Raw genomic sequence first — 57,671 nt, forward strand, 5'->3', positions numbered from 1 at the left:
AAAGAGGCGATCTATGAAAAATTGATTTCAGATGCGTTCAATTTGTTCACTGAGTACCTGGGGAAAGTCAATGATTCAAATGCTCAAAGTATCGTTGAAAGTTTCATTCGATCTTATGTGGCATTTTTTTCGAACCACACTCAATATTTTCGCATCCTACATGAAGCAGTGTACCTCAAAAAAAACGTCCACAAGAAACTCGAATCCATTCTCAGATCATGTGTCATCGAAAAGTTATTGCCAAAAGAAGATGAAAAGGAAGCTAAAGTCGTTACGTGGTTTGTCACCGGTCCCATAAGGTTTGCAAGTATTTTCAAATCACTCAGAAAGGACAACTGCATTGAAGAATCTATGGTGGAAGACTTCATCGAATTCGCACTGAGTGGCATAGATACCAACGACCATATACTCAATTTGCAAGTCTTTTCCGTGGATGTGAAACCTCTCGTTTTAGAAACAAACTCAACTAAAGCACGACTCCTTCAAGCGGCGGAGAAACTCTTTGGGAAGTACGGTTATCGAAAAACTATGATAAGCGACATCACAAAATCTGCCAGTGTTGCTGCTGGGACTTTCTATGTGTACTTTCCAAGCAAGGAAGCTATACTGGAGGAACTGGTGATGACAACCAACAGAAATTTGAGGCTCACTATTGCGAGCGTGATCAAGAATTTTCCTGACAGGCGTGACAGTGAAATAGCGGGTTACAACGCTTTTTTAAGGTTTTTTTTGAATCATTCGAACATGTACTTGATCGTCAGACAAGCTGAGTTCTTCAATCCAGATATTTCCCGAGCTTATTATGAAAAGATCTTCAACAGCTATCTTCCACCACTGACCAAAGCGATTGAAGCTGGGATGTTCAAACCCTTTAAACCCGAGAATTTGGCGATAGCCCTCATGGGCATCGGACATTTCATGGGTGAAGATCTGGTTGTGTACAGTAAAACTTCGGCAGATGAGATCAACGATTATCTTTCCCTCCTCTCGGAATACCTGTTCAAAGGTGTCCTATCGCGAACAGCTACGTAGAGTAAGAACAAGCAAGAAATAGAACAAGAGAGAATTTGATCTTGAGTTGGTATTGATCTTAAAATATCAACCATTGTTGTGATTATTTTCCACTTTTCAATGTTGCATTTTGGTTTCGAAAATTGATAATATAGTTGATGAATCAGATGTCAGATTGAATAGTGGTTCACCTTACGGGGAGGGAATAGATTGCGAGATCACGTTGGCATAGCAGGGATAGGAACATACCTTCCAAGAAGATACGTCACCGCGAGAGAATTGGCTTCCTCCATCGGCATAGATGAAAAAATCATCGTAGAAAAATTCGGTTTAAAGGGAAAATATCTGCCAACAGAAGAGGACACAACGAGTTTCATGGGGATCATGGCCGCGAAAAAAGCCTTAGAAAATGCGCACACAAATCCTGAGGAAGTGGATATTGTCATTTGGAACGGGGCTCAGCACAAAGACTATCCTTGCTGGCTTGCTTGCACAAAGGTGGCGCACGAGATCGGTGCTAAAAAAGCCTGGGCGTTCGACATGGAGGCAATGTGTGGCTCGATGATAGTGGGACTTCAAGTAGCAAGATCGCTCATGCTAGTCGAAAAGAATGTAAATACAACCTTGCTGGTGAGTGGTTATCGAAATGTAGACCTTGTTAACTACGCTCACAGGCCAACTTCTTTCATGTTTGACATCGCTGCCAGCGGAGCCGCAGTGGTGCTCAAGAAAAATTACGGCAAAAATGTACTACTAGGTATCTCCAACGTAGTAGATGGTTCTTTCGCCGAGGACTGTATCGTGCCGGTGGGAGGTACAAAGAAATGGCCAATGAGACCAGAAGATCTAAACGACTATTATTTTCACCTCACAGACTCAGACACTTTCAAGGAAAGATTGGGCAATGTTACTCTGAAGAACTTTTATTATGTCATAGACGATGCCTTAAAGAAGAGCGGTTTTTCAAGAAAAGATATATCTTACCTTGCAATACTTCATTTTAAGCGCTCGGCTCACATGGAAGTACTCAATGAACTTGGTTTGAGAGAAGAACAATCTTTCTACCTTGAAGATTACGGTCACATGGGGCAGAACGATCAAATTTTTTCCCTCGAGGAGGGTTTGAGGAGAGGAAAAGTAAAAGACGGTGACATAGTGGTACTTGTGGGCGCAGGTGTTGGTTGGACCTGGAACGCCGCAGTGATTAGGTGGGGAAAAGCTAGAGAACCGATGAGTTGGTGAGGGGGAATGAACATGAAATGGAAAGAGGTGTATGCGAAAAAACTTGTCGATATCGAGACAGTCTTGAGCCTTGTTCAATCCAATCAAACCATAGTTGTGGGTATGACACCTATGGAACCGAAGGTTTTTCTTCGAAATCTACATAAAATTGCAGATAAAGTCGAGAACGTTACGGTGTTCACTTGCCTGAACATGGAAAATTATCCTTTTTACATGAATAAAGAATACAACAAAAACTTTCAAAATGCATCGTGGTACTTTGGCGGTTCAAACAGAGAGGCTGTGAAGAACGGCTATGGTACCGTAACGTACGTTCCTAACAACCTTCACCAAGCAGGGACAAACCTCATAGAAAGCAGAGAGATCGATCTCTTCGTTGGCGTTGCATCTCCAATGGATAAGAACGGTTTCTTTACACTATCAGCCTCCGTTGTTTATGAAAAAGATGTGATTGAGAAAGCAAAGAGAGTAGTCTTGGAGGTCAATCCCAAAGCTCCCAGAACACACGGTGACACACAAGTGCATGTTAATGATGTAGATTGTATCGTTGAAGTCGATTACGATTTACCAGAAGTAGAGCTAGTTGAGCCTACCGATGTAGAAGCAAAGATTGCAGAGCATGTGAGCCAACTCATTGAAGATGGTTCAACGATTCAAATTGGCATCGGTGGTATACCCAACGCCGTTGCAAAGCTGCTCTCAAGTAAGAAAGATCTCGGAGTTCACACGGAGATGCTGACCGAGTCCATGATAGATCTCTTCGAATTGGGGGTGATAACGAACAAGAGAAAGACCCTGTGGAACGGTAAGTTCGTCTGCACTTTCGCCTTCGGCACCAAAAGACTTTACAGCTTTGTGGATGACAACCCTTCCGTCATGTTCCTGCGCGGCAGATATGTGAACGATCCTTATGTGATCGCACAGAACGAGAAAATGGTGAGCATTAACACTGCACTCATGGTTGATCTGACTGGAAATGTGTGTTCTGAGGCCCTGGGGACGCAACATTACAGTGGTACAGGTGGCCAACTCGACACCCACCGTGGAGCAGTGAAGAGCAAAGGTGGTAAGGGTATCATCGCTTTGAGATCCACTGCCAAGAACGGAACCGTTTCCACGATCGTGCCACTGCTGCCACAAGGTTCTCCCATCACGGTTCCCAGGCAAGAGCTCGACTACGTTGTGACTGAATGGGGTGTGGCACACGTTAGGGGAAAGACCATCAGAGAAAGGACCTTAGCACTGATTTCTATAGCACATCCGAATTTCAGGAATGCTCTCATTTCCGAAGCGAAGAAATTGGACTTAATCTGAAAGAAAGGGGTGAGTTGGATGAAAAAGCTTTTGGTGGCTTTCTTTGTGTTACTCACTTTGATGGCTACGGCAAAAACGATCAAGATTGGAGCGATTCTACCGCTATCTGATATTACGGGAAGACAAGCAGCAAACGCTATGAAGCTCGCTGTGAAGGAGATCAACGAAGCTGGTGGCGTGCTTGGTATGCAGATTGAGCTGTTCATCATGGACGATGAAATGAAACCTGAAAAAGGTGCAGCGGCAGTCGATAGACTTGCAACTGTGGAAAAGGTTGACTTTTTCGTTGGAGGGATGTCCAGTAGCGTCCATCTGGCACAGATACCGATTCTGAAGAAATACCAAAAAATAACGGTGTGGATAGGTGCAGCCTCTTACAGATGTGAAGAAGCAATAGGTCCAGATTCCGATTGGTATTTCCACCTGCATCCTTGGGACTATCTACAAGGTGAAAGCTATGCACACGGATGGCGAGCGATCACTCAAAAATATCCACAGGTAAAAATCGAGAAGATATTCTTGGCGTACGAAGAGGGGGCTTTCGGTACCAGTTCATTCAAGTCTTACCAAGATGAGTTCGAGCTTGCAAAGAAGGGCACAGGAGTTTGGGCAGGTTTAATGAAAGATTTGAAAGGTGCACCGTTCAAGAGTGCAGCTCTGGGTGGCGGTGATTACAGGGCCGTCTTGCTACAAGCAAAACAGTACGATCCAGATTTGTTCATCTGGGCAGGTTACGATGCTGATGCAATACCCATGTTAGTTCAAGCAAAGGAAATAGGTTTCGCACCAAAGTTATTCGTCGGAGCACCTCCAGGATGGCCTGCTGACTTTGGCAAGAACCCTCTATCGCACGGTGTTGTCCTTTACGGCATGTGGGCTCCCACTCTGAAAGAAGTCAGTCCGATAGCAAAACATTTCTGGAATGCTTACGTGAAAGAGTTCAATGAAGAACCTGCGACGTATTTCGCTCCCCTCGGTTATACCAACATAATGTTCCTTATTGAAGGTATCAAGAAAGCGGGTTCATTGGATAAAGATGCAATAATCAAAGCTCTCAGAGAGATCGAGTACGATTCACCTGTTGGAGGCGTTTTGAAGATTGCACCGAGCAGAATCATAAAGAATCAAGGTTTCAGAGCTCAAAAGATCTTACAGTGGCAGAACGGAGTCCAACACGTTATCTGGCCCTTCGAGTATGCCACTGCCCAGCTGATCTACCCCTTCCCAGGTTGGCAAGGCAGATGAACTATGGGCTGGGCTTCGGCCCAGCTCTCTCCAATGTTGGAAGAGGTGAAGTGTGTGAGAAGGAACGTCGTCGGGTACTTCATACTTGCTGTTGTGTTGCTCATCGTAGCTTTGTTCAGACCTTACGCTTTCTTCTATGGTTTGCAGAGAGGAAGTCTCTACGGCATGATAGCACTACCACTCGCACTCATACTCGGTATCGTCGGACTTTTGAACCTCGCGCATGGGGAATTTTTGACCCTATCGCTCTATCTCACCTATTCTTTGTTCGACAGATTCAAAATCGATCCACTCGTTTCGATGCTCATGACCGTTCCGTTTCTTTTGGCGTTCGGATTCGCTGTGTACAAGTTGGTCATAGAAAGATCTTTGAAAGCTCACCATCTGAACCTTCTACTTTTGACCTTCGGTGTTTCGATAGTTATGGTCGAAACATTCAACATTGTTTGGACTTCCAGGCCGAGGAACATATACGTACCTTACGCAACAACGTCTGTGAACATCTTCGGTGTGCGCGTTGGTGGGTACGAATTCTTCTACACATTGATAGCCATGATGGTTTTGATTGGGTTGCTTATATTTCTCAAAAAGACTCGTCTTGGACAAGCAACTTATGCTGTGGGGCAAAATCCCAAAGGTGCAGCCATCGTTGGTATAAATGTGAAGTTGGTCTATGCTTTCGTTTTCAGTCTTGCCGCAGGCTTGGTGGCATTGGCTGGTGCCTTTCTCAGCGTGAGAAGTTCGATCTTTCCACATGTTGGTGGCCCTTTCACGATGAAATCTTTCAGTTTGACCGCCATGGCTGGATTAGGTAATCTCCCAGGCATAGTGTTGGCAGGTATCGTGCTAGCGGTCGCAGAAGAAATCGTGAAATCCATACCGAGATACACAGGTTGGGCAGATCTCGTGTTCTTCGTAGTGCTCATAGTAGCTATTGTGTTGAAAAGTTTCAGGAGGCGAGAAGGATGAAATATCTTACGATATGCAGTCTTTGTGTGTTGTGTTTCTTGTTACCTTTCTTCGCGGGAGCGTACCTTGTGCATGTTCTCACTTCGATCATGATTTTTTTATCTTTGAGCCTGAGCTGGGACATGATGTTGAGAACGGGGCAACTTTCTTTCGGGATAGCGGGTTTCTTTGGATTGGGTGCCTATGCTTCGATCATCGCCGTCGATGATTTCTCCGTTCATCCTTTGATGAGTATCTTCGTGGCAGCGATCTTCGCTGCATTGATCGCCTTGGGTTTGGGTTGGATCGTTTTGAGGTTACGGGAGATATATTTCGCCATCACGACTTTGGCTTTATCTAGCGTTTTCATGATTTTCGCAAGGAATTTGAGCGATCTGACGGGAGGATCTGCGGGAAAGGTTCTCTACGAATCGATTTTCGGTGGTGATCCAATCAAAACCTACTGGCTGGTCCTCTCGATAACTCTCATTGTGATCCTCACCTCCGAACTGTTCGAGCGGACAAGAATCCATTTTGCGATAAGTTCCATCCGCAACGATGAAATTACTGCAAAGTGCTGTGGAGTAAACATATTCAAGTATCTACTGCTAGTTTTCGTTCTTACTTCAGCTATACAGGGTGCCATGGGCGCTCTCTATGCACAACAGTACGCTTTCGTTGAACCCGAAAGCACATTTTCAGCAAATTTCCTTTTACTTCCCATGTCTATGGCGCTCGTTGGTGGTATATATTCCACGATCGGTCCAATAATGGGGGCTTTGGCTCTAGGATTAGCTTCCGAATATCTCAAACTTGTGATGCCATATGGACACCTCATAATCTATGGTTTCATATTGATCTTCACGATAATGTTCATGCCTAAAGGCATTTATGGAACCATCGTCAATAGATTCAAAAGTCGATAGGGGGCTTCCGTTGTGTTGTTGAGAACTGAAAATCTAACTAAGCGATTTGGAGGTTTAGTTGCAATCAAATCGGTGAATTTGCAGATACAACCTGGAGAAATACTTGGTATCATAGGCCCCAACGGTGCGGGTAAAACTACCTTCACCAATTTGGTATCTGGTGTTCTTTATCCCACGGAGGGACGCATCTATTTTCACGAGAAGGATATAACGTTTACTCCAGCACATTTGCGAGCGCGGATGGGGATAGCTAGAACGTTCCAGCTTGTGCGTCCATTGAGAGATTTCACCGCACTTGAAAACATCATGGTTTCTTTTCTTTTTGCCAAAGGCAAGTCCTTGTCCGAAGCACGTAAGTTTGCTGTACATGTGTGTGAACTCGTTGGTTTGGATAAACCCGATAGAAAGCCTGATAAACTCACCGTTTTCGAGATGAAAAAATTAGAGATCGCAAGAGCGCTCGCGTGTGAACCAAGGTTGCTAATCCTAGATGAAGTCATGGCAGGATTAAACTATGAAGAGATGGAGCACATGATCCAATTGGTACGTCATTTACGACAAAAGGGTTTAACCATATGCGTTATAGAGCACGTGATGAGTGTGATAAACCAGCTGACTGATCGAGTTGTTGTGTTCGATAGGGGCGAGATCATCGCAGAAGGTTCTTATCAAAAGGTTGCTAACGATCCGAAAGTCGTGAGTGCCTATCTTGGGGAGGAAGCGTGATGCTGGAGATAGATCGATTGAACGTGGCATACGGTAAAGTCAAAGTCCTTTGGGATGTCTCACTCAAAGTGAAAGAAGGTGAAGCCGTTGGGCTGTTTGGTCCCAACGGTGCTGGTAAAACTACGCTTGTAAACAGTGTCTTGGGGTTTCTCAGACCGATCTCAGGTAAAATCTTCTTCGATGGAATTGAAATAACAAATTTAGAGACCCACAAGATCGTGAAACTAGGTATAGCACTCGTTCCACAGGAACGCGAGCTCTTTCCGGCCATGAGCGTTGAGGAAAATCTCAGGGCAGGTGCGAACTATGTACCACACGGAAGAGAAAAGATGAAAGAAGCCTTCGAGCTGGTTTTCACCCTCTTTCCCGTCCTCAAGGAAAGGTTGAAACAGAAAGTCGGAACGATGAGTGGTGGAGAGCAAAGAATGGTGGCGGTTGCAAGGGCTCTCATGTCTTTCCCAAAGGTTTTGATTCTTGATGAACCTTCCGTTGGATTACAACCATCGATCGTTTCAGAGCTCTTTTCAAAGCTTGCAGATATCAAAAAACGGGGCGTATCAATCCTCCTAATAGAACAAAATGTAAGACAAGGTTTGAAGGTGGTCGAAAGGGGTTACGTGCTTGAAAACGGTAGAATAGTCATGGAGGATTCTTCACAGAATTTGATCAACAATGAACACGTGAAGAAAGCCTATCTTGGTTTGTAGGAAGGGGTGATTCTGTGAGATTGTCAGGAAAGGTGTGCATCATCACGGGAGCTGCGAGCGGTATCGGTAGAGCGGCAAGTTTGCTCTTCGCGAAAGAAGGTGCAACGGTCTGCGCATGTGATGTGTCAGAACAAGCTTTGAAGAAACTTGTCGAAGATGCTCAAGGGTTACCTGGTTCCATTGATCCTTATATTCTTGATGTGACCAACAGAGAACAAGTATTTAAGATCGTCGAACAAATCGTCGGTAAATACGGAAAGATCGATGTGCTTGTGAACAACGCTGGGATCACGAGGGATGCCTTGCTCGTTAAAATGACAGAGGAAGATTGGAATGCGGTGATCAACGTGAACCTCACAGGTGTGTTCAACATGACTCAAGCCGTCGCACCTCACATGATGAAAGCTCAAAAAGGATCGATCATCAATACCTCCTCAGTCGTTGGAATCTATGGAAACATTGGCCAGACGAACTATGCGGCAACCAAAGGTGGCGTGATTGCGATGACAAAAACTTGGGCCAAAGAGCTCGCTCGGAAAGGTGCACAGATAAGGGTCAACGCTGTGGCTCCGGGGTTCATAAGAACACCCATGACGGAGAAAGTTCCAGAAAAGATCATCGAGGCGGTCGTGAGTCGAACACCATTGGCGCGAATGGGAGAACCAGAAGAAGTGGCAAATGTTTATTTGTTTCTCGCGAGTGACGAATCTTCTTACATCACAGGACAAGTGATCGGTGTAGATGGAGGTTTAACGATTTGAAACTCAACCTTTTGAGGGGGGATGCGTGGTGAAGAAACTGCTGGTTGTATCGTTCGTTTTAGCCGTGATCTTGACCTTTGCTGAGGTCGGAGTTTATCCAGACAAAATCGTAGTTGGAACTTTCCAAGCGCTTTCTGGACCTTACGCGGTCATAGGTCAAGAGATGTCCAAAGGCTTGCTCGCTTACTTCAACTGGATCAACAAGAACAACGGTGTTTACGGCAGGAAGATCGAATTGCTCATCGCGGATGATCAACTCAACCCAACCAGGACTGTCGTTGAAGTGAAGAGACTGGTTGAATCTGACAAAGTTTTTGCAATCGTTGGCGGTCTTGGTACTTATGGGTGCCTAGCCGTCATGGATTATCTGGAACAGAACAAAGTACCGTTTGTCTACCAAGGTGCGGGTACAAGCTTGTTGGTCGTACCACCGAAGAGATACATCTTTGGAGTGCAGCCAGACTACACTTTGGAAGGTCAGCTCATCGCCAGATTCTTGGTCGAAAATTTGAAGAAGAGAAAGATCGGAGTCATTTACATGGCGAACGATGTCGGTAAAGAAGGTCTAGCTGCAGTGAAAATGAGACTCGAAAAATATGGTATGAAGCCAGCCATCGAAATCGCTTACAATCCACTTGAAACGGATTACAGTGCGCTCGCAGTCGACGTGTTGAAAGTCTCACCGGATGCCATTGTGATATACGGCTTCTTGACGGACACTGTGAGATGGATCAAAACTTTAAGAGACTACGGTGTAGACGCTGCCATCGTGACCACCTATGCGAACGCAGATCCAAGCTTCATAAACTTGGCTGGCAAGTACGCCGAGGGCGTTTATCTCACAGGATGGGTCCCGTTGGCAACACCAGATAGACCTGAGTTCTTGAGAGATTATCAAAGGGCTGTGGCCATATTCCAGGAAAGTTATCCCAACCAGATCATGTCTTCTTACGCTGTGGCCGGATTCATTGCAGCTGAAGTGTTCGTACAGGGTCTGCTAAGGGCTGGACCAGACCTATCCAGAGAGAAACTTGTTGAAGCCTTAGAGACCTTCAAGAATTGGAACGGTATCTTAGCGAAGGATATCACGTGGGGACCTGGTTTGAGACGTGGAAAATCAACGATGTATTTCATGAAGATCGAAAAAGGTGCTTTCACAGCAGTGACAGATCTCATAGGACTTTGAATGAGGAAGGGGAAAGGCCCCCTTCCTCTTTGTCGGAGGTATGTGCATTGGCTCTGTTAGAGATAAATTCACTGACTGTAAAGTTTGGTGGACTCGTTGCTGTGGATCATTTTTCCATGGCTGTGGAACAAGGCGAGATTCACTCTCTGATAGGTCCCAACGGGGCTGGAAAGACAACGGTTTTCAACGCGATAACTCGTGTAGTCAAGATTGATTCAGGCACCATAAAGCTCGACGGTAAAGAATTGATCCATACCAGTCCACACCAGATCATCTCCATGGGCGTGGCGAGGACTTTTCAAAATGTTGCTGTGTTCAAGTATATGACGGTACTAGAGAATTTCTATGTTGGTTATCACTGCAGAATCGAAGGAGGTTTATTGAACGATCTGTTTTCGAGTAAGAAAAAATTGATTCGAAACTATGAGATGTACAAAAAAGCACTCCATGTGGCAGACTTTTTGGGTTTGAAAAGCAGACTTTTGAGTTATGCTGGAACGATACCTTTCTTTCATCAAAAGCTCGTTGAGATAGGACGCGCGCTCATGTCTGAGCCGAAGTTGATCCTTCTGGACGAACCAGCTGCAGGTTTGAATGAAACCGAGACTCAACAGATGATGTTGATCATTCGACGCATGAGGGATGAGATGGGTGTAACCGTTTTGCTGATAGAACACGACATGCGATTGGTGATGGATGTGTCGGACATAGTGACGGTCATGGACTTTGGTAAGAAGATCAGCGAGGGGCGACCAGAGGTAGTTAGAAAGGATCCGCGGGTCATCAAAGCTTATCTGGGAGAGATGGAGGATGCTTGAGATCAGAAACGTAACTGTCACCTACGGCCCAGTCATCGCCGTGAAGAACGTCTCACTTCGGGTAGATAAAGGCTCCATCACAGTGATACTCGGTGCCAACGGTTCGGGTAAATCGTCACTTCTGCAAGCCATTGTGGGTTTGAACAGAATCGCCTCTGGTCAGATAATCTTCGAAGGAGAGAGGATAGATAAATTGCAAGCACACGAGGTAGTCAAACGTGGATTGGTTCTTTGTCCTGACAGTAGGATGATCTTTCATAGGATGAGCGTTTTTGAAAACTTACAAGCAGGTGCATACCTGAGGAAAGATGATTTTTCCAGCGATTTAGAGTTCATTTTTAAACTTTTCCCCAGATTGAAAGAACGTCTGAAACAAAAAGCTGGCACGCTTTCAGGTGGAGAAAGACAGATGCTCGCGATAGCGAGAGCACTCATGGCAAAACCAAAACTACTCATGCTCGACGAACCTTCCACAGGTTTAGCACCGAATTTGGTCACCGAGATCATGAAAGTGATCAAGCAAATAAATGAAGCTGGTGTGACGATCCTTTTGGTTGAACAGAGTGCTTATGCTGCTTTGAAGATTTCCAACTATGGCTATGTTTTACAAACGGGAAGGATAGTTCTCGAGGGTCCTTCTGAGCGATTGTTGAAGGACAGTTTCGTGATCGAAAGCTATTTAGGAGGGAAAATGGGTGTTTCTGAATAGGTTGATTCTCGGTCTTTCCACTGGTGCTTTTTATTCCTTGACAGCCATAGGTATAGTACTCATATTCAAAGTTACAGGTCTGATGAACTTTGCCTACGGGAACATGGCGATGTTCATGGCGTATTTGACTTATACTTTCGTTGCCATGGGCTTTGGTTCTTGGGCTGCATTGATTCTCGTGATACCTATAAGTTCTCTCTTTGGTTACATGGTGGAACGTTTCACGTTGAGACCCTTGAAGAGGTTCTCACACGGCTCGATGTTGATAGTGACCTTCGGATTACTGATGATTTTAGAAGGACTCGCAACCCAGATATGGGGGACACAATACAAATCCATCCCAGAATTGATAGTGGGAAGACCGTTCGTACTGAGAGGCAACTTTGGGATAGTTGTGCTCAGAAGACAGGATCTTTTGCTCTTCACGATTTTGTTGGGTGTATCTGTAATGATCTTTCTACTTCTCAGATTCACGAAAGCTGGGATAGCCATGCGTGCTGTTTCCGAAAACGAGAGGGCAGCTCAACTGATGGGTATCAATCCAGGCAGGGTTGTATCTTGGTCTTGGATGGTTGGCACTGCGGTGGGAACGGTGGTTGCGGTACTCGGAGCACCAAAGACTTACGTTTCTCCAACGATGATGATCTATTATCAACTTCAAGGTTTCACTGCTGCGGTACTCGGAGGTTTCGACAGCCTCCTTGGAGCTGTGTGTGGTGGATTGACTTTGGGTGTCATAGAGAACCTGATAGGTGGTTATATAAGCAACGAACTGAAAACGACCTTGTCACTGGGCATAATCGTCGCCATATTGCTCATTAGACCCCAAGGGTTGTTCGGGAGCGAAGAGATCAGGAGAGTGTAAAAAAATGAAATGGTTGTTGCTGTTAGCTTTGATTTTGATCCCCATTTTACCTAAGATCAGTGGTTTTGTACTCACACTTCTGAGCTTGACCATGATTTACTCCATCGCAACTATGGGATTGAACTTGATCATGGGTTATGCTGGTCAAATTTCCATAGGTCACGCGGCTTTCATGAGTGTTGGCGCGTACACATCGGCGATCTTGGTACAAAAATTTTCTGTTCCCATACCGCTATCCTTGATCGCAGCAACTTTCCTTGGTGGAATCACAGGCATTCTTCTAGGTTTTCCTGCGCTCAGATTGAAAGGATTCTACCTCGCGATAGTGACGATGGGGTTCGTTGTCGCAGTGGAACAACTCTTTGGTGCTTGGTCAGAGTTGACGGGTGGACATATAGGAATGAGGAACATAAAGCTGTTTGGGACTGACAGGGTGAGTTACTATGTCGTCCTGTTCTTCTTGGTCCTATGTTTTTACGTGTTGAGATCGATCGTCAAGGGTAAAACAGGTAAAGCACTGGCGGCAATAAGGGAGAACGAATTGGTTGCGAGAGTGTTTGGTGTGAATCTGACTTATCACAAAGTAATCGCCTTCAGTGTTGGCTCGGCTTTCGCGGCACTCGCTGGAGCACTGTACGCGCACACGATAGGTTACATAGCACCAAGCCTCTTTGGACTCGGAAAATCTTTGGATCTGTTAGCGATGGTTGTTATCGGTGGACTTGCTTTAGAAATAGGACCTTTCTTTGGTGCGGCGTTGTACACAATCCTGCCATTCTTTTTCAGCAGGACACGTTTTTCACTCTCCATAATTTTTGGTTCTATATTGATACTGACCGTGCTGTTCATGCCACGGGGAATAGCTTACCATGTCACCAATTTCTGGCTCAAATGGGGAGAACTCCCTCTAGTTTGGTTCAAGAGAAAACGTGGAAAACCCGAAGGTAAGTTCATCGAAACTTCAATTGGGAAAATTCACTACGTTGAGGCAGGCGAAGGAGTCCCGATCGTGTGCATCCACGGGAACTTTGGTTCTTTCAGATGGTTCAAACCGATCTTAGGAAAGATCGAAGGGTTCAGAACGATTGCGTTGGATTTACCCAACTTTGGTTTTTCAGATTGGTGTAATCCAAGCATCGATACATACGCAAAAGCAGTAGAAGAATTCTCAGAAAAGCTAAATTTGAAGCAGGTTGTACTGATGGCACACTCTCTTGGTGGAGCTGTAGCGATGAAATTAGCTTTAAGAAGACCTGATTTGTTGAAAGGTTTGATTTTGATCGACCCATGTCCCGTGGATGGATTACAAACACCGAGTGAGAATTTGCCATACCTTGAGCTTTACAAAAGAAACAGATCGATGGTGAGAAAGTCACTTTACGGTTTACTGAGTTCTGTGAGGGATAGAAAATTCGTCGAGAAACTCGTGGATGATGCTTTGAAGATGAATCCAAACGCTGTGTACGCACATGCAGAAGAGCTTGCCAAGTTCGATTTGACCAGAGAACTTGAGCAATATCGAGTTAAAACGATGGTTCTTTGGGGTGATATGGATCCACTTTTGACACGCGAACAAATGGAGAAAACCTCTCGAGCTTTGAACGCCGAGTTAATAATCATTCAGAACGCGGGTCATACACCATTCGTTGAATCAACAGGGTTGTTCTTGAAAAAGGTCCATAATTTTCTGAAGGAGGTTTGAACATGAAACATGCAAGGATCGTTTCTTCTGGTCGTTATGTTCCAAGCAAAATCATGACCAACGAACAATTTGAAAATCTTGTTCATTTCAAGATCGATCCTTACTTTTCAGAGCAAATCGGGATAAAGCATCGGCACCTTTCAAACGATGAAGAAACTCCCACGTTCATGGCAGCAGAAGCAGCGAAGAGAGCCCTTGAGAGGATCAACATGAAACCAGAAGAGATAGACTTGATCATCGTCGGCACAGACACACCCGAAGCCATATCTCCTCCAGATGCGCCGAGGGTTCAATACCTCATCGGTGCGCATAAAGCAGAACCTCTTGCGTTCAATGTGAATGCTTCTTGTGCCAATGGAGCTCTGCTTTTGGATATCGCCGCACGTTACATAGCCATGGGTGATTACAAAAATGTTCTTGTGATAGGTGTCTACGCTATGACTAAGTTTTTGAACTGGAAGTATTCATGGGAAGCACTATTTTCAGATGGCGCCGGTGCTCTCATTTTAACTGCATCTGAGCAACCAGGCTATCTTGGTAGTGTCGCTCGGAGCGATGGTAGTTGGTGGTACAACTGGGGTATTTACATGGGAGCAGGGACGATGAACATTCAAGGTTTTGAAAGAGGGCTACATAAGCTCGATTTGAGAGCAGCTTATCCAGCCACGGTCAACGAGGAAGGTTGGCCCATGTTGCTCAACAAGTTGATGGAGAAATGTGGTTTTTCAAAGGACGAAATTGGAATGATCTTTTTCACCCAGGTGAGAAAGAAGACGATACAAAAGGTCATGGAAACCATAGGACTTCCAGAGGAGAAAGCGTACATGATCATGCACAAGTACGGTTACACTGGTTCAGCTTGTGTCTACATGGCTTATGACGATGCTTACGATGAAGGGAAATTGAACGACCTTGAAGGTAAGATCATCATCTTTCTCACCTCGGGGGTGGGATACCAACAAGTGGCTGTTGCCTTCAGAGTGTGAGGTGATGAAGAATGTTCCAAACCTCCGATGGCGTTTTGATAGATTACGAGTTTCATCCCGCTGAAGGCGAAGTAGTAACACTGTTGAACGGTATTTTCATGAACTGTCACAGCTGGGATTTTCTTCTGAAAGATCTGAAGGGACGCTATTCAGTACTCACACACAACTTCAGATGTCAATGGACCTCTTCGAATGGGGATTGTTCGTTTGAAAAACACGTTCAAGATTTGAAGGAACTATGTGATCATTTAAACATAGACAAGTTGCATTTGGTCGGCACATCCTACGGTGCAGAAGTTGGGATGCACTTCGCCATCAAATATCCACAGATGGTGAAAAGTCTTGTAGTAATCACGGCCACAGCACGCGTGACTCCTTACATTCGAAACCTCGCGTTGAGATGGAAAGCAGGTGCCGAGACGAAAGATCCCATCAAGTTCGTGCTGAGTTGGTTGAACGATGTCTACAGTGAAAAGTTCATAGATGAACATCCAGATCTGTTGAGCAACATCGTGACCAGGATGAGTGGTTTCAACTACGAAGGTGCCATCATGTTATTAGATTCCTTCTTACAGATGGAACACGATCCTCTCGTTGAGAAGCTCTCGAAGATAGATTGCCCAACACTCGTTATAGTTGCCGAGTACGATCGAGTGAAACCTCCACACTTTTCATACGAGATCGCTTCCCAAGTCAAAGGCTCCAAATTGGTGTGTATACCAGATACTGGGCACGCCATCGTGGTGGAAAAACCGTGGATCGTCTCGTATCTTGTAAGGTCACACTTAGCTTTGCTGGTTTGATATCGTTCCAATCAACCAACTGAGATAATCTCTGTCCACATTCTTTGCTTCTATCGAGATGATGGCTGGTGTAGTGTAAGGATGAGATTTTTTCAACACTTCGAAAACCTCATCTTCTTTGAACTTGTCCGTTTTCAGAATGGCAGCCCATTCCTGATCTTCAACGATTCTACCTTGCCACCAGTAACCAGATTGAATTTGAAAGATGTTGAAACAAGCGATCTTCCTTTCTTCGAGGAGCCGCTTGCATACGTTCACACAATCTTCCTTCGTTGGAAAGGTGGTGTAGATCAAAACCATTCGAGCACCTCCACAAACCCACACAGAATCGTGAGTGTAGAAATTGAGAGTTAAAAATGCCAAATGTCGTTTCACATGCCCAAATAAGCTTTTTTGACCAGCTCACTCTCGAGCAACTCTTTCCCAGATCCATGCGCAATTATCCTACCGGTTTGAAGCACGTAACCTCTATCAGCTATTTCTAAAGCTTCTTGAACTTTTTGTTCGACCAGCAAAATGGCAACGCGTTTTTCTTTATTTATTTGTTTCAGTGCATCTAGAACTTTGTCTACCATGATCGGCATCAAACCGAGTGACATTTCATCAACGAGTATGAGCTTAGGATCGGCCATCAACGCTCTACCTATGGCGAGCATTTGTTGCTCTCCACCAGACAGAGTCTCGGCTTTCTGATTTTCACGCTCCTTCAGCCTTGGAAACAGATCAAAAACTTCTTTCAGTAGTCTGCTGATCTTGACACGATCGTTCAGCGTGTAGGCACCCATCAAGAGATTGTCCTTCACGGACATTTTACCGAATACATGTCGGCCTTCAGGCACGTGTGCTATCCCTAAGCGCACTATTTCGTGTGCAGTGAATCTGTGTATGGGTTTACCCAGAAACTCTATCTCACCGGTTATGGGTTTCAACAAGCCAGAGATCGTCCTCAGAACGGTTGACTTACCAGCACCATTAGAGCCCACGATTGCAACGAATTCACCTTCGCCGACCGATATAGAAACATCGAAGACTACGGCTATCCCGTCATAACCTGCGGTCAAGTTTTTTACTCTTAGCATAGTACCTCTCCCCCAGATAAGCTTTGATGACTTCCTCGTTGTTGATGATCTCAACTGGCTTGCCTTCAGCGATTTTCTTGCCTGCACTCAGAACGACAACCCTGTTGGATATTGGCATGATCGCCTCCATGATGTGCTCAACGATTAAGAGCGTTATGCCGGATCTGTTGAGCTTCACACATAGATCCATCGCTTCCTTTATCTCTGACTGATTCAAGCCAGCCATTGCCTCGTCAAGCATGATCATTCTCGGCTTGGTTGCTAAGACTCGTGCTATCTCAAGCCTCTTTTTATCAGCGATCGTCAAATTTCCAGCGAACATGTCACGTTTGTCCCACAAGTGTGTCAAATGAAGTACTTCTTCTGCTATCTTCTGAGCTTCCTTTTTATTGGAGGATCTCAAAAAGGCACCAGTTAACACGTTGTCTCTGACGGTCATATCCTTCAAAGGTTTGACGATCTGGAAGGTTCTCGTCAAACCCATCATGGTTATTTCGTGTGAGGGTTTACCCGTTATGTCCTTTCCGTCAAAAAACACCTGCCCACTGAAAGGTTTATAAAATCCACTTATGCAATTGAAGAGTGTGGTTTTGCCCGCACCGTTTGGACCTATGAGACTGACGATCTCGCCTTCTTTCACAACGAACGAAACGTTATCGTTCGCCACGAGGCTACCAAATTTCATCGTAATTCCCCGCACTTCAAGCAACGGTTTTGCCATATTCGATCCTCCTTCTTTTGCGAATTCTCAGAAGTCCAAGTACTCCCCTCGGTTCGAAGATAACGATGACCATTATCAGTACCCCGTAGATCATCAGATCTATACCTTTACCAGTACCACCGAGATAGGTACGCGTGTACTCCGAGAGAGGAATCAGAATGGCTGCCCCGACGATCGGACCATAAATGTTCCCCAGTCCGCCCAAGACGGTGAGTAAAACGATCTTCATAGATGTTTCAAGCCCGAACACCATGAATGGATCTATATAGAGTATGTACTGTGCGTACAACGTGCCGAAAATGGCCGTCAACATCGAGCTGACAATCATTGCCAGCAGCTTGTACTTTGCGGTGTCAATGCCTAAGGCTTCCGCCGCTTCGTGGCTTTCCCTTATGGCTTTCAAGTAATAACCCATCTTGTTGTGCTCGATCGAAATGGAAACGAACAAGGTCAAAATGAACAGACCGTAAGCGATCAGTATGTAAGGCATCTTCGATCCATGAAACTGCATCGCCCATAAACTGTCCGGAACAACCGGTATAGAGATGCCTGTTGCACCTTCAACGTAGTCCCAGCTCACAAACAGTTGTTTTATAATCTCAGCCACCGCAAGTGTGGCGACAGCAAAGTAGTGACCTTTCAATCGAAAACATGGATAACTTACCAAAAAGGCTATAATGCCTGCGAACACAGCGCCAAGCATCATACCAAGCCACGGCGAGATACCGAACTTGTAGAAGAGAACCGTTGAGGTGTAAGCACCTATACCAAAGAAGGCTGCATGTCCAAAGGAGGTTTGCCCCGCAAAACCTGTTATGATGTTCCAAGCTTCCCCAAGGCCTGCAAAGATGATGGTCATCAACATGACGTGTTGAAAGTTGACGTTTCTCACGATCAAGGGAAGTAACAATAGAACCAAAAGAATTACGAGTAAAGGCGTTTTTCTCATCCCGTTCACCACCCGAAAAGACCTTTGGGTCTGAACTGAAGAACGAGCAGATAAATCAGAAAAGCTATTGCATACTTGAACTGCGTGCCAAGGTAAAAACCTCCTATCGTTTCAGCAAGGCCGATCATGATACCTGCGTAAAAGGCGCCCCATATGTTTCCAAAACCACCGAGTGCCACTATCACGAACGCCAGAAGCCCGTACATCGCGCCGGATTCTGGATAGACCGGAAATATGCCAGAAAGGAGCGTACCGGCCACACCCACGCAAACACCGGACAGTGCGAAGGTAAACATGTACACCTTCTCGGTGTCAACACCCATCAATTCCGCTACATCTTTACTCTGCGCGGTTGCCTGAATCGCTTTTCCAAATTTAGTCTTTTTTATGAACATCGCCACGGCGAGCGTCATGACGATACTGCCGAACGCCGCGACGAGCTGTGGCAAGCCGATGACCACATTGAAGATGATGAACCTTTTCCCAGACAAGATCGATTCACCAACGAATCTGTAGTTTGGGCTCCATAAGAATTGGGCCAAGTTTCTGATGAACAAACTCAAACCAAAAGTTGCAAGTAAAGCCATGAGCCCAGGTGCATTCACAACGCGTTTTATAACGAGTCTATAGGAAAGAATTGCTATCAATGCAGTAACGATCGCTGCAATGGGTAATGAAATCAATGGATCCCACTTCAAAAGAGCATAGAGCCAGAAAACAATGTACATGGACATCATCATGAAATCCCCGTGTGCAAAATTGATTATGTCCATCAAACCCCAGATCAATGTCAAGCCAACTGCCACAAGCGAGTAAACACTGCCAACGAGTACACCAGTAACGATAAGTTGACCGAGCATGTTCATCCCCTTCCACGATCTTTACAATTTTTAAAGGGGGGGCAACTATGCCCCCCTCTTTTCACCTCTTCGTCCAATCTGGGAACTGCGGTACAGGTGGTTTTGTCTGATAAGTTTCCGGCCAGACTGCCTCATAAATCCCGTTGAGGATCTGTGTCATGACGGAAGCCGAGTAAACATTCTGCCCATCGGGGCCAAATTTGATCTTCCCAGAGACAAAATACGGTGCCTCAAAGGTGTGGTTCTTGAGAACCTCCAACACTTTGGCCGGTTCGGTTGTACCAGCAAGGTTTATCGCCTCAGCTATGACGAGTGCGGAAGCGAAGTCTTCTAGAGTCGGTCCATCGATATCGACGTTTGATTTGACCTTGTACATCTCGTTGATCTTTGAAAGGATTGGCATCTTCGAGAACAGAGCAGAAGTCGTTGCGTTAGTTCCAGCAAAGTAATCAGCATCCTTACCGAGGTTAACGACGAACTGTGGATCTTGATACCCTCCACAGTAGGAGAGCACTACCTTAGGAACAACGTTGAATTCTTTGTACTTCTTGACAAACATCGTCATGTCACCTATGTAAGATGCATGGAAAATCGCGTCTGGTCTTGCAGATTTGACCCTTTGAACTTCGATATCCACGTTTGTAGCGTTCACAGGATATTTCACATCAGCAACGAGACTGAATTCTGGAAAGTCCTTGATTTTTTCCTTCACCATTTGTGCCGCGTGCACGCCATATTCGTTGTCGATATACACCACAGCAACTTTCTTTATGTTCGCATTGAATTTTTCGTTGAGGTATCTCAGGTACTCGAAGAAGAAGACTGTTTCCATACCATCGTGTGGAGCAATCCTGAAGAACCACTTCAAACCTCTCTCAGTGAGAGCTGCAGAACTGGAGGATCCTGCAACGAAAGGTATTCCGTACTTCTCAGCCACCTGGCTCGCAGGTTTCGTACAGGAAGATTGGTAACATCCAATGAGTGCTACAACTTTTTCATTCCTAATCAATCTCTCTGCCTCAGCCATCGCGAGTTCTGGGTTCCCTTGATGATCCGCAAAGATGATTTGAACCTTCGCTCCGCGCAGGTTAGGTAAACCTGCGGATTTGGCTAATGACAAAGCGATTTCTGGATATACCCCATTGATGATCTCTTGTGCAACCTCGATCGCGTATTTGATTTTGACGCCTGTTGCTGCCGCCGCACCGGTGAGCGGGAAGATAGCTCCGATCTTGACGACTTCCTGTGCTAGCACTAAAAAGCTCACGAGTAACACAATAACCACCAGCAACTTCTTCATACAAACACCTCCTCGGCTTTAAGTGTTGTGAAAATGTTAACAAACTTGCTCACAACCTTTTTGATTATAACGTTTTGAATATGATCGTGTCAAAAGATACTCAGCCTTTTCCCAAAAGGATTCTCTTCAAATAAAGCTCTTCTGCTCTTAGTTCTTGTGATAATTTTTCGTTTTTCCTCTTTAATTCAAGAATCTGTTTGAGTCTATCGTGAATAGACTTAGTCAGAGGATATTTCAACGTGAAGAACAGACTCAATAGAAGCAAACCTATGGGGAGCAACGCAAAGACGAAACGTAGAATCATTATGAAGGTCTGACTCTGAGGTTGTTGAATGATTCTCTTCACACCATCTATGATCTCTTCTCTCGGTGGCACATAACCTGCTGCAGCCACTATGTTCGATATCAGAAAGATCCCCACAGCCGAACTCATCTTCCTCATGAATGTGAACAGTCCTGAGAAGATACCCTCTCTTCTTTGTCCGCTTTCCAGTTCGTCGATATCAGGAACATCTGCAAAAATCGAATAGATCATGATTATGACGGCACTCGTTCCGATTCCCACAGCAGCTGCGAACAAGAACGCAACGAAAGTTGGACTGTCTGGGGTGATCGCAAAGCTGAACAGCATAACAATGATCCAAATGAGAAGCCCAAAAATAAAGGCTGTCTTTTTACCCAAACGCCTTCCAACTGCAGACCAGAAAGGTATAACGAGGACTTCGGCGATCAGAAGTGTTCCCAATGCGAGGTTTGTGATGTGTCCTTTATTCAGATAATAAGTCATGAAGTAGATGAGAATACTCATGATCACATCCATCGTCAAGAAGGAGAACAAATACATCAGCAGAACATAAACGAAAGAACGGTTCTTGAAAGGTTCGATGAAAGTTTCTTTGAAACTGAATTTGGATTGTTTCTTCCAAAAGTCAGGCCTTTCAAACGTGAGAGCAAAAGTGAATATGAAGGGTACGGCAAAGAAAACCCCAAAGAAACTAGCCATAGCTGTATATCCCTTGAGCGGAGAGTCGAATCTCTTTACGATCTCAAGGGGTAGGATCGCACAGAATATCGATGAAACCATTGAAAAAAGCATTCTGAAGGATGTGAGTGAAATTCTTTCGTTATAATCGATCGTCAGCTCTGGTGCTAAGGCGTTGTATGGGACCATGACCATGGTTGCCACCGTTGTGAAGAACATGTACGTTAAAATGGCATAAATGAACCGCTGTATTTCACTGGCGAAACTCACCGGATACCACATCAAGAAGAAGGAGAGAAATATGAATGGAATACCTGCTAAAAAGTATACTCTTCTTCTGCCGAACCTCGTTCTCGTTCTATCGGATATCACACCCATGATCGGATCGGTCACCGCGTCCCAAATTTTGCTCACCATGATCACAGTACCAGCGAGGGCGGGATTGATCCTCAAAATGTCCGTCAGAAAGTACAAATAATACGTACCGATGATTATGAACGCTCCTCCACCGTAGAGATCCCCCAGACCGTAAGCTATCTTAGTTTTCAAAGAAAGCTTCTCACTCATGCCTCTTCCCTCCATCAACAGAATTTCAAATTCTTTTCGTAATGTTTCCTCATCGATAGGTTCTCGGATAAATTGAGTATCTCTTCTATGACATTCTTCGCCTGCTCGAGAGAATTTGTTCTGGGATCTCTCATCAAGAACTCTATCAACGCGGATTTGTCACCGTTCATGATCGCATACAACGCCCACTCCATCCTCAACATCCTCGGCCACAGGTAAAACTTCAACACCTTCTCGCTCAACTTCGGTTCTATCCTCTCCACATGCCAACCATCTTTGTCCACAACGGCTGGTACCTCCACAAACACCCCATCCGGTATGCCCTCTATGTAACCTTCGTTCGGAACGTTTATCACAAACCTCCGAACGTTACCATTGACAAGTGAATCTATGAACTGGACCACTGGCTCGTTGGAGAGTCTATTTGCATCGAGCAACATTTCAACGGTTTGTCTGATATCTTCTGGTAACGTTACCAGTAACGGCCCAAAATAATTTACAAATCTTTTGAAACTGAACGATTCATCTTGAGCAAATTTTTTGATGAGCTCAACACCCAACGCGAGTTGATCGTACAACCATCGCCTACCTATATCAGAATCTGGTCCACCCCAAGGTTCACCGTACCATCTCTTCTTCGTCTCGAAGTCTTTGTTGTAATACCATGTCCCGTTCCTCACAGTGTCCCCTATCGGCATCATACCGTAAAACCTGTACATGTCTATCGCTGCAGGACTCATCTGCACATCAAAAGGATTTCTAGGCTTCCACCCCTCAAGGTTGCCCCCCTCTATCCACCTGTCCAACAACTCGTACCCATCTTCCCCATCGTAGAAAAACCTGTTCAACCATATCGCATGGTTGAAACCAGCTACCTGCCAATCTAGCTTCTTTTCATCCAAATTCAGCGCTTCAGCCATTTCGATCACACCGTGATGGCCGTGACAGAAACCGACCACCTTTATTTTTGAACAGCGACTTATGAGATTCGTGCCCTCAAAAACTGGGTTGGCCGTTTGCAAGAGCCACGCGTTGGGACAAATTCTCTCCATCATTCTGGCAAGATCCACGAAAAACTTCAGTTGGTTGAAATTCGTTATCGTGCAGTAATCTGTAACCATGTTGAGTTCTTGTGCATCGATACCTCTGTAGTAACCGTATCTCTCACCTATCTCTCTCACCTTGTCTAGATAAGCATGACCACCAACGAGGGCCGTGTTGATGACAAAATCAGCCTCGTGCAGAGACGTTTCTAAAGATGTGGTCTTTTCGAACCTGAGGTCGGCTCCGAGTTCTTTCACATATCTCACGGCAAGTTCATAAACTCCATTCAGCCTTTGTTCGTCGATGTCCATCAGGGAAACAAGGCTTCCTGATAAACCCTTCGTTTTGCAAAGATCGTTAACCAGACGCATCGAAAAAACCGCACTACCAGCTCCTATGATACTGATCTTCACAGGTGCCATACTCTTCCTCCTTCCCACTCAAATGCCTAGATAGGCCTTCCTTATCTGTTCGCTGTCTATGAGCTCCTGCGTTTTACCCTTTAGAACGATGGAACCGTTCTGCATCACACAGACCTCATCCGCAACTTGCAATGCTTTTCGAGTATTCTGTTCCGCTAAGAGTATAGTCAATCTCTCCTCCTTCAACTTCTTGATCACGTTGAACATCTCCGTGACAAGAAGTGGCATCAGACCAAGGGAAACTTCATCCATGATGAGAAGTTTCACACGTCCTACCAGAGCCCTCCCGATGGCTAACATCTGCTTTTCTCCTCCACTCAGAGTTTTTGCAAGTTGTTTCTTCCTCTCTGCCAATCTGGGAAAGAGCTCAAACACCCATTCTATCTTACGTCTCGCCTCGCTTTTATCGAGCATCATCGCACCTATCTGCAGGTTCTCCATCACAGTCATATCGGCAAAAGGTCTCGCACCTTCAGGTACTATCGAAATACCCATTCTGGATCGTTCCCAAGGTTTCAGATTCGTTATGTCAACTCCGTTGAATATCACTTTACCTGAATGGACACTCACAAGCCCCATGATCGCATTCAAAACGGACGTTTTACCCGCACCGTTGGCTCCAACGATCGCGAGTAATTCTCCCTCGTTCAGCGAGAAACTCACATCCTTGACCGCCGTGATCTTACCGTACCGAACACAGAGGTTCTCAACTTCAAGCAACCTCCTCACTCCCCAAATAAGCCTCTATCACCTTTGGATCTCTCATGACTTCTTGCGGGCTACCCTCTGCGATCTTCACACCGTAATCCAGAACGGTTATTCTCTGAGCAACCTGTACTGTGAAACGCATATCGTGTTCAATGAAAAGTATCGTCACGCCTGAACTGTTTATTTTTCTCACCAACTCAACCATTTCCTGCGTTTCGAGATCGTTCAAACCAGACACCGGTTCATCCAAGAGGATCAATGAAGGTTCCGTCGCTAAAGCGCGTGCGATCTCTACCTTTCTCTGTAAACCTAGCGGGAGAGTTCCAACCGCCACGTAAGCATACCTTTCTATACCAACGTTTTGGAGTATCTGCCAAGACTTTTCGATATATTCTTTCTCGAACGGTGATTTGTAAAAAGCCTCAAGCTCTGAATACATTCTCACTCCAAGCCCTGCCATTACATTCTCCAGCACGCTCAAAGAGAGGAACGGTTTGACAATTTGGAAGGTCCTCGCAATCCCCAGTCTAGCTATTTCACTGGGCTTCAAACCCACTATTCTCTTGCCATTGAAGATTATTGTTCCTGAATCTGGTTGGAGAAAACCGTTTATTATGTTGAACAGCGTCGTTTTCCCGGCACCGTTTGGACCTATTATCGCCCTGATTTCACCATGCTCGACATCGAGAGAAACGTTCTTAAGAGCCTGTAACCCTCCGAACCTTTTCGATATATTTTCTACCGAGAGGAGTTTCACCGAAGATCCGCTCCTTCATGCTTCCAACGATACCTTTAGGCATGAAGAACATCGTGAAAACTATGATGAATCCATAGATCAACATCCTGTAATCTCTAGCAAACCTCAACAGTTCTGGTAAGAAGGTTATCAACACTGCTCCGACCACAGGGCCAAAGAGCGTTCCCACTCCTCCAACGACGACCATCGTCAGAATACCTATAGACACTGGAAAAGAAAAATTGTCGGGGAATACGACCGTCATGTAGTGAGCCCAAAGATTTCCAGCGAGTCCAGCCATCAGACCAGCCATCGCGAAAGCGTACATCTTGTACCTCGCCGAGCTCACGCCCACCGACTCTGCGGCATCTTCATTTTCCCTCAGTGTGTCAAAACCGAGTTTCAAATAGGTGTTGGAAATATATCTGACCAAGAAAAACACAACTGTAGTCCAGATAAGCACGTAGAGTGCATAAATTTTTGTGTTGAAAACGATCCCAAACAACTTCGGCCTTGGCAAGCCCAAGATACCATACGGTCCACCGAAGAACTTGACATAATTGAAAACCGAGACAACGACAAAGTTGATACCGATGGTTGCAAGAACCAAGAAATCTTCCTTCACTCTGAGAGCAGGTAAACCAAGCAACAATCCTATTAGACCACTCACTAGAATTGAAAACAACAGGGCCAACCAGTAATCTAAACCGAATTTGACTGTTAGCACTGCGGATGCATAGGCACCGATTCCGAAGAAAGCTGCATGACCCAAGGAAACCTGGCCAGCGTATCCGATCAAAATGTTCAAGCTGAGCGCGAGTATGGTGTTTATCATCGTAAAAACGGAAACCGTCAAGAAGTAGTCCAAACTCATCTTTGCACCTTCCCAAACAAACCTTCAGGTTTGAACATCAACAGCGCTATCATGGCTAGAAAAGCAATCGCATCCCTTGGTAATAGAAACCCAAATTTATAAACTATCAGCGTTTCGACCAAAGCCAATATATAACTGGCCATCACCGCTCCTCTGATACTTCCAAAGCCGCCCAGAACAACCACAACGAAAGCTTTGTATGAGGGGACACTTCCCATGGTTGGATACACCGTGTTATCGTACAATCCTACCAGAATGCCACCGAGCGCTGCCAGAGCGGAACCTATCAAAAAGCCATACGTGATGGTTCTATCGGTATCGATTCCAAAGGCGCCGGCCAGATTCAAATCGTTGGCACAAGCCCTCAAAGATTTTCCAAGTTTCGTTTTTATCATCAACAAATACAAAAGAAAGATCACGATGGCTGTACAAATGAGCATCAAAATTCCTTTCGAACCGAGATAAAGATTCGGTGTGATCAGATCGGGCAAGATCAAATGCACATCGAAAGGTCGTTTGTACGGTCCCCACAAGAGCCTGTATAGATCCTCCATAGCCGCGAACAGTCCAACACTCATAACTAGTGGAACGATGCGTCCTCTCTCAAGGACATGCTTGTAAAAACCTCTGTAGATGAAGGCACCCAAGAGTGAAGAAGCAATGAGCGAGAAAGAGATTGCGAAAACCATCGAAAGACCCAACTCATAGAGATAAACCGTAAACAAAGCGCCGAAGGCGTATACACCGGCGTGTGCTATGTGGAGTATTTTCAATATCCCATATATCAACGTCAAACCCACTGCGATCATCAGATAGCTACTACCGAGTACCAAAGCGTTCACAACGTTTTGTAGCAACCTTCATTCCCCACTTTCTTCTCGTTCTCTGTGACAAAAATATGGGGGCGGAAAGCCCCCAATCTTTTTACGGTGTGACGATCTTGGGATCCGTGACTTCCCAGAACCAATGGAACCTGTTTCCAAGATAAATTTGACAGGTGATAGTTCTGAGCGATTCTCTCTTTTCAGTGAAACCTCTGAATCCTGTGACAAAATCTTCTAGCTCTTTATCGCCAGCTTTTATACTCGCCAACGCATCTCTGATTTTGGCAGGATCGTAGCTACCAGCGAGCGCTATGGCCTTGATCGCCGCGATCACCGCATCGAAGGCCGATGCAGCAACCATATCTGCGTCCAAGCCGTATTTTTTAGCGTATTCCTCGATGAACCAACGCACGATCGGTTTTTCACTGTCCCTATCCAAATCTGTGGTGATCACCACACCGTTCGCAGCTCCCGCTTCAGCCAACTTGGCAAACTGAGGCGAATCATAACCTTCTTGACCTATGATTGGTACAAAGATACCCAGTTGCCTAGCTTGTGAAACCAATCTGGCAGCTTCCGAGAAGTAAGCCGTTGCGTATATAGCATCAGGTTTCAAGGCTCTGATTCGAGTCAAGATCGGTCTGAAATCTGTTTCCCCGAGGGGATATCTCTGCTCAAACACTATCTCAGCACCGAGTTTGATCGCTTCTTCCTTGAAGCCAGCGGTGAGGGAAACGCCGAAATCGTTGTCGATGGTCAGTATAGCGATCCTCTTTGCTCCAAGCTTTCGCACCGCCAAATGTGCCCCAGCCCTTCCCTGAACTGTCGCGAGTGTCCCCACTCTGAATATGTAATCTCCAGTTGCAACTATCTCAGGATGGACTGCATAAGCTGATATCATGGGTACCTTCAGCTGTTGGTATATCCCGGCGGCCGCTCTCGTCATTCCACTGTAAGAACCGCTCACCACAACCGCTACTCTATCTTGCTGAACCAATTTGTACGCTATGTTCACAGCTTGATCGGCTTTGAAGTTATCATCATACCAAACTAGTTCAACCTTTTGGCCTAGAACCCCTCCACGAGCATTGATGTATTCCACAGCTAACTCCGCTCCATGCAGGGCACTCGCCCCGTCCGCCGCGGCCGGTCCAGTGATCGGTGCGAAGAATCCTATCTTGATAGTACCCAAACCGAGCAAAGATAGCAAAATCCAGAATGCTACGAAAACTTTCTTTGCCACCAGCAATCCCTCCCTGTTTTGAATTGTAGCATCTTGACAACTCGTTTGTCAAAATTTCGTTCAAGAAGGCTTTTTCGTCGATGATCTTTCCCACGACAATTAGAGTCGAATGGATGTTGTTCGTGTAAAATCTCAAATCGAGGTGGAGAAGATCTCGAAGCAAAAGCGAAGAGGATTTTTAAGAACGATGAGTTTTTTGTTCGCCATTTTCTTGCTCTCCCTGCTACTTTTTGAAAGCAGAATGGATAAGAATCGAATCCTTTTAGTGTTGAGATCTGCAGATTTACTGGTTCGCGTCGTTCTGTGCTACTTTTTGTACGGCTATAGACAATCTTTCATCAAATTGGGTGCCACGTTGTTAGTTTTTTCCCGTTCACTTTCCATCGCACACCAGTTGGTTGAATTACCCCTTGTAGATTGGTCCTTCGAGTTGATAGATTTCGCTGGAATGACGTTCATCACGGTGAGTTTGCTTTGGCAACTGAGAGACTTCATCACCGAAGAATTTTACAAGTTGATCTATCTAGATTCGCTGACCAATGCTTTGAACAGACATGCCTTCTTCAAAATCGCAAGAAAAATTCTCAAATCTAAACGCTCTGCCAGCATCGTTTACATAGATCTCAACAAATTCAAAGAGGTGAACGACAGATTCGGACACATGGTTGGCGATAGAGTTTTAGAGATAGTTTACAAAAGACTGAAATCAGTCATCAAAGAACACGACCTGTTGGCGAGAATAGGTGGTGATGAGTTCGTAGCCCTTCTACCAGGTGCAAACAGATCGCAAGCTGTGCAGGTGGTGCAACGGATGAGCGAAAGATTCTGTAATCCGATTTCGATCATGAACACTACAATACAGATTGGCATGAGCGCCGGAATAGCCGTTTTCCCTGAAGATGGAGAAACATTAGAAGAGTTGCTAAAAAAGGCGGATGAAAACATGTACAAGGCGAAAAAGGTTCCAAACAGGGAGGGTGAAGGATGTTCGACGAGATGAAAAAACAACTGATCGAATATGGTATCAAACTCTTAAGATCGAATCAAGTGAGCGGTACTGCGGGTAATTTGAGTATCAAACTCAGTCCAAATTTGTTCGCCATCACACCTAGCGGTATGCCGTACGAATCGCTAGAACCTTCAGACATACCCGTGCTCGATCTGGATGGAAACACCGTGGATGGAAACAGAAAACCTTCTATAGAGTTCAGACTCCATCTTGAGATCTATAGGAACTTTCCTGATGTCAACGCGATAGTACACGCACATCCAATCTATTGTGGGGTTCTGTCCATTTTGAGATTGCCTCTTCCTGCGGTGAACGAAACTATGCTGATGTACACCAATTTTGTTCCTGTCAGCGATTATGCCAATTGCGGTACGGAAGAGCTCGCCAAAAACGTTGTTTCTGCTATGAAGGAAAGTAAAGCTGTCATCATGGCCAACCATGGTCTTGTTTGCGCTGGAAGTAGCTTGAAACAAGCTTTCGATATGTGCGAGACCATAGAGAGGTGTGCCATGATGTACGTTCTTGCCCTCTCAACGGGCAGAACAGCTTACACGATAGACGAGCAGTGCGCCCGAGAGGCGATGGAATTTCTCAAAAAACATTACGGACAGAGATCGTAAAACTATCTATAACTTCGCCATTCATTGAGATGGCTTCACATTCTACTCTATCTTCTTCAAAACGAAGTTTCACAAAGTGATGGACCACGACACCTTTGATGAGTCCCTCGAAAGATCCCACACGATAGAGTGGTGCACCTCCGCCCCCACTGACCACATAGGTGATACCGTCTTTGATCAACCTTTGGTAATTATGATCGTGTGAGCTGAAAACGAGAGGTATCCCCAACTGAGAAAACGTTTCATGGAGTAGCTGCAGCTTTTTAACAGTTTCAGTTGAGCCATGTGGACCTGCGCTGAATATGGGATAGTGAATGAAAACGATGGGAACTTTTCCTGAAAGGTCTATCGATCTTAAAAATTTTCTACATCCTTCGATGCCAACGTCTGGGTCCAAAAAGATCAACACGTAGTTGCCTACCTTGGCCCAATAGTTGTACACGCCGAAATATCGTTTGTAATAAACGTCTGGCTTTTCATGGTTTCCCTTCACCGGTTGAAAAAAAGCAATCTCTCTCAATGGAGCTGTTATTTCGAAGAAAATCTGCCAATCTTCATGGTTATCACCACTGTTCACCATATCTCCCAAATGAACCACAATGGATGGTGCATGTTGAATCATCATTTCTACCAGCTTTCTGTGCACTCTGTGACCCCAGCGGGAATCACCATAAACGATCATCGTGAACGGCACAGAAGGTTTCTCTACTAAGCTTGTTTCGCCAACGATTTTCCAACCTTCACCAATCAGGATCTTAGTTGGTGTTGCCAAAAGTGTGGTAACAAAGAGAAACAACGCAAAAAGCGAACGTTTCATTCACTCTTCCTCCCAAAGCTTTTGACCAAGATGCTGATACCCAATCCCACCAAAATGAATCCAAACAGAACTCGTGCCCAGCCGATCTTGAAAAAAATTCCAACGAAGAAAACTGCAGAGATGATCAGCAAAATTGAAGCCGCTCTCAACAAATTTCTCTTCTTACTCGCCAGATAAGCTTGAAACAGACCAAATCCAGGTGCAAAAACGAACATGGGCCAAAGGTAGCTCATCTTATCATAACCAAACACGGAACACAACAAAAGCACAACTCCAATCACAATGAAGATACCTGCCGGGATGAACCTACCAGCTCCTTTGCCCAACACACCGAATTCGAACAAAAATCCGAAAAGCAAAAGCAGGGTTATCCAAAAATAGTTCACATCGATCCGTGCCAGTAAAACTACACCGAGTGCTGTGAAAAGTACACCAAAGAAGATACCCACCTTATGGATCTTTTCCAATTCACTCACCCTCCGATCTGACCATTGATCTGCTCTTTCAACTGGAGTGCCCTCAAGTATGTTTCTTGAATCGTTTTCATCAGAGCCCCTCTGATACCTTCCCTCTCCATCGTGTAAATACCCTCGATCGTCGTTCCCGCTGGGGAAGTCACAACGTGTCTGAATTCTCCTGGATGATTTTCAAGTTTCAAAAGTAGTTCTGCAGAACCAGCCATCGTTTCAAGGACCATCAAACGAGATTTCTCATAAGAAAGTCCCATCCTTATACCTGCATCTATCAGTGCTTCGACGATGACGAAGAAGAATGCAGGTGCACTTCCGCTGAGTGCCGTCACAGCTTCCATTTGTTCCTCTTTGATCTCCACCACTGTGCCGAGACAAGAAAGCATTTTGAGACACATTTTCCACGTTTCATCGTTCAAATCTTCAGATCTACAAGCTCCTATGAGCCCTTTTCCGATCATTGCTGGAACGTTCGGCATGATTCTAACGATCCTTCTCGCCCCAGTTTTTTTCTGAATTTTATCTATACTCACCGCGGTCATGGTACTTATCAAGATTTTGTCATCCACCCGACCGAGCTCCAAGAACATCTTTTCACTATCCTGTGGTTTAACACACAAAAACAGCGCGTCACACTCATCGGAGATCTCTGCCGTCCTCGCCACACGATAGCCCTTCTCAACAAAGATACGAAGTTTCTCACCCGATCTGTTGCTCAAAATCACCTCCGAAGGTTCCAACAAACCAGACTCAACGAGCCTGCTTGCAATGATGCTTCCAATGTTTCCCACACCAACGATACCAATTTTCAAACTCTCACCTCCAAAACTTTTTTCTTTTTAGTTTACCATATTGAGATCCATTGAAAATTGGTGTAGAATGTTTTCAAGAAAAAACTTTCAGAAGGAGGGATGAGTGTGAAGAAACTTCTCACGATTTCTTTCATGATTCTTTCGATCTTGCTAGTTGCACAATGGAAACCAGCCAAACCCATCACTGTGATCGTTCCATGGCCTGCTGGTGGCTCGACTGATCAAGTGGCGAGAATGATAACGGCTCAGATGGAACCGCTCATTGGTAGAAAGTTCATTATTGTGAACACACCTGGCAGTGGAGGTTCTATTGGAACGTTCAACGCATGGCAAGCACCGCACGATGGTTACACTTGGACCGCAAACGCTACGTTGGATCTCACAAAATACGCTGTTTTGGGTTACATGAACGTCACGCACAGAGATTGGATTTACTTTCTGTGTGCCGAGGCTCCAAACGTGGTTGTCGTGAATCCGAACACACCTTACAAAACCATCGATGAACTTGTCAAAGCGTTGAAGGAGAATCCAGAGATACCTTTCAGCTCCGCAGGTACTGGTAGTGGTGGACACGTTGCGCTCGAAATATTTGTAGATTACTTCAAAATCAAATGCAAGCATATTCCATACGCCGGAGGAGCACCAGCAACGACGGCCGTGGTGACAGGTGAGGTCGTCGGCAACATGCAGTTCATTCACGAAGTGGCGGACATGGTGAGGGCAGGAAAACTCAGAGTTCTCTGCACGTTGTCTTCAGAACCGATCAACTTACAAGGTTATGGTGAAATACCATCGATAAGAAAGTGGTATCCAGACTTTCCAGACGTGCGGTTCCACTTTGGTTTAGTCATTCCGAAGGATGTTCCTGAAGAGGTTCCAAAGACGGTTGGTGAGATCTTCGAAAAGGCTGCTAACTCAGACGCATTCAAAGAATGGGCCCTCAAGGTGGGACTCACACCTATTTGTTATTATGGAAAGAAAGCAGAAGACATCGTCGAGCAGGTCGCAAGGAGAGTCACTTGGCTGCTCTACGATAAAGGTATCGCAACGATCTCGCCAGAACAATTTGGAATACCAAGACTTGGTCAATGAACCTTGGGTGCCCGCCACGCGGGCACCTTTCGGAGGATCAGAATATGAAAGATCGAATTTCTGCTCTTGTATTTATCTTGCTGGGTGTTTTCTTTCTTGTGGGAGCTTTGAAGATGCCAAGGACGACCGAATACGGTAGGTACGGTGCTCCAGGAATAGTTCCTGCATTCTTTTCGATCATGGTGATTTTGCTTTGCACGATCATGTTGCTGAGGAAAGAGAAAGTGAGCTTGACTGATTCGAAGCTTTCTTCAGAAACTCGAAAGGCTGAAAACCGAAGACTTTTGCTGGCGGCTGCGATGTTCTTAGCTTATGTGTTTTTGCTTGGAAAGGTCAACTTCGTCGTTTTAACTTCGATATTTCTGAGTGTTTCTTCTTCAATCTTTTTTAAGAAAAGATTTGTGCCACTGGTCTTGAGCGCGATAGGTGTCACCGTTGGAATCTATTATTTGTTTGCCCGTGTGTTTCTCCTTCCACTTCCTTGAAAGGGGTTCTGACGGATGCACACAGTGACAGTTTTCTTTCGATCCATATTGTCAACCCTTTTGGATCCGCTTCTCATGTTTCACCTTTGTTGGTCCACATTGCTCGGCATCTTAGTGGGCGTTCTGCCTGGCCTGACCGCAACACTCGGTGTTGCGATACTCACCACACTCACTTTTGGTTTTCCTTCCGAAATTGCTATACCGATGCTTCTGTGTGTGTACATCGGGGCCATATACGGTGGCAGCCGAACGGCGATCGTGTTGAACATACCTGGTACACCGGCAAATGCAGCAACCACAGTGGATGGATTTCCCCTGGCTCGCTCTGGAATGGCTGGCTTTGCACTCAACGTGGCAACGATCATGAGCGGTATAGGTTCGATCATCGGTGCGATCTTCATCGTTTCCTTGGCCCCGGCGTTGGGTGCCATCGCGTTGAAATTCGGTTCTTGGGAATTCGCTGTGCTGGCAATCTTTGGAACTGTCATCGCTGGAAGTCTCACCGCTCCTAAAGATCCCCTCAAAGGTTGGATCGCAGGTTTTCTTGGACTCATGATCTCCATGATTGGCTTGGACGAGATCGTTTCTTTCCCAAGATATACTTTTGGAAATCTACAACTCTACGGTGGCATCTCTTTGCTACCTGTACTCGTTGGTGTTTACGGTATACCCGAGATATTGACGAGCCTCAAACGGGTAACGAAACCAGAAGTAGTGATGGACTTTTCGAAAGACAAAAGAAAACTATCCTATGCTGAGACGATAAAGAAAAACGCTTTCAACTTGATAAGATCTGGTATCATCGGCGTTTTTATAGGTGTCATACCCGGTGTCGGTGAAGACGTCGCTGCTTGGGTTGCTTACGATGTGGCTAAGCGTACCAGCAAAGAACCTGAAAAGTTCGGCCAAGGTTCCATAGAAGGGCTCACCGCTGCAGAAACCGCGAACAACGCTTGCGTCGGTGGAGCCATCATACCAGTGCTCACCTTGGCTGTCCCTGGCAGTGCTCCAGCAGCGGTGCTCTTGGCCGCGATGTGGATCCACGGTATCAGGGCAGGGCCACTGTTGCCATTACAGCATCCTGAAATGATAGGTTATGTGGCGGGTGCGTTCGTCGTCGCCACAATTTTGATGGTCGTGTTCGGCTTGCTCGTCACGAGATTGTTCCTGAAAATTTTGTTGGTACCAACCGAGGTTCTCATGCCCATCATATTCGTACTCTGTGTGGTGGGAACCTACGTTTTGAACGGCCGTTTGTTCGACGTCTGGGTGATGTTATTGTTCGGACTTTTGGGCTATTTCATGAGGTTGAACGAATTTCCCGCAGCGCCATTCGTGCTCGGCTTCATACTTGGACCGATGGCTGACACGAACCTCAGAAGGGCGCTGATGCTCACCAAGGGAAATCTGGCACCGTTTTTCACCAGACCAATATCACTCGTTCTCATCGTAGCGATGGTTTTGGTGATCACATCAAAATATTTTCCGAAAAGACGGGGTGAGAAACGTGAGTAAGATAAAGGTTGGTATCGTCGGTGCTGGTTTCGTCTCACACATACATCTGACCGCTTACAGAGAGAACAGAGAATACTTCGAAGTGGTGGGGGTCTGTGCGGCACACATAGAGAACGCGGAAAAGCTGGCTCGCCGGTACGGAATCGAAAAAGTCTTCGAAGATTTCGAGCGGCTCGCTTCTTCCAAAGATATAGACGTTGTCGATGTGTGCGTTCCGACGAACGTTCACGATCAGGTGATTCTCGCTGCTTGTAAGAATGGAAAACACATAATTTGTGAAAAACCTCTCACAGGTTACTTCGGGGAAGACGAGCCAAACGTGGAAAAGGTTGGAGAAATATGCAAAGAGCACATGTACAAAAAGTTACTTGAAAAACTTGAAAAGATAGACGAGGCCGTGAAATCGAGTGGGATCAAATTCATGTATGCTGAAAATTTTGTTTACGCTCCAGCTGTGAATAAAGCCAAGAGGTTGATATCCGCATCGAATGCACCGATCATGGAACTGAGGGCAGAAGAGAGTCACTCCGGCTCCCACGCAACCTATTCGAGAAAATGGCGCACCGCTGGAGGGGGAAGTTTATTGCGCATGGGTTCGCATCCGATCGGTGCAGTTATCCACTTGAAACATTTTGAGGGGAAGTTGCGCTATGGAAAACCCATCCATGTTAAATCGGTCTTTGCGGAGGTCGGGCAGTTGACGAAGCTTGAATCTGTGAGAAACTTTGGCAAACCGTGCATGGTGACCGATTGGTTCGACGTGGAAGATTGGTCGTGTGCGGTGTTGACTTTTGAAGATGGTTCAAAAGCGATCGTGATGTCAAACGACATAAGCTTGGGTGGGGTGAAGAATTTGCTCCAAATAAACACCGCAAACGGCATGATCTACTGTAACATGACGCCGAACAACATGATGGTTGCCTACACTCCCAATCCAGACACTTGGAAAGATGAATACATAGCTGAAAAGATAGAAACCAAGGCTGGTTGGACCTTTCCTTCACCAGATGAAGATTGGGTGAGAGGTTATCCTCAAGAGATGAGAGATTTCGCACTGTGTCTCCTTGAAGGTAAAGAACCAGAATCTGACTTCGAACTTGCTAAGGAAACCGTTAAAGTGATCTACGCCGCATACTTGTCCGCCGAAAAGGGTGTCAGAGTGGATCTGTTGTGAGGTGAAAAGCGGAATGGATCTTTCTTGTGAATACGTCGGCTTGAAACTTAGAAATCCCATCGTAGTTGCCTCCTCAGGACTGACTGAAAACCTCAAAAATATGAAAAAGGCAGAAGAGCATGGGGCAGCGTGCGTCGTTGTCAAATCTTTGTTTGAAGAAGAAGTGTGTAGAGTCTCACCAACACCGAGGTTCGAGATCATAGAGCGGCGCATGGGAAAATTGAAGTCCCACACGTTTTATTCGTTCGAACAAGCGAGCAATTTCGATGAACACAGATACTTCGAGGAGGTTCGCAGAGCCATCAACACTCTTTCTATCCCAGTGATACCCAGTATCAACTGTATCAGCGATGAAGGCTGGAAAAAATATGCAAAGATGGCAGAAGAGGTCGGTGCACCAGCCGTTGAACTCAACGTTTCATGTCCCCACGGTTCAATATCTTTCAGGGGAGGAGATGTGGAAGAAAAGATTCTCAATGTGGCACGCATCGTTCGAGACGTAGTGAAAATACCTATCATCGTCAAACTGCCCATGCAACTCTCTTCACCGATCTCAATGGCATCGATGTTGGAAAGAATAGGTGTGAATGGAGTTGTGATGTTCAACCGCCTCACAGGCTTGGACATAGATGTTGAGAACGAAAGGCCCATCATGCATGGCGGTTACGCTGGCCACGGGGGACCTTGGTCTTTCAACTGTGTCCTACGTTGGATTGCTGCGAGCAGCCCGCATTTGAACATTTCTATCGCCGCTTCTGGTGGTGTAGGCAGTGGTATCGATGTTGCGAAGTTCATCTACGCTGGTGCCGATGTCGTTGAAGTATGCAGTCTTGTATACCTTTCTGGTTACGAAGCCATAGGAACACTTTTGGAAGAACTCAAAAAGTTCATGGAGAAAAAATCTTACACCTCCTTGGACGAATTCAGGGGCAAAGTCAGTGGCTCAAAGATCCTGAACAACGAACAAGTAGATAGGAGACACATCTATGTAGCAAAGATAGAACCAAAACTTTGTACCATGTGTGATTTGTGCAGGCGTGTGTGCATATACGACGCACCTTACAAAGCTGAAAAAACCTATGTCATTTCAGATTTGTGCGATGGTTGTGGGTTGTGTGTGAAACTCTGTCCGACGAGGGCCATCAGCCTGATACCGAGGGGGAAAACAGAATGAAAAAGCTCTTCACTGACGTTGCGATCATCGGTGGCGGTGGGGCTGGCTTGCGAGCCGCGATCGCTGCGAAAGAAAAGGTGCCCTCTTTGAACGTGATGCTTTTGACCAAAAAGCCACTGGGTGTCGGTGGAACAACAGCGATTGCTTGTTCCGATAGAATGGCTTTTCACGCCACTCTGCCTTACACGTTGCCAGAGAAAGACAACTGGCGTCATCACGCCATGGATATCTATAGGATAGGCGGTGAGGTTTCGGATTACAATTTGGCCGAGTTGTTGGCCAAAGAGAGCGCGGACGCATTGGAGTACCTTTTGAATCTAGGTGTTCCTTTCGTAAAAAAGCTAGATGGAAAAATCGATCAATTTTTGACGGATGGTTCCGTTTACCCCAGGGCCTGCTACGTTGGTCCAGAGACAGCTGTAGAGATACACAAGGCTCTGCTGAGAAGGTTCAAAAATTTGAACATAGAACTGCGTGAAAACGCCATGTTGTATGATTTCCTAGTCAAAGACGGTAGGGTCATAGCGGCAAAGTTCGTTGACGTTCAAACGAACGAACGCTTCTGCGTTTTTGCCAGATCTTTTGTCCTCGCCACGGGTGGTGGAGGGAGGCTTTTCAAGAGAAACGTCTTTCCTTCGGAAATGACCGGGGATGGTTACGCAGCTGCACTGAGGGCAGGTGCAGAGCTTGTAAACATGGAATTCATGCAGATAGGGATATGCCATCCACACCTTCTGTTCGCAAGCTCAGGTAGCATGTTCAGAAGCCTTCCAAGGATCGTCGATGAGAACAATGAAGAGTTCGTTCAGCGCTATTTGAGCGAAGAGGATAGAAAAAGATTGACGGAGCTACAGTTTAAAAAAGGTGCGCACTGGCCTGTTTCTTACGAATCACCTACCAAGGTGATCGATCTGGCAGTGTATAAACATTTAGAGAATGGACACAGAGTGTTCTTCGATTTCACAAAGAACCCCTCTTATTTTTCTGCAGAGTCGATACCCGAAGAAATTTTGAGATGGAGTGAGAAAGTCGATGTGAAGCTCTTTTCACTACCAACGCCATATGAAAGGCTTTTAAAAATAAACCCTCGTGTAGTTGAGTGGCTGAGAGAAAGGCACATCGATCTGTCGAAAGAATGGCTCGAAGTTCAAAATGCACTTCAGCATTTTCAGGGTGGAGTGAAGATCAACGAGCGCGCTCAAACCTCTTTGAAGGGGCTTTATGCAGCTGGTGAGTGCGCGGGAGGCCAACACGGTGCGAACAGACCCGGGGGAAACTCGCTCTTAGACACCCAAGTGTTCGGCAAGATTGCGGGTGAGAACGCTGCCCTTGAAGCGCTGAACTCAGAGATTGTGAACATCGATGTTGATGACGAAAACTTCAACGGAAACGTCCCCGCAAGCAACGTCAGAGCCATTTTGATGGACCTCGTGTCTAAACATGGTTTTCTGGTGAGGATCGATGATGAGTTGGCCAAAGCGTTGAGAGAACTGGACAGATTGGATTTTGAAGGCGTCAAACTCGATGAGAAAGGTCTTGCTTTCATGCTTGAGACTAAGAATATGTTGATGCTTGCCAGAGTGATCTTAACGGCTGAACTCGCCAGGAAAGAGAGTAGGGGACCGCATTTGAAGTTCGAATTTTTCGATCCACCCAACATGAAATTCGTTCCAAGGAACGATGACTGGAACAAATACATAGTGATCACTTTCGCAGAAGGTCGATTGCACTGCGAAGTGAGAGAACCGATCAGGCCTATGGAGGGAACGGTATGAGATTTGCAGCGATGGTGCTCGAAAAATTCAACAAACCGCTCGAATTGAAACAGTTTGAAATAAACGATCTTCCGCAAGGATACGTACTTGTCAGAACTCTCGCCAGCGGGGTGTGCGGAAGCGACGTACACATAGCTAAAGGAGAAGATCCCAGAACACCTGTACCCATCATCTTGGGACATGAAGGCGTTGGAGAGGTTATAAAGATTTTCGGAGAGAAAAAAGATTTGAATGGAGAACCCATCGAACCTGGTGATTGGATCATCTGGAATCGTGGTGTGGTGTGCAGAAAGTGTTTTTGGTGCACTGTTGCAAAGCAACCTCATCTTTGCCCGAACAGGAAAGTCTACGGGATAAACATGTCTTGCAAGGATCATCCACACTTGTTTGGATGTTACGCTGAAGCTGTGACTCTATTGCCAGAAGTGGAAATTCTGAAGATTCCCAAGAACATTGATCCCGCCATCTTGGTGATCGCCGCATGCTCGGGAGCCACAGCGATGCACACGCTCGATTCAATCCAAGAATCACTCACTGATAAGACCATCGTTGTACAGGGTGTTGGGCCGCTCGGCATCTTCTGTGCCGTCGCGGCCAAAACGATGGGGGCTTCCCGTGTGGTGGTCATAGGTGGTTCTCCCGAAAGGCTGAGTCTTGCCAAAGACTTCGTCGATGTAGCTTTGAGCAGGAGGGAACTTTCAGAGGAAGAGAGACGTAAAAAAGTCTTACAACTCACCCATGGACGCGGTGCTGACATCGTCATTGAAGCTGCAGGTGACAGCAACGCACTGCTGGAGGGACTGAACCTGATCAGACGTGGTGGAATCTACTTGATCGCCGGAGTCGCTGTACCACAGAAACCAATTCCTCTTTCAGTTTACGAGCATTTGGTCGTGAAAGGAATCACACTCCACGGTGTGTGGGTGAGCGATACCGAACACCTCGTCCAAGCCGTACACATCGTGACGTCCCACCCAAAGGTTTTTGAGAACCTGATCACCCATAGGTTCAAATTGGATCGAGCCAACGAAGCTTTGAAGTGTGTTGAAGAGCGCAAAGCTTTGAAAGCCACGATCTGTTTTGACTGAAAAAAGCCGCGCGAATTCCGCGCGGATGATATACGAACCACCCTGAAACAGGGGCGAGTGTTCCGTCTAAAAACCGATGCCGAAACCTATCTTAAAACACGTCTTCTTCATTGAAAAATCATAGGCTAGTCCTACAAGAGCAAAGAAGTTCCTGCTGAAGTTGAATCTCACATCTCCAGAAAGAATCACGCTCGATTCGCTGAACATTCCAACCTTCAAGGTGATCTCGTCGAAATTTACAATGGTACCGAAAGACCATTCGGGCATCTTGAACGTGGCATCCTTCAGATCGATCTTTATTGGATACAGACTGGCAAAGAGAGAAAGAAAGTTCGTCAACTTTGAAACGTCCGAAAAACCCAAGACCAGATGAGTCCCTCGATCGTAACTGAATTTCGCTCCCACCTTCAACCCTTCAGTAACGACGAGTCTTTCCAAACCAACTGAAAACTGCATGGATGGTATCGTAAGATCGGCGCGCATCAAAATTCCGTTCTTCATCCAAAGAATCAAATTCACCTGACCTTGAAGATTTTCATTGAACATCACCACACCATAGATTTCGCTACGTTCCTTGGTGACATCTTCGAAAAAAAGTTCAAACATCTCATCGAGGTTGCCAAACGGGTGTACTCCCTCACTAGTCAATGTCGAAACCACACTCGATTTTGCATAGATAGCAACGTGCTGAAATCCTTCATCTTTTTTGAAAGTCACGACACCTATCGGGGTAAAAGCGTCCTTCTTCACCATGATTTCATCTTCAAACTGCGTTGGGCCATAGGGATCTGCCATCGAAATTTTCGTCACAACGCTCTCCTCGAGGATCTTCAAAGGTATGAGTTCGAATTTCAAACCCTTTCCAGTTCGGACACCTGTGAGAAGTGATAATTCCTCATTTGTCATCGTTACAGTTGCCTTCCTATTCAAGATCGTGGAAAGCCAAGGCCTTGTGGATGATCTACTTTTTTCCATCTTCTGACCAGCCTCAAAGCTCATTCGAACGAACGGCAATGCGACGTTCAGTTCCATTTCTTTTGGAAGGTAATTGATCGAAAAAAGCTCGCCATTCTTGGGAAACTTGGCTTCAATTTCCTTCAGACCAAGCTTTGTCACCGTTTCTCGATTGAGCTGTACAAATTCGAACTGGTAGATGACAATCTCGACCGCCACAGAAAGAACACAAAAAAACAGTGACAGGATCAAGACGATCTTTCTCATAAGAATGCTCCTTTCAGAGTTTCTCGACGCTCAAAAATATCACCAGTTCTCGCTGTGCGGACGAGTCAGATTTCGTTCCGAACAGATATCTGAGCAGAGGTATTCTCGACAACAGAGGTAAACCAGAGCTAGTTTGAGAGTCACTCTCCACTGTGAGTCCGCTCACTGCCACGGTTTGGCCACTTCTGATGATGACGGTTGTTGACATTTCGTTTCTCTTCGTTGAAAGTGTGCGCGTTGTACGCCCATTAGAAAAGTAACTGACACTCGGTGTGAGCGAAACTTCAATCTCGTTTTCACCCACAGTTCTTGCGACGATGTCCAAACCGATGCCCACATCGACTGTTTGTATTGTTGCGGCTGCGCCTTCCGGCTGAACAATTATGATTTCTCGTTGACCAACAAATAACTTTGCTGGTTTACTCTCTTTCACTATGATCCATGGATTGGCTTTTATCTTCGCTTGACGTTGTTCTTCGAGTGCCACTATCTTCGCCACGATCGTTCCAAAAACGTCGGTCTGTACGGCGAGTGAACCTGAGACCAGACCAACTATGGTTTGCCAGTTTTCATTGAGCTGTTGATCCGCTCCAAAAGTGTAACCGAGCTCTTCTAATCCGAGCTCTGAGAGTTTATCCTTCGAGATCTCTGTGACCAGAACACAGATTTTTATCTGAGCTGGGGGAACATCTATTTCTCTGAGTATTTTTTCGAAGTTCTGTACAATTTCAGCCGGTGCGGTTATGCTGATCTGATTCGTTTCTTTGTCAGATTTCAAAAAAGGTTCGTAAATAGTTGGTATCAAACTCATCACTGAATCTATACTCAGATACTTCGGCTTATACGTCTTCGTTTGGGCGATGTGTCTGAAAGCAGGATTCTTTGGATCGGCTGAACCGACGAAGTAAAAACCTTCCATCTTTATGTAAATGTATCCACCTGGCATGAGCACCATTTTGAGCGCTTGTTCCAATGGAACGTCTCTCAACTCAATGGTCACAAATCCAGAAATAGTCATGTCTGGGATTATCGGCACACCGGTCTGTGCGGAGATGTCAGCCAAAACGTCAAGAATGTACGCATCTTGGAAAATATTCGTCACCAACGGTTCTTGTTGAAAGAAACACACGATCGTACTCGTTAAGAAAATGAGCATCACTATTGATCTTTTCATACTCACTCGCCCCTTTCTATTCTTATCTTCTGCTTACCGATCACTTGTTGCCCTTTTTCAGATTCCAACCTAACGATCAATTCATAGTCTCCACTTTTCAAATCGGCTTCCAAAACGACCATGAAAAGTCTTTGCGTACCTGGCAGTATGGGATTTTCCTCCTTGTAAGAAGCACTGATGAGCCTTTCTGTGGTCTCAGGCAGTATAACGCCGTTCTCTTCGCGCTGTGGTAATACCCTCTCAAGGCCGAGGACTATCGAAGGCAATACATGAACATTGCCCTCGTTTTTCACCAGCAAATCGACCCCTAGACCTTGTTCAGTCGGTGCGATGCGTGCAAACTGCACGGAGTACTTCTCGATCATTTCCTCATCTTTCCCAACGAACACGAGCAAGTTAGTGCCCTGTTCACTTCTGAGATTTTCTGTAACCGCGGTGAACAAAACATCGAAGTAGTAACCTCCATTGACATCCTTTGGAGGCCTTGCACTGATCCTCACCTTTCTGCTTTGATTCGGCTTCAATTGGAAAGAATTCGGACTGATCTCTATCCAAGTTGGAACTTGACCTCTTTGTTCCACAGGGATCAGCTCGCCTGCAGTGTCGTAAACGAGAGGATAGATCGATCCCGACACATTGATAGTTTCCTTTCCCCTGTTGAAGATCTCAACCGTGACACTTCGAAACGCAGATGGTAAACACTTCAATTCAACGTTGCTTGGCTCAACAAAGATCATTGGTGCTCCAGATTGTTTTTGAATCTGTGAGACAATTTCGGTTTCGGCAACGTTCAACTCCGTTTCCAAAACAGCAGGCCTGTAGCCACCGTAATTGATGATCACCTTCGCAGAGTATGTACCTGGTGGGAACTGTCTGCTCGTTATACTCCTCAGTTCAACCTCGGCTTCTGGTAGAATATTTCCACTGCCAAGCGGAAACTTAGCCAAAGTCTTTCCATCCTTCGTCTTGATGGTCAGTTCTCCAGACGCTTGCACGTGTATGTTACCCCTGTTGATCACAGTGACGATGAAAACGTTCGCATCGTCTCCTATGGCTTTCCTCACCTCGGCCAGCGAAGCTATTTCGCCGATCTTTTTCATAGTCAAATCGGCTGCGTACAGTTCCATCTTCCTTCTGGTTCCATCAACGTTCAGTTCCACGAAACTCGCTATTTGATAATCCACCATGAGGCCAAATCCCACGGCATCTTCCATCCCAGTGAGCTCCTCTTTATTCGCAAGGAATTTGAGCACGATCGCCGCATACCTTCCCCCCGTTACTCCACGTGGAACGTTTATCTGCAGATCGACTTTTCCCGTTCTTTTAGGTTGAATGCTCAAACGTGTCGGCTTAACAGTTATCCATTTGGCAGCCGAATAATCCGTCGAACCGGCCGGTACGACCACATAACCGCCCTCTCTATTCTGCACGACATCCGCAACGAACACTTCGAAGTTCAGAGTTTCGAAGTCATCCGCATTGTCCACGTAGATCGATGCGGTGACCCTGTCGCCCTGCGAAACAGTTTTGCTCAGCAAAATTGGATCCACACGAACGTTGAAAGCAAAAATCGCCACGCTCAGTAAAAATATCAACCAAACTGTTCTTTTTCTCATCTTCCTCACCCCTGTTTTGAAATCTGAAAAAGCGAGGGATCTCTCCCCCGCTTTCACGTGATCCAAAGCTTTAATCCTTCCGAACCTTCGATCGATTCATTATTGTTGAGGTATCTGCGTGTAATTGTAATTTGGTTTGAAAAATCCCGTCGCTGGGTCTATCCATGGTTTGATCCTTTGAAGTGTGAGTATAACTTGTCCGGAAGTTTTGTAAGTGGACGCTGAGTTGCACTCTGCAACGAATATTTTGCTCCACAGTTTGGTCTCATAGCCGTAATGCAACTGGTTGCTGTCTGGAATAGTGAAACTGAAACTTCCGAGCGCAGATGCTGGTACAAACTGGACGTTTTGATTGCTCGAGCCAAAACCTACCCACAGATCGATGAAATCCTTCACGGTTGTGTAAGGGCCTTGGTAAGTCGGGCTGGCCAATCCAGTGAACGAAACCATAACTTCTCCGTTGCTGGCGATCTTAGCAGTTATGCAATCAGTCAAGTAAGTTCCAGGTTTTCTAACATACCAAGCCCACTTTGTTCCTGTCAAATTGAACTCGATCCACTGAGCAACTTGAACCTCAACTTCAGCATCGATTCTCCATTCTTGCTTATTGCAAGCTCCGCTCGCTCCACCCAACGCGAATGCCCACGCATCGGCCTGTACATCCTCTGGCCCATCGCTGATGGAAACCCATTGTCCGTCGACCCATTTCCACACTTCCAATTGTTGAGCTGAAAAAGCTGTGAAGGCGAAAATCATCAACATGGCTCCAACGATCAGTAGTACCTTCCTCATAACTTTCCCTCCTCTTTCCTTTCGGTTTGAAACTTTCACACCATCTCAACGTTTTTCGATATAGTTTTCAACCGCTTGGAGTGTGAACGTTATCGTGGCCGTGTTTCTGTAGGTTCCAGCTTGTTGATCGTTGATCTGGATCCTGTGTAAAAGATTCAGCATTTGTCCATTCTGCAGTGTGTACGAGATATTGTTCAGCTCCGGTGCGTTTAACCAAGTTTTTATGTTTCCAAGCTCATCGGTGAACGAATAACTCACGGGTAATTTTCCCTCTCCACCTCCTTCCAGAGAAAGATGATCAAAATTGGAGAAAGTGATAACGACAGGATGGCTACTTTTAACGATCGTCGCGTTGAGAAACTTTGCGACGTAATCTCCAGGTTTTTTCACATACCAATTCACCTTTCCTCCGGACACTTCTATGCACATTTGATCAACCTTTTCATTTCCACTCCAAGCAGTTTCCTTTCTCGTTCCTTTCATCACTTCGAGGTGTAAAAGAACGTACAACGTTTTTACGGCTTGCAACGAAGAAAAAGTTACTTCGTAATTTCCTTGATTCGTTGCAGGTGAATAGCTCTGCTTGTACGGAAACTGTCCAGGTGCAAGATCAACGTTGGTCAAATTCGTTGGCTCTTCACTCAGAACGTTCATGTGCGATACAGTGGCGAGCCAACCATCGAACAAGCTAAAGCTCACCTTCAGCATCCCATTTTGACTTTTTATGGTGGTTTGTCCAACCTTCTCAGTTTGGCCCGCTAAGATTTCGTAATCTCTCTGCACGCCGTCGAGGGGATAAACGGAGTAGTAGTACCACTTGGTGTTGTTCGTCGACGCTTTAATGGTCAACAACTGCGAACTGAACTGAGGCTCAGTTGGGGGGCGAAGAATTATCGAACCAACGATCGGGAAGGATCCACCGACGTTGGAAAACACATCTAAAGATGGCATCTGAACAATGATTTCTGATTCATCCCCATCCACTCGTTTCCAAAGGCCCGTGGCAGGATCGTATCTGTAAACCACTGGCAATTGGCCAAGCAAAATTGAAGAAACGAACACTAATATAAACAAGACTGAGCATGAAATCTTCCTCGACCATTCGCCCATGGTTATCCTCACCCTTCTGGGTTAGAAGATACTCACTCAACTGAAACTACACTGAAAATTAACTTTTGATCGGCTGAAAATCCACTCAAAATTGGCTCAGAATGGAAAAAATGGGGCAGGAAAAATGAAGGCGAGCCGTGCTCGCCTTCACGAAACGTAAGCAGTCAAGTCGAACAAACCATGGCCACTCAGATTGAAAACGATGACTTCCTCTTTCTTTTCTTCCTTCGCTCTGAGGGCTTCTTTTATGGCCCCCGTGATCGCGTAGGAACTTTCTGGTGCTGGAACTATACCTTCCAGTTTTGCGAACAGTCTTGCAGCATTGAAGACTTCCTCTTGGTCGAACGCCACCGCTTCCACCAAACCTTCCTTCACGAGGCGCGAAACGATTGGAGCTGCGCCGTGGTAGCGAAGACCACCTGCGTGTATCTTCGGTGGGATGAAGTCTTTACCGAGCGTGTACATTTTCAAAAGCGGTGTCATACCTGCGGTATCCCCATAATCGTAATCGTACACACCTTTTGTGAGCGATGGACATGCGGTAGGCTCACAGGCGATGAGTCTGATATTTTTACCAGCCAGCTTGTCCGGTACGAACGGCAAGACCGTTCCAGCGAAGTTGGAACCTCCACCATGACAGCCTAAAATCACCGTAGGTTTTTCGTTGAGTATCGATAACTGTTTCTTGATTTCAAGCCCTATCACAGTTTGATGGAGCAGAACGTGGTTCAAAACGCTACCAAGAGAGTACTTAGTCTGTGGATCCGAAACTGCAACTTCGATCGCTTCACTGATCGCGATGCCCAAACTTCCTGGCATGTCTCCGTTCTTTTCAAGCAGAGATCTACCGTAGTTCGTCCTGTCACTCGGACTTGGCACCACATCCCCGCCGAAGAGCTTCATCAAGTACTTGCGCATAGGTTTTTGCTCGTAACTTATCCTCACCATGAACACGTTCACGGCTAGGCCAAACTTGGCACCAGCGTAACACAGGGCGCTTCCCCACTGTCCCGCGCCGGTTTCTGTCACGAGACGTTTCGTGCCGGAGATTTTGTTGAAATAAGCTTGTGCGAGTGCCGTGTTCGTTTTGTGACTCCCAGTAGGACTCGCTCCTTCGTACTTGTAATAGATCCGTGCCGGGGTTTGGAGATACTCCTCCAGATAGTTTGCTCTGAACAGTGGTGTTGGTCTGTAGACTGCGTATTCTCTCAAAACAGGTTCGGGGATCGGAATCTCGCGCTCGTCACTCACTTCCTGTTCAATGAGAGGTTTTGGAAAGATGACTTCGAGCGCTTGAGGAGAAATGGGTTGTCTCGTTTTTGGATCTAGCGGAGGATCCAATTTGAAAGGCAAATCTGCAAGCACGTTGTACCAATACTTCGGCATGTCTTCAACTTTCAAATCCACCCTGATTCTCACGAATCCCACCTCCAATTTTCGGTTTCAAATAAAAAAGGGGCTCTCTTTTTCAAGAGAGCCCCGATTCGATACGAGGTGAAGGCACGCGGTGCTTACCCCACCGAATCGGGGCAGCACCACCACCAGTTGTTCAGAAGAGAAACACACACGTTTCGATCCATGAACCTCACAGCTGTCAAAACGTTCACCTCTGGTTTGAGATCATTATAACATTGAAGATCACACTTGTCAAACTGAAAGTTTACCGTCCGATCGTTTTGGTGTAAATCACAAACAAATTGCCTTTCTGTAGATCCGAAGTAGAATAAAAATCAGAGGTGATCTTAGTTGAAGATCGTTTTTCGATGGTTTGGTGAAGATGATCCAATCAAATTGGAGCACATCAGACAAATACCTGGCGTTGAAGGGATCGTCGGTGCGCTGTTCGATGTGCCTGTGGGAGAAGTGTGGCCATTTGAGAAGATAATGAAACTGAAAAGCACCGTCGAATCGCACGGATTGAAATTGGAAGTCATAGAGAGTGTGAACGTGCACGAAGATATAAAACTCGGTCTTGCTACAAGAAAACGATACATCGACAACTATAAAGACACCATCGTGAATCTCGCCAAAGCTGGCATAAAAGTGATCACGTATAACTTCATGCCCGTCTTCGATTGGCTCAGAACGGATTTGAAGTATAGACTACCAGACGGTTCTGAAACGATGTACTATGACGATGAGCTGGTCCGTAATATCACTCCCAAACAACTCGTCGAATCCATGAAGAAAGGCTCTTCTAATTTCATCCTCCCAGGTTGGGAATGGGACAGGCTGGAACAGCTCGAAAAGACGCTGAAGATGTATGAAGGAATGAAAGAAGAAGATCTCTTCGAGAACTTGACCCATTTTTTGAAGGAAATCGTTCCTGTCTGCGAACAGTTCGGTGTGAAAATGGCCCTCCATCCAGACGATCCACCCTGGAGTGTGTTCGGTTTGCCCAGAATCGTGACTTGCCAGGAAAACATAGAAAAGATTCTCAAAACAGTTGACAGTCCTTCTAACACCATAGCTCTATGCACAGGTTCGCTGGGTGTGAACACGAAGAACGATATTCCATCCATGATAAAACAGTTTGGTCGCATGAAGAGGATCAGTTTCGTCCATCTGAGGAATTTCAAACTGTTGGGGGAAAGAAAATTTTACGAGAGTGCCCATCCGAGCTTCTGTGGTTCGTTGGACATGTTCCAGATCGTTAAAACACTGCGCGATGTGGAGTTCGACGGTTATCTCAGACCAGACCACGGTAGAACGATCTGGGGAGAAAAAGCCAGACCAGGCTACGGTTTGTACGACAGGGCACTGGGCATAACTTACATTTTAGGCCTCTGGGAAGCGACAGGAAAAATGACTTGAGTTTCCACAAAGTGTGGAAAAGACGAAAATTTCACGAAATTTTATGGGGCGCACCATCTTTCACTTCAACTTTTCAAGTTCACCCTGTGCGTCTTTCATGGCTTCTCTGTGAGCACCGATCAACCACGGATGTGGTTCGCTCTCCAAAACTTTTCTGAACATCTCCTTGGCTTTTTCTCTTTGATTCATCTTCAGATACAGATACCCCAGCTCTAAAAGGATGTTTGGATAGTTCGGTGTAAGTTCTAAGGCTTTTAAAAGTAGCTCTTCCGACTTTTTGTAATTGTAGAGAGGCCAGGGAACATCCCGATACCTCATTCCAGACGCTATCAGAGCGAACGTTTTGTACAATCTGCCTTCCTCATCGTTTTCATCGAGCAAAGATATGGCTGTGTTTATGTATTTATCGAAATCGCCGAGCATGAACAGGCTCTGCACTATACCTTTGTACTGAGCGAGCCTTCCTATGGCCGCACCGGCAACGTAGTGAGCCCTACCGTTTTTACTGTCCAACTTGATCGCTTCTTCGGCGTACTTCCTAGCTTGCTCGAGCGTTTTTTCCTTCAACTTTTCTGGTACGCCCCAGTCTCCGTACTCCAGATAACAATCTGCAAGTATCGTGAGCAAACGAGAATTGGACTTCAACTCAGTTCGTGCCTCGATCGCTCCGATGAGTTGTTCCATCTTGACAGCGTCTCTGTCTCTTCTGATCTCGTAGAACGACAGATTCACCTCTTGCTCAAAGGAGGCAAAGAGTAACGCTGTGATCAAGAGTATGAGCGAAATGGATGCATACCTCATGCACATCCCCCTTTCGATACGATCTGCACAACAACATTATACAATTGAAAGTTTCCCTCAAACTTGGTTGGTTAAAATTTTTTTAGAAGTTCTACGGAGGCGAGTGAAGTTTGGAAAAAATCCAGTTCAAAATGACTTTCACAGTTACAGGCATGACGTGTGCAACGTGTGCGAGGATCGTTGAACAGGCTTTGAAAAAAATCGAAGGTGTGAACTTCGCTTCCGTCAACCTAGCGACTTCAACAGGCTTCGTCCTCGCAGAAAGGATGATAGATTTTGAAAAGATCAAGAAAGCCATCGAAGAGGTTGGCTACGGTGTCGAGACCGGTCTACCTCAAGATATCGAGGTCAAACGGTACAGACAAGCTAAGAGAGATCTTCTAATCGCATGGTTGACCAGCTCGCCTTTGATATTCTTGATGATCTTTCACATGTTCATGGTACAACGAACCCATCCGCTCTGGTTGGAAGTCTCGCTCTCAGCCTTCGCAATTTTTTATGTTGCTAGAAAGACCTTCAAGGGAGCTTGGATAGCTCTGACGCACAGGCATTTCAACATGGACGTGCTCATCTCTCTGGGAGCTATCGGTTCTTGGATGAGTGGTGTGATCAAGTTGGCTGGACTGCCAGTTGTTTCCTTTGCTTCCATAGGGGCGATGATCGTCGCTTTCCACGTCACGGGAAGATTCATAGAATCGTACTTGCGTGACAAAGCGAGTAAGCAGTTGAAAAGCCTCGCTCAACTTCAAGCAAAAGAGGCTCGAGTGATCGATGGTTCAAACGAACTCTTCGTGCCGATAGAAGCTGTGAAAGAAGGTTTCATCGTACTAGTGAAACCTTCAGAGAGGATACCCGTTGACGGCACGATCGTTGAAGGAGAATCTTATTTAGATGAATCTCCAATAACTGGAGAATCTGTGCCCATTTTGAAGCGCGAAGGGGACACAGTCACGTCAGGTTCTCTGAACCTCACTTCAACGGTGAAGATCAAAGTGACGAAAGTTGGGGAGGACAGTTTTCTTTCCCAAATACTCAGGCTCGTTCAACAGGCACAAGGCTTCAAAACACCCATCCAGATCCTCGCAGATCGGATCACCAACTGGTTCGTGCCCACGGTCATCCTTCTGGCGATTTCTAGTTCCACGATCTGGTACTTCTATTATCAAAGATTTTCACCGTTTCTGGAGAAAATCAGGCGTTTCCTTCCTTGGATCGCGGAGACGAACGAGCCCCTGAGTTTCTCCATCTTCGTTTTCGTATCCACGATCGTCATAGCCTGTCCGTGTGCACTCGGATTGGCCACGCCCATGGCCCTGCTCGTGGGAACAACCCGCGCGATGAAGAAAGGCCTCCTCGTGAAGAACGCCGAAGCCATCCAGACGATGAAAGACGTCAGGTTCATCTTGATGGACAAAACAGGCACACTCACGTTGGGCGAACCGAAGGTGGTTGAACACAATCTGGATCGAAAGCTTTTGAACATCGTGGCGAGCATTGAAAAAAGATCGAACCATCCTTTCGCCAAAGCGATCTCAAAGCTCGCCCACGATGAAGTTGAGATCGAATCGTTCAAAGAGATAGCTGGTGAAGGTGTCGTCGCGACTATTGAAGAGAAAGAATACTTCATCGGCAGGCCTGTAGACTATTCACGTTACGAAGAGCTCCTCTCACAGGGTAGAACCGTCGTGGAAGTGAGGGTGAACGGGACCGTCGTGGGATTCCTCGCTTTAGAAGATACCGTCAGGGAGGATGCTGAAAGGGCCATACAGAAACTCAAATCTTTGAAGATGGAACCTGTGATGGTAACGGGTGACAACGATAGAACAGCTCGTTCCGTTGCGAAAAGATTGGGCATAGAAAAAGTTCATTCGGGATTGAAACCACAAGAAAAACTTGAACTTGTGAGGTATCATCAATCTATGGGAAAGAAAGTTGCCATGATCGGTGATGGAATGAACGATGCTGCCGCACTCAAAGCTGCCGACGTTGGTATAGCCATGGGTTCTGGAACGGACATCGCCATGGAAAGTGCGGACATCATCATCGTGCGTGGGGGAATATCGAAAGTAGTTGAAGCCGTGGAGATCTCGAACAAAACATTCAAAAAAATCAAGCAAAATCTTTTCTGGGCTTTCTTCTACAACGTTGTTGCGATACCTTCAGCCATGATGGGATTGTTGCACCCCCTGCTGGCTGAGACGGCGATGATTTTGAGCTCCATCACCGTCACGATCAATTCTTTGAGTTTGAGGAGGGAAGATGCATGAAATATGAACTATACGTTCCAAACATTTCTTGTGGGCATTGCAGAATGAGAATATCGAAAGCTTTGGATGAGCTGGGGATGAAGAACTACCAGATAGACATCGCTCAAAAGAAAATAACCTTGGAGACCGAAACAATCGAGCCGATATTGAAAAAGCTACAGCAAATTGGATATCCTGCAGAAAGCTACAGACAAATATGAACCTCAACGATTCACAATCTTGAACAACTTGACGATCAAAAAGATCAAGAACGCCAGAAAGAGTATTGGCAACACCAAGATGAACAAGCCGAGCAACGCGAAAACAACTACAAGTGCGCCGATACCGATCGCTATGAAGCCTGCGAAGAATGGCAAAAATTTGAAAAACAGATAAATCAAAAAAATCACACCGAGGAACGCAAGAAAATGAAGCACAAGATCACCCCTCACAGTTTCACAGGCACGATTTTTCAAACCAATTGGAGTGGAACCTATCGAGCACGGCTTCAAGTTTGTTGAAGCTCTCTGAGTACCATCTCTGGTGGAACTTTCTCGAGCAACGCGATGCGCTTGTGGATTGGTGGATGTGTGCTGAACAAATTTGCAAAGAAACCCTCCTTTTCGTTCACCTTCCTTTTGAGTGGATCTGAAATGAACAAATGAGCCGTTGCGATCGTGGCATTCTTCACCTTGGGCTTCATCTTTTGAGTCTTGGCAATCTTTCTCAACGCGTTGGACAAGCCTTTGGGATTTCTCGTCAGTTCGACTGCTTTAGCATCCGACAGATATTCTCTGGTTCGAGAAACAGCAAAGATGGTGATCCTTCCAATCAATGAAAACAGTGTCGCAACTAAGGCTATGATCAAGAGTGCAACCAACAAGTAAGCAACTCCGCTGTCTTTTCCCTTTTTACTCGATCTGCGCGGAGTTGAAGACGAAGCAAGAAGTCTCAAACTCCTCCAAGCGAACAACTGCACCAAGACCATCGTACCCAGAATGGCACTGATGGTGGTCATCAACAGTGTGTCTCTGTTGATGATGTGACTCACTTCGTGCGCAACGACGCCTTCCGTTTCCTCCCTGTTCAAATTCTTCAGCAGGCCAGACGTCACACAGATTGCACTGCTTTCCCTCCTGAATCCCGTCGCAAAAGCGTTGATGTTCTCATCCTCCATCACGTAGAGCTTCGGAACTTCTTTCAACCCAGCCGCGAGACACACCTCTTCAACGATGTTTTGAAGTTGCTTTTCTTCGAAATCTTTTTCATTGATGGGCCTTGCTCCTACGGATCTTAAAACCAACGAAGCGCCCGAACTGGTTCCAACGAGCGTTTGGATCAAAGCGATGAAGATCAGAACGATCGTTCCCGCAGGAAAAACTCCAAACAGAGCGTCTATCAAAAGGCCAAGAATCCCCATCATGAGAATGAAAACCGAAACGAGCAAGTATGTGTTTCTGATGTTCCTCTTGTGAAGTTCTACAAAATCCATCGCACCACCTCCCCTTTGCCCGATCCTATCACAAAAATAAAACCCCGCTCAAGCGGGGTTGCACTCTGCAAAGTTGATCAGAACGAAAGATCCACTTTGGGTGTTTCCTTCTCGGTGGCAGCAGCTTCGAAGAACGGAAAGGCTTTGAAATTGAACATCCTCGCTACGATGTTGGTTGGGAACATCTCGATGGACGTGTTGTACTTCATCACCGTGTCGTTGTAGAACTGTCTAGCGTAGCTGATCCTATTTTCCGTGCTGGTGAGCTCCTCCATGAGCTGTTTCACCTGCTCGTTCGCCTTCAGTTCAGGATATCTCTCGAACACGGCGAGCAGTCGAGCCAGTGCACCAGAAAGCTCGCCTTCAGCCTTTATACGATCGTCTATCGAACCACCAGAAACAGCTTTGGCACGTGCGTTGATCACGGCTTCCAAAGTTTCTTTCTCAAACTTCATATAACCCTTCACGGAATTCACCAAGTTTGGAATGAGATCGTGCCTTCTTTTGAGCTGAACATCGATCTGACTCCACGCATTTTCAACACGCTTTTTCTTCGAAACTAGTGAGTTGTAAGTGCCGATGAACCAGACGATCAATATCAAAACGATCGCTACGATGATTCCAACAATGAGCATACGAACACCTCCGAAAGCTAATATACCACAAAAATAAAACCCCGGCCGAAGCCGGGGTAAAGAACTATTACCAACAAACTTCAGAACGACACGCCTAGGCTCCAACCAACCGTAACTTTCGATCCTTCGTAAGAAGCACTGACGGTATGACTAAGCAACTCTGTCTTCCAGCTGGCATAACCAACGAAGTTCAACTTTGTAAGGTCTGTGATGTTTGGCAGGATGAAATCAGCACCGAGTGTGACTGGGCTCAGAGCGGTTGTTACCAAGGCTATTCCAAGTTCGTTACCTTTTGCAAATACGAAACTGCCTTTAAATTTTTCAATACCGAAATCAACACCGAACAAGTAATCTTTGAGCATACCCGTGAGAGTACCAGCGCCTGCATCGAGTGCAACATAACCAAAACCTTTCAAAGTGGCATTTTTAATTTCGAGCGCTTTCGCAAGATCTATTGTTGCACCAGCGCTAATTTCGGGGAATTTACCTGCTCCGGCAGAAACGATACCCTTTGCCAACAAAGTCAAACCAAGGAACGAGAAACTCAAGCTGTTGTAAACATCAACATCGATTGATGTAGCTGCTGGCGTATAGGCATAGACGGTCAAAGAATCTTTCAATTCACCGGATGCGATATCAAATTTCAGTGCTACTGCATCTGTTCTGTTTCTGGAGGTGAAGCTTGGTGGTGTTACAATCCAGCTGAAGTTGCTACCTGTTGCCAGAGTATAGCCTCTGGACAACTTACCAACTTGCAGTGTTACTGTGAAAGCATCTGAAACGTACAGCTTCTGCCATACGTATGTACCCCAGTTAAGGTCAATTTGCATATTGACATCGGACGCTGGAGCTGTTCCTGGAAAGTTTCTTTCGAATGTGACAACAAAACCAGTCATGGTTGCAGAATCAGAAGATCTCATGTCGAGTGTAGCGAAAGGTTCAACTGCTACACTGAAAGTATTAGCCGAAGCGTCGTAAGTCAACTTCGGTGTCACGAAGAACCGACCAGTGATACTCACAGCGCCGAAAGCTGCAACTGTTACCAGGGCGACCAGTAAAACAAGCAGTTTCCTCATAACTCAACACCCTCCTTCACTTGTAATTTTTTACCCCAAGTGGGGTTCACATTGCACCCACGATCATGGCGGCGACTGCCAATATTATAGCCCCTATGACTGCGCCGGTGAGTGCCGCGTTAGCTTTGGAGAGATCTTCTATCTTTTTGAGAAGTTCGGCTTTGACATCTTCGATCGATTTCGTCGTGGCTTGGAACTTTTCGTTCGTCTCAGATTTCAAAGATGCCACTGCTGCGTTCGTATCTTCTTTCACTGCGAACAAGCCATCCCTCAACTCTGAAAGCTGTGTGTTTATGGAATCGATCTGGTCGAGTACGTAGTCGATTTGCTCTTCGTGCTGTGACTGGAAATCTTTCAAAGCGGCTTCAAGCTGTGACAGCTTCGAACTCAGCTGATTTTTGAGCTCTTCGATCTTCTTTGCGGTATCGGCTGTGAGATTGGCGATCGCCTTTGCATTTTCGTTGGCTTTAGCTTCAACTTCTCCAACTTTGCCTTCGACGCCACCCAATTTGCTTTCAAGATTGCTGACCTTCTCACTCAATCTGTCGAGTCTGATCGATAGATATCCGAGCGTTTTCACAGCGTTGTCCAACGCTGAAGATAGATCTCCAACCTGAGATTCGAGAGCTTCGACCCTGTTTGAAATGTTCCTCGTATAAGCTGTGAGATCTTTTACGATGTTCTTTACAGGTTCGATCGCAAGCAATTTTTTATCGATCTGTGCGATCTTACCTTCAAGCTTTGAAAGTGCCTCTTGGAAGGTTGCAACGTTTTCGGAAAGTTTTGCTTCAAGGCTTGAACTCAGCTTTGCGAGCTCTTCATCGTGCTTCTTCTGCAAATTCGCCAACGCTTCGTAGAGCTTGATGACGTCTTTGTCATGGATGTTCACAGTTTGTTTGAGAGATTCGAGCGCTTTGGTGAGTTCTGTAACATCCGTTCTTGCTGCGAGTTCTGCAACCTTCTTTTCCAGATCGTCCACCCTCCGAATGGTTGAGCCAAGTTTCACACTGACGGCGTCCAGAACTTTCAAAACGTCACTGATGTAAGGACCAACGATCTCAGTTTCGATGAGTCCGATCAATCTGCTGATCATGGCTGCTTCTTCGTAGCGTGTTATGTTGCGATCACCCTTGAAGGTCCCATCTGGATAACCAATGACGATACCCTTCTCTTTCAAATGTTTCACATACCCATAAGCCCAATGCTTTTCAGGAACATCGGGGAACATGCCTGAAGCGAACACCCCAACGGCGATGAAGATTGCTACGACTGTGAAAAGAAATCTCTTCATAACGCCAACCTCCCTTCATATTGTTATCTTCGGTGGGAACTTTCCCCCCACTTGTCAAAGACCAAAACAATCCAGATCAAAATTCATTATAGCACCAAGCAAGTTTGAAAATCAAGTCTTCAACTGATCCGTTTACGAACAAGTTTAAAGAAATGTCTTTTACCCACCTTGAGTATTCTCTCTGTATCGAGCTTGACCGTCGTATGGATGTCGATTATTTTTTGTCCGTCCAGCTTCACGCCACCTTGCTGGATCAATCTCTTCGCTTCACTCTTACTCGCAGCGACGTTCAACTTCACGAGTAATTCTACCAGTTCAACCTGGTCTGTGTCAAGCACCAGCGTAGGTAAATCTTCTGGGAGCTCCTTCTTTGAAAAAATTTTCACGAACTGCTCTTTGGCCTTTTCCGCCTCCTCTTCTCCGTGGAAGAACTTGGTTATCTCAAAAGCCAACGTCAATTTGACGTCCCTCGGATTGATCTTACCTTCTTTCATGAGTCTTTCGTACTCTTCTATCCTTTCTTCAGGAATTTGAGTTAAAAGCCTCATGTACTTTGTGATCAACCAATCTGGAATGGACATGAGTTTTCCGAACATCTCGTTCGGATGGTCGTTGAAGGCGATGTAGTTACCATAGCTTTTGCTCATCTTCATTTTTCCATCGGTTCCCTCTATGAGGGGCATCGTCATAACGATCTGAGGCTCTTGTCCAACTTGCTGTTGAATGTGTCTTCCAACGAGGAGGTTGAAATATTGATCGGTTCCACCCAGTTCCACATCGGCCTCTATCGCCACGGAATCTTGGGCTTGTGCGAGCGGATAGAGAAATTCGGCTATGGAAATGGGAACGTTTTCTTTGTACCTTTTAGAAAAATCGTCCCTTTCGAGCATGCGAGCCACAGTGTATTTGGAAGCAAGCTTTATAACATCCGCAAAACTCATCTTGGCGAGCCATTCACCGTTGAAGCGAAGCTCCGTCTTATCTCTGTCCAATATCTTGAAAGCCTGTTCTGCGTAGGTTTGCGCATTTCTCTTCACTTCCTCTTCGCTGAGCATCGGTCTTGTGGAATCCCTCCCAGATGGATCACCTATCTGAGCGGTGAAATCGCCTATGA

Annotated in this window: 57 protein-coding genes (2 of these 57 cut by a window edge); 28 read left to right on the forward strand and 29 right to left on the reverse strand. The window is 45.8% G+C overall.

The features are described 5' to 3' along the window. The 16 genes from NZ875_07510 to NZ875_07585 form a co-directional block, all read left to right on the forward strand. Positions 1-1,032 carry the 3' portion of a TetR/AcrR family transcriptional regulator gene (locus NZ875_07510; GenBank protein ID MCS7175580.1) on the forward strand. It extends 165 nt beyond the left edge of the window, so only the last 1,032 of its 1,197 coding nucleotides appear in the window; its start codon lies beyond the left edge, outside the window; its stop codon occupies positions 1,030-1,032. A 189-nt stretch (positions 1,033-1,221) separates the two neighbouring features. Beyond that, the gene (locus NZ875_07515) at positions 1,222-2,253 is read left to right on the forward strand and encodes a 3-oxoacyl-ACP synthase (GenBank protein MCS7175581.1); all 1,032 of its coding nucleotides are present in this window, start codon (positions 1,222-1,224) and stop codon (positions 2,251-2,253) included. Between the two features lie 12 nt (positions 2,254-2,265). Continuing rightward, a complete protein-coding gene (locus NZ875_07520) occupies positions 2,266-3,567 on the forward strand; it encodes a 4-hydroxybutyrate--acetyl-CoA CoA transferase (protein MCS7175582.1) in 1,302 nt (433 codons plus the stop codon). A gap of 18 nt (positions 3,568-3,585) precedes the next feature. Next, positions 3,586-4,812 (forward strand): ABC transporter substrate-binding protein, encoded by a 1,227-nt coding sequence (locus NZ875_07525; GenBank protein MCS7175583.1) that lies wholly within the window; start codon positions 3,586-3,588, stop codon positions 4,810-4,812. Between the two features lie 54 nt (positions 4,813-4,866). Further along, entirely contained in the window at positions 4,867-5,781 is a 915-nt protein-coding gene (locus NZ875_07530; protein ID MCS7175584.1) for a branched-chain amino acid ABC transporter permease, read from the forward strand. Beyond that, positions 5,778-6,686 carry a branched-chain amino acid ABC transporter permease gene (locus NZ875_07535; GenBank protein ID MCS7175585.1) on the forward strand — a complete coding sequence of 303 codons (909 nt, stop codon included), beginning with the start codon at positions 5,778-5,780 and terminating at the stop codon, positions 6,684-6,686. Before NZ875_07530 ends, NZ875_07535 begins: the two co-directional genes overlap by 4 nt. A 12-nt stretch (positions 6,687-6,698) precedes the next feature. Next, positions 6,699-7,412 carry an ABC transporter ATP-binding protein gene (locus NZ875_07540; GenBank protein MCS7175586.1) on the forward strand — a complete coding sequence of 238 codons (714 nt, stop codon included), beginning with the start codon at positions 6,699-6,701 and terminating at the stop codon, positions 7,410-7,412. After that, positions 7,412-8,119 carry an ABC transporter ATP-binding protein gene (locus NZ875_07545; protein ID MCS7175587.1) on the forward strand — a complete coding sequence of 236 codons (708 nt, stop codon included), beginning with the start codon at positions 7,412-7,414 and terminating at the stop codon, positions 8,117-8,119. The genes NZ875_07540 and NZ875_07545 overlap by 1 nt, the downstream gene beginning before the upstream one ends. 14 nt (positions 8,120-8,133) lie before the next feature. Beyond that, the gene (gene fabG, locus NZ875_07550) at positions 8,134-8,880 is read left to right on the forward strand and encodes a 3-oxoacyl-[acyl-carrier-protein] reductase (GenBank protein ID MCS7175588.1); all 747 of its coding nucleotides are present in this window, start codon (positions 8,134-8,136) and stop codon (positions 8,878-8,880) included. 28 nt (positions 8,881-8,908) lie between these two features. Beyond that, positions 8,909-10,066, forward strand: a complete 1,158-nt coding sequence (locus tag NZ875_07555) for an ABC transporter substrate-binding protein (GenBank protein ID MCS7175589.1) — start codon at positions 8,909-8,911, stop codon at positions 10,064-10,066. 47 nt (positions 10,067-10,113) lie between these two features. Beyond that, positions 10,114-10,884 carry an ABC transporter ATP-binding protein gene (locus NZ875_07560; protein MCS7175590.1) on the forward strand — a complete coding sequence of 257 codons (771 nt, stop codon included), beginning with the start codon at positions 10,114-10,116 and terminating at the stop codon, positions 10,882-10,884. Continuing rightward, entirely contained in the window at positions 10,877-11,593 is a 717-nt protein-coding gene (locus tag NZ875_07565; protein MCS7175591.1) for an ABC transporter ATP-binding protein, read from the forward strand. Before NZ875_07560 ends, NZ875_07565 begins: the two co-directional genes overlap by 8 nt. Next, the gene (locus NZ875_07570) at positions 11,580-12,458 is read left to right on the forward strand and encodes a branched-chain amino acid ABC transporter permease (protein ID MCS7175592.1); all 879 of its coding nucleotides are present in this window, start codon (positions 11,580-11,582) and stop codon (positions 12,456-12,458) included. Before NZ875_07565 ends, NZ875_07570 begins: the two co-directional genes overlap by 14 nt. A gap of 4 nt (positions 12,459-12,462) precedes the next feature. Next, entirely contained in the window at positions 12,463-14,160 is a 1,698-nt protein-coding gene (locus NZ875_07575; GenBank protein MCS7175593.1) for an alpha/beta fold hydrolase, read from the forward strand. A gap of 2 nt (positions 14,161-14,162) precedes the next feature. Next, a complete protein-coding gene (locus NZ875_07580) occupies positions 14,163-15,146 on the forward strand; it encodes a ketoacyl-ACP synthase III (protein MCS7175594.1) in 984 nt (327 codons plus the stop codon). An 11-nt stretch (positions 15,147-15,157) separates the two neighbouring features. After that, positions 15,158-15,949 (forward strand): alpha/beta hydrolase, encoded by a 792-nt coding sequence (locus NZ875_07585; protein MCS7175595.1) that lies wholly within the window; start codon positions 15,158-15,160, stop codon positions 15,947-15,949. Here NZ875_07585 and cutA read toward each other — a convergent pair. From cutA to NZ875_07650, 13 genes are all read right to left on the reverse strand, one after another. Beyond that, on the reverse strand, positions 15,932-16,249 hold the full coding sequence (gene cutA / locus NZ875_07590; GenBank protein MCS7175596.1) for a divalent-cation tolerance protein CutA: 318 nt from the start codon (positions 16,247-16,249) through the stop codon (positions 15,932-15,934). The genes NZ875_07585 and cutA overlap by 18 nt on opposite strands. A gap of 71 nt (positions 16,250-16,320) precedes the next feature. Then, complete coding sequence (locus NZ875_07595) at positions 16,321-17,028, reverse strand: ABC transporter ATP-binding protein (GenBank protein MCS7175597.1); 708 nt, start codon at positions 17,026-17,028, stop codon at positions 16,321-16,323. Next, a complete protein-coding gene (locus NZ875_07600) occupies positions 16,994-17,749 on the reverse strand; it encodes an ABC transporter ATP-binding protein (GenBank protein ID MCS7175598.1) in 756 nt (251 codons plus the stop codon). The genes NZ875_07595 and NZ875_07600 overlap by 35 nt, the downstream gene beginning before the upstream one ends. Then, positions 17,730-18,698, reverse strand: coding sequence for a branched-chain amino acid ABC transporter permease (locus NZ875_07605; protein ID MCS7175599.1), 969 nt, complete (start codon positions 18,696-18,698; stop codon positions 17,730-17,732). Before NZ875_07605 ends, NZ875_07600 begins: the two co-directional genes overlap by 20 nt. 5 nt (positions 18,699-18,703) lie before the next feature. Beyond that, the gene (locus NZ875_07610) at positions 18,704-19,558 is read right to left on the reverse strand and encodes a branched-chain amino acid ABC transporter permease (protein ID MCS7175600.1); all 855 of its coding nucleotides are present in this window, start codon (positions 19,556-19,558) and stop codon (positions 18,704-18,706) included. 61 nt (positions 19,559-19,619) lie between these two features. Then, positions 19,620-20,858, reverse strand: coding sequence for an ABC transporter substrate-binding protein (locus tag NZ875_07615; GenBank protein MCS7175601.1), 1,239 nt, complete (start codon positions 20,856-20,858; stop codon positions 19,620-19,622). Positions 20,859-20,958: 100 nt separating this feature from the next. Next, complete coding sequence (locus tag NZ875_07620; protein ID MCS7175602.1) at positions 20,959-22,407, reverse strand: glycoside-pentoside-hexuronide (GPH):cation symporter; 1,449 nt, start codon at positions 22,405-22,407, stop codon at positions 20,959-20,961. Between the two features lie 14 nt (positions 22,408-22,421). Beyond that, on the reverse strand, positions 22,422-23,873 hold the full coding sequence (gene aglA / locus NZ875_07625; protein MCS7175603.1) for an alpha-glucosidase AglA: 1,452 nt from the start codon (positions 23,871-23,873) through the stop codon (positions 22,422-22,424). A gap of 18 nt (positions 23,874-23,891) precedes the next feature. Continuing rightward, complete coding sequence (locus tag NZ875_07630; protein MCS7175604.1) at positions 23,892-24,602, reverse strand: ABC transporter ATP-binding protein; 711 nt, start codon at positions 24,600-24,602, stop codon at positions 23,892-23,894. Continuing rightward, the gene (locus tag NZ875_07635) at positions 24,586-25,338 is read right to left on the reverse strand and encodes an ABC transporter ATP-binding protein (GenBank protein ID MCS7175605.1); all 753 of its coding nucleotides are present in this window, start codon (positions 25,336-25,338) and stop codon (positions 24,586-24,588) included. Before NZ875_07635 ends, NZ875_07630 begins: the two co-directional genes overlap by 17 nt. Next, entirely contained in the window at positions 25,280-26,191 is a 912-nt protein-coding gene (locus NZ875_07640) for a branched-chain amino acid ABC transporter permease (GenBank protein MCS7175606.1), read from the reverse strand. The genes NZ875_07635 and NZ875_07640 overlap by 59 nt, the downstream gene beginning before the upstream one ends. Then, a complete protein-coding gene (locus tag NZ875_07645; protein ID MCS7175607.1) occupies positions 26,188-27,048 on the reverse strand; it encodes a branched-chain amino acid ABC transporter permease in 861 nt (286 codons plus the stop codon). The genes NZ875_07640 and NZ875_07645 overlap by 4 nt, the downstream gene beginning before the upstream one ends. Before the next feature lie 67 nt (positions 27,049-27,115). Continuing rightward, positions 27,116-28,258: an ABC transporter substrate-binding protein gene (locus NZ875_07650; GenBank protein MCS7175608.1), complete on the reverse strand. Its 1,143-nt coding sequence runs from the start codon at positions 28,256-28,258 to the stop codon at positions 27,116-27,118. Between the two features lie 109 nt (positions 28,259-28,367). Between NZ875_07650 and NZ875_07655 the strand changes: the two genes are divergently transcribed. Then, on the forward strand, positions 28,368-29,258 hold the full coding sequence (locus NZ875_07655; GenBank protein MCS7175609.1) for a GGDEF domain-containing protein: 891 nt from the start codon (positions 28,368-28,370) through the stop codon (positions 29,256-29,258). Further along, the gene (locus NZ875_07660) at positions 29,243-29,887 is read left to right on the forward strand and encodes a class II aldolase/adducin family protein (GenBank protein MCS7175610.1); all 645 of its coding nucleotides are present in this window, start codon (positions 29,243-29,245) and stop codon (positions 29,885-29,887) included. Before NZ875_07655 ends, NZ875_07660 begins: the two co-directional genes overlap by 16 nt. On the opposite strand, the gene NZ875_07665 is transcribed toward NZ875_07660, so the two are convergent. Genes NZ875_07665 through proC form a run of 3 tightly spaced genes read right to left on the reverse strand, consistent with a single transcriptional unit; the run spans position 29,859 to position 31,986 of the window. Further along, on the reverse strand, positions 29,859-30,704 hold the full coding sequence (locus NZ875_07665) for a metallophosphoesterase (GenBank protein MCS7175611.1): 846 nt from the start codon (positions 30,702-30,704) through the stop codon (positions 29,859-29,861). The two genes, NZ875_07660 and NZ875_07665, sit on opposite strands and share 29 nt — an antisense overlap. Further along, a complete protein-coding gene (locus NZ875_07670; GenBank protein MCS7175612.1) occupies positions 30,701-31,171 on the reverse strand; it encodes a hypothetical protein in 471 nt (156 codons plus the stop codon). The genes NZ875_07665 and NZ875_07670 overlap by 4 nt, the downstream gene beginning before the upstream one ends. 5 nt (positions 31,172-31,176) lie before the next feature. Further along, the gene (gene proC, locus NZ875_07675; GenBank protein ID MCS7175613.1) at positions 31,177-31,986 is read right to left on the reverse strand and encodes a pyrroline-5-carboxylate reductase; all 810 of its coding nucleotides are present in this window, start codon (positions 31,984-31,986) and stop codon (positions 31,177-31,179) included. Between the two features lie 105 nt (positions 31,987-32,091). Between proC and NZ875_07680 the strand changes: the two genes are divergently transcribed. From NZ875_07680 to NZ875_07710, 7 genes are all read left to right on the forward strand, one after another. Continuing rightward, positions 32,092-33,078: a tripartite tricarboxylate transporter substrate binding protein gene (locus NZ875_07680; protein MCS7175614.1), complete on the forward strand. Its 987-nt coding sequence runs from the start codon at positions 32,092-32,094 to the stop codon at positions 33,076-33,078. Positions 33,079-33,122: 44 nt separating this feature from the next. Continuing rightward, positions 33,123-33,563 carry a tripartite tricarboxylate transporter TctB family protein gene (locus NZ875_07685; protein ID MCS7175615.1) on the forward strand — a complete coding sequence of 147 codons (441 nt, stop codon included), beginning with the start codon at positions 33,123-33,125 and terminating at the stop codon, positions 33,561-33,563. A gap of 75 nt (positions 33,564-33,638) precedes the next feature. Next, positions 33,639-35,078, forward strand: coding sequence for a tripartite tricarboxylate transporter permease (locus NZ875_07690; GenBank protein MCS7175616.1), 1,440 nt, complete (start codon positions 33,639-33,641; stop codon positions 35,076-35,078). After that, positions 35,071-36,252, forward strand: coding sequence for a Gfo/Idh/MocA family oxidoreductase (locus NZ875_07695; GenBank protein ID MCS7175617.1), 1,182 nt, complete (start codon positions 35,071-35,073; stop codon positions 36,250-36,252). Before NZ875_07690 ends, NZ875_07695 begins: the two co-directional genes overlap by 8 nt. A 13-nt stretch (positions 36,253-36,265) precedes the next feature. Next, the gene (locus NZ875_07700; GenBank protein ID MCS7175618.1) at positions 36,266-37,426 is read left to right on the forward strand and encodes a 4Fe-4S binding protein; all 1,161 of its coding nucleotides are present in this window, start codon (positions 36,266-36,268) and stop codon (positions 37,424-37,426) included. Continuing rightward, the gene (locus NZ875_07705; GenBank protein MCS7175619.1) at positions 37,423-39,201 is read left to right on the forward strand and encodes an FAD-binding protein; all 1,779 of its coding nucleotides are present in this window, start codon (positions 37,423-37,425) and stop codon (positions 39,199-39,201) included. Before NZ875_07700 ends, NZ875_07705 begins: the two co-directional genes overlap by 4 nt. Beyond that, positions 39,198-40,289, forward strand: a complete 1,092-nt coding sequence (locus NZ875_07710; GenBank protein MCS7175620.1) for a zinc-binding dehydrogenase — start codon at positions 39,198-39,200, stop codon at positions 40,287-40,289. The genes NZ875_07705 and NZ875_07710 overlap by 4 nt, the downstream gene beginning before the upstream one ends. A gap of 66 nt (positions 40,290-40,355) precedes the next feature. On the opposite strand, the gene NZ875_07715 is transcribed toward NZ875_07710, so the two are convergent. The 6 genes from NZ875_07715 to NZ875_07740 all read right to left on the reverse strand — a co-directional run bounded on the left by NZ875_07715 (position 40,356) and on the right by NZ875_07740 (position 47,621). Continuing rightward, positions 40,356-41,510, reverse strand: a complete 1,155-nt coding sequence (locus NZ875_07715; GenBank protein MCS7175621.1) for a hypothetical protein — start codon at positions 41,508-41,510, stop codon at positions 40,356-40,358. Between the two features lie 13 nt (positions 41,511-41,523). Continuing rightward, entirely contained in the window at positions 41,524-42,684 is a 1,161-nt protein-coding gene (locus tag NZ875_07720; GenBank protein MCS7175622.1) for a secretin, read from the reverse strand. Positions 42,685-42,686: 2 nt separating this feature from the next. Then, positions 42,687-44,300 (reverse strand): hypothetical protein, encoded by a 1,614-nt coding sequence (locus NZ875_07725; GenBank protein MCS7175623.1) that lies wholly within the window; start codon positions 44,298-44,300, stop codon positions 42,687-42,689. 99 nt (positions 44,301-44,399) lie between these two features. Next, positions 44,400-45,092 carry a hypothetical protein gene (locus NZ875_07730; GenBank protein ID MCS7175624.1) on the reverse strand — a complete coding sequence of 231 codons (693 nt, stop codon included), beginning with the start codon at positions 45,090-45,092 and terminating at the stop codon, positions 44,400-44,402. Between the two features lie 45 nt (positions 45,093-45,137). Continuing rightward, positions 45,138-46,124, reverse strand: coding sequence for a hypothetical protein (locus NZ875_07735; GenBank protein MCS7175625.1), 987 nt, complete (start codon positions 46,122-46,124; stop codon positions 45,138-45,140). 225 nt (positions 46,125-46,349) lie between these two features. Further along, entirely contained in the window at positions 46,350-47,621 is a 1,272-nt protein-coding gene (locus NZ875_07740) for a TrpB-like pyridoxal phosphate-dependent enzyme (GenBank protein ID MCS7175626.1), read from the reverse strand. A 327-nt stretch (positions 47,622-47,948) separates the two neighbouring features. Between NZ875_07740 and uxuA the strand changes: the two genes are divergently transcribed. Beyond that, the gene (gene uxuA / locus NZ875_07745; protein ID MCS7175627.1) at positions 47,949-49,016 is read left to right on the forward strand and encodes a mannonate dehydratase; all 1,068 of its coding nucleotides are present in this window, start codon (positions 47,949-47,951) and stop codon (positions 49,014-49,016) included. Between the two features lie 60 nt (positions 49,017-49,076). On the opposite strand, the gene NZ875_07750 is transcribed toward uxuA, so the two are convergent. After that, a complete protein-coding gene (locus tag NZ875_07750) occupies positions 49,077-49,817 on the reverse strand; it encodes a tetratricopeptide repeat protein (protein ID MCS7175628.1) in 741 nt (246 codons plus the stop codon). A gap of 131 nt (positions 49,818-49,948) precedes the next feature. Here NZ875_07750 and NZ875_07755 point away from each other — a divergent pair, with 131 nt between their 5' ends. Together NZ875_07755 and NZ875_07760 are read left to right on the forward strand one after the other, a co-directional pair. After that, positions 49,949-52,084: a cation-translocating P-type ATPase gene (locus tag NZ875_07755; GenBank protein ID MCS7175629.1), complete on the forward strand. Its 2,136-nt coding sequence runs from the start codon at positions 49,949-49,951 to the stop codon at positions 52,082-52,084. Then, positions 52,081-52,284 (forward strand): heavy-metal-associated domain-containing protein, encoded by a 204-nt coding sequence (locus NZ875_07760; protein MCS7175630.1) that lies wholly within the window; start codon positions 52,081-52,083, stop codon positions 52,282-52,284. The genes NZ875_07755 and NZ875_07760 overlap by 4 nt, the downstream gene beginning before the upstream one ends. A 3-nt stretch (positions 52,285-52,287) precedes the next feature. On the opposite strand, the gene NZ875_07765 is transcribed toward NZ875_07760, so the two are convergent. The 6 genes from NZ875_07765 to tyrS all read right to left on the reverse strand — a co-directional run. Then, on the reverse strand, positions 52,288-52,500 hold the full coding sequence (locus NZ875_07765; protein MCS7175631.1) for a hypothetical protein: 213 nt from the start codon (positions 52,498-52,500) through the stop codon (positions 52,288-52,290). A 71-nt stretch (positions 52,501-52,571) separates the two neighbouring features. Further along, on the reverse strand, positions 52,572-53,555 hold the full coding sequence (locus NZ875_07770) for a M48 family metallopeptidase (GenBank protein MCS7175632.1): 984 nt from the start codon (positions 53,553-53,555) through the stop codon (positions 52,572-52,574). 77 nt (positions 53,556-53,632) lie between these two features. Then, on the reverse strand, positions 53,633-54,190 hold the full coding sequence (locus NZ875_07775) for a LemA family protein (protein MCS7175633.1): 558 nt from the start codon (positions 54,188-54,190) through the stop codon (positions 53,633-53,635). An 80-nt stretch (positions 54,191-54,270) separates the two neighbouring features. Continuing rightward, entirely contained in the window at positions 54,271-55,266 is a 996-nt protein-coding gene (locus NZ875_07780; protein ID MCS7175634.1) for a hypothetical protein, read from the reverse strand. 46 nt (positions 55,267-55,312) lie between these two features. Then, positions 55,313-56,557 carry an S-layer homology domain-containing protein gene (locus NZ875_07785; protein ID MCS7175635.1) on the reverse strand — a complete coding sequence of 415 codons (1,245 nt, stop codon included), beginning with the start codon at positions 56,555-56,557 and terminating at the stop codon, positions 55,313-55,315. Between the two features lie 119 nt (positions 56,558-56,676). Continuing rightward, positions 56,677-57,671, reverse strand: partial view of a tyrosine--tRNA ligase gene (tyrS, locus tag NZ875_07790; protein MCS7175636.1) — the 3' portion only. The gene runs 208 nt beyond the window's last position; the window shows 995 of its 1,203 coding nt (coding positions 209-1,203); its start codon lies off the right edge, out of view; the stop codon is at positions 56,677-56,679.

Source organism: Pseudothermotoga sp. (assembly GCA_025060105.1).
Taxonomy (GTDB): Bacteria; Thermotogota; Thermotogae; order Thermotogales; family DSM-5069; genus Pseudothermotoga_A.

Coding starts and splice junctions, on each gene's coding strand:
- NZ875_07535 (MCS7175585.1), top strand. CDS start 5,778: ATGAAATATCTTACGATATGCAGTCTTTGTGTGTTGTGTTTCTTGTTA.
- NZ875_07655 (MCS7175609.1), top strand. CDS start 28,368: ATGGATGTTGTTCGTGTAAAATCTCAAATCGAGGTGGAGAAGATCTCG.
- NZ875_07595 (MCS7175597.1), bottom strand. CDS start 17,028: ATGCTAAGAGTAAAAAACTTGACCGCAGGTTATGACGGGATAGCCGTA.
- NZ875_07775 (MCS7175633.1), bottom strand. CDS start 54,190: ATGCTCATTGTTGGAATCATCGTAGCGATCGTTTTGATATTGATCGTC.
- NZ875_07580 (MCS7175594.1), top strand. CDS start 14,163: ATGAAACATGCAAGGATCGTTTCTTCTGGTCGTTATGTTCCAAGCAAA.
- NZ875_07575 (MCS7175593.1), top strand. CDS start 12,463: ATGAAATGGTTGTTGCTGTTAGCTTTGATTTTGATCCCCATTTTACCT.
- NZ875_07525 (MCS7175583.1), top strand. CDS start 3,586: ATGAAAAAGCTTTTGGTGGCTTTCTTTGTGTTACTCACTTTGATGGCT.
- NZ875_07605 (MCS7175599.1), bottom strand. CDS start 18,698: ATGAGAAAAACGCCTTTACTCGTAATTCTTTTGGTTCTATTGTTACTT.
- NZ875_07715 (MCS7175621.1), bottom strand. CDS start 41,510: ATGAGAAAGATCGTCTTGATCCTGTCACTGTTTTTTTGTGTTCTTTCT.
- NZ875_07620 (MCS7175602.1), bottom strand. CDS start 22,407: ATGAGTGAGAAGCTTTCTTTGAAAACTAAGATAGCTTACGGTCTGGGG.
- NZ875_07710 (MCS7175620.1), top strand. CDS start 39,198: ATGAGATTTGCAGCGATGGTGCTCGAAAAATTCAACAAACCGCTCGAA.
- NZ875_07565 (MCS7175591.1), top strand. CDS start 10,877: ATGCTTGAGATCAGAAACGTAACTGTCACCTACGGCCCAGTCATCGCC.
- NZ875_07755 (MCS7175629.1), top strand. CDS start 49,949: ATGACTTTCACAGTTACAGGCATGACGTGTGCAACGTGTGCGAGGATC.
- NZ875_07720 (MCS7175622.1), bottom strand. CDS start 42,684: ATGAAAAGATCAATAGTGATGCTCATTTTCTTAACGAGTACGATCGTG.
- NZ875_07600 (MCS7175598.1), bottom strand. CDS start 17,749: ATGGCAAAACCGTTGCTTGAAGTGCGGGGAATTACGATGAAATTTGGT.
- NZ875_07640 (MCS7175606.1), bottom strand. CDS start 26,191: ATGAGTTTGGACTACTTCTTGACGGTTTCCGTTTTTACGATGATAAAC.
- NZ875_07780 (MCS7175634.1), bottom strand. CDS start 55,266: ATGAGGAAACTGCTTGTTTTACTGGTCGCCCTGGTAACAGTTGCAGCT.
- NZ875_07545 (MCS7175587.1), top strand. CDS start 7,412: ATGCTGGAGATAGATCGATTGAACGTGGCATACGGTAAAGTCAAAGTC.
- cutA (MCS7175596.1), bottom strand. CDS start 16,249: ATGGTTTTGATCTACACCACCTTTCCAACGAAGGAAGATTGTGTGAAC.
- NZ875_07690 (MCS7175616.1), top strand. CDS start 33,639: ATGTTTCACCTTTGTTGGTCCACATTGCTCGGCATCTTAGTGGGCGTT.
- NZ875_07660 (MCS7175610.1), top strand. CDS start 29,243: ATGTTCGACGAGATGAAAAAACAACTGATCGAATATGGTATCAAACTC.
- NZ875_07615 (MCS7175601.1), bottom strand. CDS start 20,858: ATGAAGAAGTTGCTGGTGGTTATTGTGTTACTCGTGAGCTTTTTAGTG.
- NZ875_07750 (MCS7175628.1), bottom strand. CDS start 49,817: ATGAGGTATGCATCCATTTCGCTCATACTCTTGATCACAGCGTTACTC.
- NZ875_07685 (MCS7175615.1), top strand. CDS start 33,123: ATGAAAGATCGAATTTCTGCTCTTGTATTTATCTTGCTGGGTGTTTTC.
- aglA (MCS7175603.1), bottom strand. CDS start 23,873: ATGGCACCTGTGAAGATCAGTATCATAGGAGCTGGTAGTGCGGTTTTT.
- NZ875_07610 (MCS7175600.1), bottom strand. CDS start 19,558: ATGCTCGGTCAACTTATCGTTACTGGTGTACTCGTTGGCAGTGTTTAC.
- NZ875_07700 (MCS7175618.1), top strand. CDS start 36,266: ATGGATCTTTCTTGTGAATACGTCGGCTTGAAACTTAGAAATCCCATC.
- NZ875_07785 (MCS7175635.1), bottom strand. CDS start 56,557: ATGAAGAGATTTCTTTTCACAGTCGTAGCAATCTTCATCGCCGTTGGG.
- NZ875_07770 (MCS7175632.1), bottom strand. CDS start 53,555: ATGGATTTTGTAGAACTTCACAAGAGGAACATCAGAAACACATACTTG.
- NZ875_07705 (MCS7175619.1), top strand. CDS start 37,423: ATGAAAAAGCTCTTCACTGACGTTGCGATCATCGGTGGCGGTGGGGCT.
- NZ875_07725 (MCS7175623.1), bottom strand. CDS start 44,300: ATGAGAAAAAGAACAGTTTGGTTGATATTTTTACTGAGCGTGGCGATT.
- NZ875_07520 (MCS7175582.1), top strand. CDS start 2,266: ATGAAATGGAAAGAGGTGTATGCGAAAAAACTTGTCGATATCGAGACA.
- NZ875_07665 (MCS7175611.1), bottom strand. CDS start 30,704: ATGAAACGTTCGCTTTTTGCGTTGTTTCTCTTTGTTACCACACTTTTG.
- NZ875_07760 (MCS7175630.1), top strand. CDS start 52,081: ATGAAATATGAACTATACGTTCCAAACATTTCTTGTGGGCATTGCAGA.
- NZ875_07585 (MCS7175595.1), top strand. CDS start 15,158: ATGTTCCAAACCTCCGATGGCGTTTTGATAGATTACGAGTTTCATCCC.
- NZ875_07730 (MCS7175624.1), bottom strand. CDS start 45,092: ATGAGGAAGGTACTACTGATCGTTGGAGCCATGTTGATGATTTTCGCC.